At 63.6% G+C, this 55,475-nt stretch carries 56 protein-coding genes (1 of these 56 only partly in view); 35 read left to right on the top strand and 21 right to left on the bottom strand.

Annotated elements, in window-relative coordinates; genetic code table 11:
* Positions 1-86: 86 nt before the first annotated feature.
* Entirely contained in the window at positions 87-1,232 is a 1,146-nt protein-coding gene (argE, locus tag AB5Y50_RS02090; RefSeq protein ID WP_223955802.1) for an acetylornithine deacetylase, read from the bottom strand.
* A 261-nt stretch (positions 1,233-1,493) separates the two neighbouring features.
* Here argE and argC point away from each other — a divergent pair, with 261 nt between their 5' ends.
* The 5 genes from argC (at position 1,494) to argH (ending at position 7,127) form a co-directional block, all read left to right on the top strand.
* Positions 1,494-2,501: an N-acetyl-gamma-glutamyl-phosphate reductase gene (gene argC / locus AB5Y50_RS02085; protein WP_049636112.1), complete on the top strand. Its 1,008-nt coding sequence runs from the start codon at positions 1,494-1,496 to the stop codon at positions 2,499-2,501.
* A gap of 23 nt (positions 2,502-2,524) precedes the next feature.
* On the top strand, positions 2,525-3,304 hold the full coding sequence (gene argB / locus AB5Y50_RS02080; protein WP_010675689.1) for an acetylglutamate kinase: 780 nt from the start codon (positions 2,525-2,527) through the stop codon (positions 3,302-3,304).
* Positions 3,305-3,329: 25 nt separating this feature from the next.
* The gene (locus AB5Y50_RS02075; RefSeq protein WP_049636111.1) at positions 3,330-4,247 is read left to right on the top strand and encodes an ornithine carbamoyltransferase; all 918 of its coding nucleotides are present in this window, start codon (positions 3,330-3,332) and stop codon (positions 4,245-4,247) included.
* Positions 4,248-4,303: 56 nt separating this feature from the next.
* Complete coding sequence (locus tag AB5Y50_RS02070) at positions 4,304-5,539, top strand: argininosuccinate synthase (protein WP_010675687.1); 1,236 nt, start codon at positions 4,304-4,306, stop codon at positions 5,537-5,539.
* Positions 5,540-5,741: 202 nt separating this feature from the next.
* On the top strand, positions 5,742-7,127 hold the full coding sequence (gene argH / locus AB5Y50_RS02065; protein ID WP_114522690.1) for an argininosuccinate lyase: 1,386 nt from the start codon (positions 5,742-5,744) through the stop codon (positions 7,125-7,127).
* 106 nt (positions 7,128-7,233) lie between these two features.
* Here argH and AB5Y50_RS02060 read toward each other — a convergent pair whose 3' ends face one another.
* Complete coding sequence (locus tag AB5Y50_RS02060; protein ID WP_114522691.1) at positions 7,234-8,127, bottom strand: LysR substrate-binding domain-containing protein; 894 nt, start codon at positions 8,125-8,127, stop codon at positions 7,234-7,236.
* A gap of 96 nt (positions 8,128-8,223) precedes the next feature.
* On the opposite strand from AB5Y50_RS02060, the gene AB5Y50_RS02055 reads away from it, so the two are divergent.
* The 4 genes from AB5Y50_RS02055 to AB5Y50_RS02040 all read left to right on the top strand — a co-directional run bounded on the left by AB5Y50_RS02055 (position 8,224) and on the right by AB5Y50_RS02040 (position 10,325).
* A complete protein-coding gene (locus AB5Y50_RS02055; RefSeq protein WP_010675684.1) occupies positions 8,224-8,550 on the top strand; it encodes a carboxymuconolactone decarboxylase family protein in 327 nt (108 codons plus the stop codon).
* Positions 8,541-8,933 (top strand): tautomerase family protein, encoded by a 393-nt coding sequence (locus tag AB5Y50_RS02050; RefSeq protein ID WP_043154858.1) that lies wholly within the window; start codon positions 8,541-8,543, stop codon positions 8,931-8,933. Before AB5Y50_RS02055 ends, AB5Y50_RS02050 begins: the two co-directional genes overlap by 10 nt.
* Positions 8,930-9,454, top strand: coding sequence for a DUF4865 family protein (locus tag AB5Y50_RS02045; protein WP_043154856.1), 525 nt, complete (start codon positions 8,930-8,932; stop codon positions 9,452-9,454). Before AB5Y50_RS02050 ends, AB5Y50_RS02045 begins: the two co-directional genes overlap by 4 nt.
* Positions 9,455-9,689: 235 nt before the next feature.
* Positions 9,690-10,325, top strand: coding sequence for an FMN-binding negative transcriptional regulator (locus AB5Y50_RS02040; RefSeq protein WP_043154854.1), 636 nt, complete (start codon positions 9,690-9,692; stop codon positions 10,323-10,325).
* A 72-nt stretch (positions 10,326-10,397) separates the two neighbouring features.
* Here the strand turns inward: AB5Y50_RS02040 and AB5Y50_RS02035 are convergent, their stop codons facing one another.
* The 10 genes from AB5Y50_RS02035 to AB5Y50_RS01990 form a co-directional block, all read right to left on the bottom strand.
* Complete coding sequence (locus AB5Y50_RS02035) at positions 10,398-10,859, bottom strand: hypothetical protein (RefSeq protein WP_043154870.1); 462 nt, start codon at positions 10,857-10,859, stop codon at positions 10,398-10,400.
* A gap of 200 nt (positions 10,860-11,059) precedes the next feature.
* Positions 11,060-11,272 (bottom strand): hypothetical protein, encoded by a 213-nt coding sequence (locus AB5Y50_RS02030; RefSeq protein ID WP_043154852.1) that lies wholly within the window; start codon positions 11,270-11,272, stop codon positions 11,060-11,062.
* 94 nt (positions 11,273-11,366) lie between these two features.
* Positions 11,367-11,705, bottom strand: coding sequence for a DUF1294 domain-containing protein (locus tag AB5Y50_RS02025; RefSeq protein ID WP_043154851.1), 339 nt, complete (start codon positions 11,703-11,705; stop codon positions 11,367-11,369).
* A complete protein-coding gene (locus tag AB5Y50_RS02020) occupies positions 11,702-12,292 on the bottom strand; it encodes a sugar O-acetyltransferase (protein WP_043154869.1) in 591 nt (196 codons plus the stop codon). Before AB5Y50_RS02020 ends, AB5Y50_RS02025 begins: the two co-directional genes overlap by 4 nt.
* Positions 12,293-12,410: 118 nt before the next feature.
* Complete coding sequence (locus AB5Y50_RS02015; RefSeq protein ID WP_043154849.1) at positions 12,411-13,664, bottom strand: MgtC/SapB family protein; 1,254 nt, start codon at positions 13,662-13,664, stop codon at positions 12,411-12,413.
* A gap of 220 nt (positions 13,665-13,884) precedes the next feature.
* Entirely contained in the window at positions 13,885-14,721 is an 837-nt protein-coding gene (locus AB5Y50_RS02010) for a transporter substrate-binding domain-containing protein (protein ID WP_039040560.1), read from the bottom strand.
* Positions 14,718-15,479, bottom strand: a complete 762-nt coding sequence (locus AB5Y50_RS02005; RefSeq protein WP_043154848.1) for an amino acid ABC transporter ATP-binding protein — start codon at positions 15,477-15,479, stop codon at positions 14,718-14,720. The genes AB5Y50_RS02010 and AB5Y50_RS02005 overlap by 4 nt, the downstream gene beginning before the upstream one ends.
* Positions 15,476-16,138, bottom strand: a complete 663-nt coding sequence (locus tag AB5Y50_RS02000; RefSeq protein WP_043154847.1) for an amino acid ABC transporter permease — start codon at positions 16,136-16,138, stop codon at positions 15,476-15,478. Before AB5Y50_RS02000 ends, AB5Y50_RS02005 begins: the two co-directional genes overlap by 4 nt.
* A 74-nt stretch (positions 16,139-16,212) precedes the next feature.
* Positions 16,213-16,878: an amino acid ABC transporter permease gene (locus tag AB5Y50_RS01995; protein WP_043154846.1), complete on the bottom strand. Its 666-nt coding sequence runs from the start codon at positions 16,876-16,878 to the stop codon at positions 16,213-16,215.
* Positions 16,875-18,086, bottom strand: a complete 1,212-nt coding sequence (locus tag AB5Y50_RS01990) for a threonine synthase (RefSeq protein WP_043154845.1) — start codon at positions 18,084-18,086, stop codon at positions 16,875-16,877. The genes AB5Y50_RS01995 and AB5Y50_RS01990 overlap by 4 nt, the downstream gene beginning before the upstream one ends.
* A gap of 215 nt (positions 18,087-18,301) precedes the next feature.
* Between AB5Y50_RS01990 and AB5Y50_RS01985 the strand changes: the two genes are divergently transcribed.
* The 3 genes from AB5Y50_RS01985 (at position 18,302) to AB5Y50_RS01975 (ending at position 23,683) form a co-directional block, all read left to right on the top strand.
* A complete protein-coding gene (locus AB5Y50_RS01985) occupies positions 18,302-20,449 on the top strand; it encodes a prolyl oligopeptidase family protein (protein ID WP_043154844.1) in 2,148 nt (715 codons plus the stop codon).
* A 203-nt stretch (positions 20,450-20,652) separates the two neighbouring features.
* The gene (locus AB5Y50_RS01980; RefSeq protein WP_043154842.1) at positions 20,653-22,809 is read left to right on the top strand and encodes an AsmA family protein; all 2,157 of its coding nucleotides are present in this window, start codon (positions 20,653-20,655) and stop codon (positions 22,807-22,809) included.
* A gap of 139 nt (positions 22,810-22,948) precedes the next feature.
* Positions 22,949-23,683, top strand: coding sequence for an SDR family oxidoreductase (locus AB5Y50_RS01975; RefSeq protein ID WP_043154840.1), 735 nt, complete (start codon positions 22,949-22,951; stop codon positions 23,681-23,683).
* A 59-nt stretch (positions 23,684-23,742) separates the two neighbouring features.
* Here the strand turns inward: AB5Y50_RS01975 and glnE are convergent, their stop codons facing one another.
* From glnE to AB5Y50_RS01960, 3 genes are all read right to left on the bottom strand, one after another.
* Positions 23,743-26,613 carry a bifunctional [glutamate--ammonia ligase]-adenylyl-L-tyrosine phosphorylase/[glutamate--ammonia-ligase] adenylyltransferase gene (gene glnE / locus AB5Y50_RS01970; RefSeq protein ID WP_043154838.1) on the bottom strand — a complete coding sequence of 957 codons (2,871 nt, stop codon included), beginning with the start codon at positions 26,611-26,613 and terminating at the stop codon, positions 23,743-23,745.
* Between the two features lie 135 nt (positions 26,614-26,748).
* A complete protein-coding gene (locus AB5Y50_RS01965; RefSeq protein WP_010675667.1) occupies positions 26,749-27,189 on the bottom strand; it encodes a GNAT family N-acetyltransferase in 441 nt (146 codons plus the stop codon).
* Between the two features lie 140 nt (positions 27,190-27,329).
* On the bottom strand, positions 27,330-28,580 hold the full coding sequence (locus AB5Y50_RS01960; RefSeq protein WP_010675666.1) for a methyl-accepting chemotaxis protein: 1,251 nt from the start codon (positions 28,578-28,580) through the stop codon (positions 27,330-27,332).
* 100 nt (positions 28,581-28,680) lie between these two features.
* On the opposite strand from AB5Y50_RS01960, the gene AB5Y50_RS01955 reads away from it, so the two are divergent.
* The 9 genes from AB5Y50_RS01955 (at position 28,681) to AB5Y50_RS01915 (ending at position 38,365) form a co-directional block, all read left to right on the top strand.
* The gene (locus AB5Y50_RS01955; protein WP_029314808.1) at positions 28,681-29,433 is read left to right on the top strand and encodes a potassium channel family protein; all 753 of its coding nucleotides are present in this window, start codon (positions 28,681-28,683) and stop codon (positions 29,431-29,433) included.
* A gap of 152 nt (positions 29,434-29,585) precedes the next feature.
* Entirely contained in the window at positions 29,586-30,191 is a 606-nt protein-coding gene (locus tag AB5Y50_RS01950) for a TIGR04211 family SH3 domain-containing protein (RefSeq protein ID WP_010675664.1), read from the top strand.
* 165 nt (positions 30,192-30,356) lie between these two features.
* Positions 30,357-31,136 (top strand): NAD(+) diphosphatase, encoded by a 780-nt coding sequence (nudC, locus tag AB5Y50_RS01945; protein WP_043154835.1) that lies wholly within the window; start codon positions 30,357-30,359, stop codon positions 31,134-31,136.
* A gap of 139 nt (positions 31,137-31,275) precedes the next feature.
* On the top strand, positions 31,276-32,343 hold the full coding sequence (gene hemE, locus AB5Y50_RS01940) for a uroporphyrinogen decarboxylase (RefSeq protein ID WP_043154833.1): 1,068 nt from the start codon (positions 31,276-31,278) through the stop codon (positions 32,341-32,343).
* A 151-nt stretch (positions 32,344-32,494) separates the two neighbouring features.
* A complete protein-coding gene (locus AB5Y50_RS01935; RefSeq protein ID WP_043154831.1) occupies positions 32,495-33,424 on the top strand; it encodes an ROK family protein in 930 nt (309 codons plus the stop codon).
* Positions 33,425-33,474: 50 nt separating this feature from the next.
* Complete coding sequence (epd, locus tag AB5Y50_RS01930) at positions 33,475-34,485, top strand: erythrose-4-phosphate dehydrogenase (RefSeq protein ID WP_041211676.1); 1,011 nt, start codon at positions 33,475-33,477, stop codon at positions 34,483-34,485.
* A 66-nt stretch (positions 34,486-34,551) separates the two neighbouring features.
* Positions 34,552-35,715, top strand: a complete 1,164-nt coding sequence (locus AB5Y50_RS01925) for a phosphoglycerate kinase (protein WP_043154829.1) — start codon at positions 34,552-34,554, stop codon at positions 35,713-35,715.
* 115 nt (positions 35,716-35,830) lie between these two features.
* Positions 35,831-36,910 carry a class II fructose-bisphosphate aldolase gene (fbaA, locus tag AB5Y50_RS01920; protein ID WP_010675658.1) on the top strand — a complete coding sequence of 360 codons (1,080 nt, stop codon included), beginning with the start codon at positions 35,831-35,833 and terminating at the stop codon, positions 36,908-36,910.
* Between the two features lie 153 nt (positions 36,911-37,063).
* A complete protein-coding gene (locus tag AB5Y50_RS01915; protein WP_043154827.1) occupies positions 37,064-38,365 on the top strand; it encodes an FAD-binding oxidoreductase in 1,302 nt (433 codons plus the stop codon).
* Between the two features lie 18 nt (positions 38,366-38,383).
* On the opposite strand, the gene AB5Y50_RS01910 is transcribed toward AB5Y50_RS01915, so the two are convergent.
* The 3 genes from AB5Y50_RS01910 to cutA all read right to left on the bottom strand — a co-directional run bounded on the left by AB5Y50_RS01910 (position 38,384) and on the right by cutA (position 41,026).
* Positions 38,384-38,809, bottom strand: a complete 426-nt coding sequence (locus tag AB5Y50_RS01910; protein ID WP_039040544.1) for a hypothetical protein — start codon at positions 38,807-38,809, stop codon at positions 38,384-38,386.
* A gap of 124 nt (positions 38,810-38,933) precedes the next feature.
* Entirely contained in the window at positions 38,934-40,712 is a 1,779-nt protein-coding gene (locus AB5Y50_RS01905) for a protein-disulfide reductase DsbD (RefSeq protein WP_043154825.1), read from the bottom strand.
* The gene (cutA, locus tag AB5Y50_RS01900) at positions 40,709-41,026 is read right to left on the bottom strand and encodes a divalent-cation tolerance protein CutA (RefSeq protein ID WP_010675653.1); all 318 of its coding nucleotides are present in this window, start codon (positions 41,024-41,026) and stop codon (positions 40,709-40,711) included. Before cutA ends, AB5Y50_RS01905 begins: the two co-directional genes overlap by 4 nt.
* Positions 41,027-41,209: 183 nt before the next feature.
* Here cutA and AB5Y50_RS01895 point away from each other — a divergent pair, with 183 nt between their 5' ends.
* Positions 41,210-41,551, top strand: a complete 342-nt coding sequence (locus tag AB5Y50_RS01895; RefSeq protein WP_010675652.1) for a hypothetical protein — start codon at positions 41,210-41,212, stop codon at positions 41,549-41,551.
* A 70-nt stretch (positions 41,552-41,621) separates the two neighbouring features.
* On the opposite strand, the gene AB5Y50_RS01890 is transcribed toward AB5Y50_RS01895, so the two are convergent.
* Positions 41,622-42,059 (bottom strand): PACE efflux transporter, encoded by a 438-nt coding sequence (locus tag AB5Y50_RS01890; protein WP_039040541.1) that lies wholly within the window; start codon positions 42,057-42,059, stop codon positions 41,622-41,624.
* Between the two features lie 124 nt (positions 42,060-42,183).
* Between AB5Y50_RS01890 and AB5Y50_RS01885 the strand changes: the two genes are divergently transcribed.
* Positions 42,184-43,065 (top strand): LysR family transcriptional regulator, encoded by an 882-nt coding sequence (locus AB5Y50_RS01885; protein WP_043154822.1) that lies wholly within the window; start codon positions 42,184-42,186, stop codon positions 43,063-43,065.
* Positions 43,066-43,072: 7 nt separating this feature from the next.
* On the opposite strand, the gene ygfZ is transcribed toward AB5Y50_RS01885, so the two are convergent.
* Complete coding sequence (gene ygfZ / locus AB5Y50_RS01880; protein ID WP_043154820.1) at positions 43,073-43,984, bottom strand: tRNA-modifying protein YgfZ; 912 nt, start codon at positions 43,982-43,984, stop codon at positions 43,073-43,075.
* Positions 43,985-44,097: 113 nt separating this feature from the next.
* On the opposite strand from ygfZ, the gene AB5Y50_RS01875 reads away from it, so the two are divergent.
* The gene (locus AB5Y50_RS01875; RefSeq protein ID WP_041213909.1) at positions 44,098-44,367 is read left to right on the top strand and encodes a succinate dehydrogenase assembly factor 2; all 270 of its coding nucleotides are present in this window, start codon (positions 44,098-44,100) and stop codon (positions 44,365-44,367) included.
* A gap of 58 nt (positions 44,368-44,425) precedes the next feature.
* On the top strand, positions 44,426-44,797 hold the full coding sequence (locus tag AB5Y50_RS01870) for a protein YgfX (RefSeq protein ID WP_043154867.1): 372 nt from the start codon (positions 44,426-44,428) through the stop codon (positions 44,795-44,797).
* 118 nt (positions 44,798-44,915) lie between these two features.
* On the opposite strand, the gene nadB is transcribed toward AB5Y50_RS01870, so the two are convergent.
* Positions 44,916-46,523 carry an L-aspartate oxidase gene (nadB, locus tag AB5Y50_RS01865; RefSeq protein ID WP_010675646.1) on the bottom strand — a complete coding sequence of 536 codons (1,608 nt, stop codon included), beginning with the start codon at positions 46,521-46,523 and terminating at the stop codon, positions 44,916-44,918.
* A 181-nt stretch (positions 46,524-46,704) separates the two neighbouring features.
* Between nadB and rpoE the strand changes: the two genes are divergently transcribed.
* The 10 genes from rpoE to pdxJ form a co-directional block, all read left to right on the top strand.
* Complete coding sequence (gene rpoE, locus AB5Y50_RS01860; RefSeq protein WP_010675645.1) at positions 46,705-47,286, top strand: RNA polymerase sigma factor RpoE; 582 nt, start codon at positions 46,705-46,707, stop codon at positions 47,284-47,286.
* Between the two features lie 22 nt (positions 47,287-47,308).
* A complete protein-coding gene (locus AB5Y50_RS01855; protein ID WP_043154818.1) occupies positions 47,309-47,896 on the top strand; it encodes a sigma-E factor negative regulatory protein in 588 nt (195 codons plus the stop codon).
* A 21-nt stretch (positions 47,897-47,917) separates the two neighbouring features.
* The gene (locus AB5Y50_RS01850) at positions 47,918-48,898 is read left to right on the top strand and encodes a MucB/RseB C-terminal domain-containing protein (protein ID WP_010675643.1); all 981 of its coding nucleotides are present in this window, start codon (positions 47,918-47,920) and stop codon (positions 48,896-48,898) included.
* 90 nt (positions 48,899-48,988) lie between these two features.
* Positions 48,989-49,450, top strand: a complete 462-nt coding sequence (locus AB5Y50_RS01845) for a SoxR reducing system RseC family protein (RefSeq protein WP_039040538.1) — start codon at positions 48,989-48,991, stop codon at positions 49,448-49,450.
* Positions 49,451-49,609: 159 nt separating this feature from the next.
* Entirely contained in the window at positions 49,610-51,403 is a 1,794-nt protein-coding gene (gene lepA, locus AB5Y50_RS01840) for a translation elongation factor 4 (protein WP_010675641.1), read from the top strand.
* Positions 51,404-51,406: 3 nt separating this feature from the next.
* A complete protein-coding gene (lepB, locus tag AB5Y50_RS01835; RefSeq protein WP_010675640.1) occupies positions 51,407-52,330 on the top strand; it encodes a signal peptidase I in 924 nt (307 codons plus the stop codon).
* On the top strand, positions 52,331-53,002 hold the full coding sequence (gene rnc / locus AB5Y50_RS01830; protein WP_010675639.1) for a ribonuclease III: 672 nt from the start codon (positions 52,331-52,333) through the stop codon (positions 53,000-53,002).
* Between the two features lie 61 nt (positions 53,003-53,063).
* Positions 53,064-53,963: a GTPase Era gene (gene era / locus AB5Y50_RS01825; RefSeq protein ID WP_041211854.1), complete on the top strand. Its 900-nt coding sequence runs from the start codon at positions 53,064-53,066 to the stop codon at positions 53,961-53,963.
* Positions 53,964-54,674, top strand: coding sequence for a DNA repair protein RecO (gene recO / locus AB5Y50_RS01820; protein WP_039040537.1), 711 nt, complete (start codon positions 53,964-53,966; stop codon positions 54,672-54,674).
* A gap of 157 nt (positions 54,675-54,831) precedes the next feature.
* Positions 54,832-55,475, top strand: the 5' portion of a protein-coding gene (gene pdxJ / locus AB5Y50_RS01815; protein ID WP_010675636.1) for a pyridoxine 5'-phosphate synthase. Its footprint extends 94 nt past the window's final position; 644 of the gene's 738 nt are visible here — the first part of the coding sequence; its start codon is at positions 54,832-54,834; its stop codon lies off the right edge, out of view.

Genomic DNA, 55,475 nt, shown 5'->3' with positions numbered 1-55,475 from the left:
GTCAAATAACAAGCCGATTCAGAACATGTATTTCCCTCACCTGTCCCAAGGCGCCTGTCATGTAACTTACTTACATCCCTATTTGGCTAGACGCAGAAGCGCCGGATCAGGTGCTGCAGCACCGCCGTGGTCGGTTTGACGAACGACAGATCCAGGTATTCATCGGGCTGGTGGGCCTGGGTTATATGGCCTGGGCCCATCACTATGGTCTCGCAACCCAGTTGCTGGATAAAGGGGGCTTCGGTGCAATAGTTCACGGACTCGGCGGCCCGGCCGCTCGCCTTTTCCGCCTCCCGCACCAGCTCGGAGTCATCCTGGCAGGCATAGGCCGGAATGGGTTCGTGCAGGTGCTGCAGGTGCAGGCAGCCGGGCTGGTGGATCTCGATGGGGGAGAGCGCCTCTTTGAGCATGCCCATCAGCTCGTCGGGACCCACCTGCGGGGTGGGACGCATGTCGATGTGCAGCTCGCAGCAGCCGCAGATGCGGTTCGGGCTGTCGCCCCCCTGGATGTAGCCGAGGTTCAGGGTGGGCTGGGGCACGGCGAAGCGATGGTCGGCGTACTTCTCCTTCAGATCCCGCTGCAGCTTGAGCACCTGGCCCATGGCCTGGTGCATGATCTCCATGGCGTTGACGCCGTTGGCGGGATCCGAACTGTGGCCGCTTCGGCCTGTGATGCGAATAGCTTCCGACATGTGGCCCTTGTGGGCCACCACGGGCACCAGCCCGGTGGGTTCGCCGATCACCGCGTAATCGGGTTTGAGTTCAGCTGCGGCGGCGATGGCGCGGGCCCCGGCCATGGTGGTCTCTTCATCGGCGGTGGCCAGGATGCGCAGCGGCTTGCTCAGGGTCTTGAGGTCGACCTCCTTGAGCGCTTCCACGATAAAGGCGAAGAAGCCCTTCATGTCGATGGTGCCGAGCCCGTACAGGCGGTTGCCCTCTTCGGTCACCTTGAAGGGGTCTTTGGTCCAGGCTCCTTCATCGAAGGGAACCGTATCCGTGTGGCCCGCCAGCAGCAGCCCCCCTTCTCCCTGACCATAGGTCGCCACCAGGTTGAACTTGCCCGGCAGATCCGGCAGGGCCGTGACCTCGCACTGGAACCCAAGCTGGCCGAACCAGTCGGCCAGCAGCCGGATCACCGCCTCGTTGCTCTGATCCCAGCGAGTATCCGTGCTGCTGATAGAGGGAATCGCAATAATATTCTTATAAAGTGAAAAAAAATCCAGTTTGGCCATCAGCTCCTCCTTGCGTCCCCGGAGTGTTTCTGTTAGAAAATACAAATGCAAAGTGAGTGCATGAATATTCTGTTCGAGTGCTCATCGACAAGGCCTCTAGTTGTAAGGGAAAGTTAATGTTCTGTCACCTGATCTGTAACCGACGACGCATATCCGCCTGAATTGCCCCTCCGCACTCGTTGCATCAAAGGGGCGATAGCCGACCCCTTGCACCGCAGCACCATGCTGTGAATTTCGAACCCAGACTTGGAATACTCAAACATGCTTAAGACCGTTATCGTCGGTGCCAGTGGCTACGCGGGGGCCGAACTGGCCGCTCTGGTCCAGAACCATCCACAACTCGAGCTGTTCGGCCTCTATGTTTCCGCCGGCAGCCAGGACGCCCACAAGCGCTTCTCTTCCCTGCATCCCCAGTGGGTGGGCAAGCTGGATCAGCCGCTGCTGCCCCTGGACGAAGACGGCATGACCCGGATCCTGACCCAGGCCGATCTGGTGGTGCTGGCCACTGCTCACGAGGTGAGTGCAGAACTCGCGCCCAAGTTCCTGGCCAAGGGGTTGCCGGTGTTCGATCTCTCCGGTGCCTTCCGGGTCAACGATCAGCAGTTCTACTCCTCCTTCTACGGCTTCACCCACGAGAATGAGCAGTGGCTGGAGCAGGCCGCCTACGGTCTGGCCGAGTGGAATGCCGATGCCGTCAAGGCCGCCCAGCTGATTGCCGTGCCGGGATGCTACCCGACCGCCTCCCTGTGCGCCCTCAAGCCGCTGCAACAGGCCGGGCTGATTGCCCAGGGATGGCAGCCCATCATCAATGCGGTTTCCGGCGTCTCCGGGGCCGGTCGCAAGGCCGCCATCAACACCAGTTTCTGCGAAGTGAGCCTCAATCCCTACGGCACCTTCAATCACAGGCACCAGCCGGAGATCAGCCACCACCTCGGCAAGGAGGTGCTGTTCCAGCCCCACCTCGGCAACTATGTGCGGGGCATCCTGGCCACCATCTATGTGCAACTGGCTGAAGGGGTGACGCAGACCCAGGTGGATCAGGCCTACCTCAAGGCCTACGAAGGCAAGCCGCTGGTACGCCTCACCGGCCAGATGCCCTCCATCCGCGGCGTGGCGAGCACGCCCTACTGCGACATCGCCTGGCAGCAGCAGGGCAACATGCTGGTGGTGGTTTCTGCCATCGACAACCTGCTCAAGGGGGCCGCCTCGCAAGCCATGCAGTGCATAAATATCAAGTTTGGTTTTGAACCGGCCACCGGCCTGATTTAACGCTTTAAGAAAGGATCGAGAAGATGGACAAGCAGACGCTGGTAATCAAGTTGGGTGGTGCCCTGATCGAGAACGACGAGGCCCTGACCGCCCTGTTCGCCACCCTGAAGACCTTCCTGGATGATCAGCACCGTCCTCTGGTGCTGGTGCACGGTGGTGGCTGCCTGGTGGACGACCTGCTCAAGGGGTTGGGCATGACCTCCACCAAGAAGAACGGCCTGCGGGTGACCCCGTTCGAGCAGATCCCCGTGATTGCCGGTGCCCTGGCCGGGACCGCCAACAAGATGATGATGGCCAAGGCCATCTCCACCGGCATTCCTGCTGTGGGTCTGTGCCTCGCCGACGGCGGTCTGTGCCAGGTGACCCAGCTCGATCCGGATCTCGGTGCGGTCGGTGACTGCAAACCGGGCAACCCGGCGCTGGTGGCCGGCATCCTGGGGCAGGGCTTCCTGCCGGTGGTGAGCTCCATCGGCATTACCGCCGACGGACAGATGATGAACGTCAATGCGGATCAGGCGGCCACCGCCATCGCCGAAGCGCTGGGCGCCGATCTGGTGATGCTGTCGGATGTGAGCGGCATTCTGGATGGCAAGGGCAAGCTGGTGCCGCAACTGGACAAGCAGAGCGCGCTGGACCTGATGGAGAAGGGCGTTATCACGGACGGCATGGCCGTCAAGGTGAAAGCCGCCCTGCACGCCGCAGAAACCCTGGGCAAGCCGGTCTGTGTCGCCAGCTGGCGCTACCCGGATCAGCTGCTCAAGCTGCTGGCTGGCGGCGCTGTTGGCACCCAGGTCACCCTCTGATCTCCACCGGGAAAAGGACAATCCGATGCAACATCTTCTGAAAGACAGTGATTTAAGCAAGGCCCAGATCGAGGCGCTGCTGGCGCTTGGTAAAGCGGTCAAGGCCGATCCGAAGAAATACAGCCAGGCCCTGGCGGGCAAGAGCGTGGTCACCCTGTTCGAGAAGCCCTCCCTGCGTACCCGGGTCACCTTCGACATCGGCATCGCCAAACTGGGTGGTCACAGCGTCTATCTGGATCAGCAGAACGGCGCGCTCGGCAAGCGGGAGTCGGTGAAGGATTTCGCCAGCAACCTGTCCCGCTGGTGTGATGCCATCGTCGCCCGGGTGTTCGATCACCAGACCCTGGTCGAGCTGGCCGAGTTCGGCTCGGTGCCTGTGGTCAACAGCCTGTGCAACCTCTACCACCCCTGCCAGGGGCTGGCGGATTTCATGACCATCAGCGAGCACTACAGCGATCTGGCCAAGGTGAAGCTGGCCTATCTCGGCGATGGCAACAACGTGAGCCACTCCCTGCTGCTGCTGGGGGCGACCCTCGGCACCGACGTGACCCTGGTCTGCCCGAAAGGTCATGGCCCGGATACCCAGATCTTCCTGCAGGCCCAGGCGCTGGCAGCTCAATCTGGCGCGACCATACATATCAGCGATGATGTCGCGGATATCGAAGGCTTTGACGTGGTTTATACCGATACCTGGGTTTCCATGGGTGACAACACACCAATGGAGCAGGTAAAAGATATCTTCATGCCTTATCAGATCAACCAGGCCCTGCTCGATCGGACCGGCATCCAGCACGTGCTGCACTGCCAGCCGGCCCACCGGGAGCTGGAGATCACCTCGGAGGTCATGGACGGCCCAGCCTCCCTCATCATGGATGAGGCAGAAAACCGGATGCATATCCAGAACGCCGTGCTGCTGACCCTGTTCGGACAGGGCCAGAAGTAATCCGGCAACCGACCCGGAATCACCCCTTTTTATCGAATCATCACGGAGAGAAGTAAATGAGCGGAATCAACAAGATCGTACTGGCTTACTCGGGCGGACTGGATACCTCGGCCATCATTCCCTGGCTGAAGGAGCACTATGACGCTGAAATCATCGCCTTCGTCGCCGACGTGGGCCAGGAGCGTGACGATCTGGAAGGGATCGAGCAGAAGGCCATCGCCTCCGGCGCGGTCAAGTGCATCGTCAAGGATCTGCGGGAAGAGTTCGTCAAAGAGTATGTCTACCCGACCCTGAAGACCGGCGCCGTCTATGAAGGCACCTACCTGCTGGGTACCTCCATGGCCCGTCCGGTGATCGCCAAGGCGATGGTCGAGGCTGCCCTGGCGGAAGGGGCTGATGCCATCTCCCACGGTTGCACTGGCAAGGGCAACGACCAGGTGCGGTTCGAAGGGGCGGTAGCTGCCCTGGCTCCCCAACTGAAAGTGATCGCCCCGTGGCGGTTGTGGGACATGCGTTCCCGGGAAGATCTGCTGGCCTATCTGGAAGCCCGCAACATCCCCTGCAAGGCGACCCTGAAGAAGATCTACAGCCGCGACGCCAACGCCTGGCACATCTCCACCGAGGGTGGCGAGCTGGAGAGCACCTGGAACGAGCCGTCCGAAGCCGTCTGGCAGTGGACCGTCTCTGCAGAGGATGCCCCGAACGAGCCGGAATACGTCAAGCTGACCGTGGCCAAGGGCGAAGTGGTCGCCGTTGACGACCAGCCGCTCAGCCCGCACCAGATCCTGACCACCCTGAACGAACGTGCTGGCAAGCACGGCGTGGGCCGGATCGACATCACCGAGAACCGGATGGTGGGCATGAAGTCCCGTGGCTGCTACGAGACCCCGGGTGGTACCGTGATGGTTGCCGCACTGCGCGCCGTGGAAGAGCTGGTACTGGACAGACCGACCCGCGCCTGGCGGGAAAAGCTGGGTGCCGAGTTCTCCCACCTGGTGTATGACGGTCGCTGGTTCACCCCGCTGTGCAAGGCCATTGTCGCCTCCGCCAACGCCATCGCCGAGGAGCTCGACGGTGAAGTGGTGCTGAAGATGTACAAGGGTCAGGTCACCGCGGTGCAGAAGAAGTCGCCGAACAGCCTCTACTCCGAAGACTTCGCCACCTTCGGTGCCGACGAAGTGTACGACCAGAGCCATGCCGAAGGCTTCATCCGTCTCTACACCCTGGCGAGCCGGATCCGCGCCATGAAAGAGCAGCATCAAGCCATCGGTGGCGACCATACCCACGGCTAAGCAAGCGCTATCACCCGTTGATACGAGGGGGCATGGCCCCCTCTTTTACAGGCAGAGAGGCCCTTTGCCATCCTCATCGGGTGTGACAAGAGCGGCTGCGCCCTGGCCGCTTCTGTGAGATAACAGGCTCGCAGAAAAACAGGGCAAGATTTCAAGTTCGACGGCGCAAGGGGCCGCCGACAACGCATTCAAGGAGAGCAGTATGGCACTTTGGGGTGGACGCTTCAGTCAGGGAGCCGATAGCCGGTTCAAGCAGTTCAACGATTCGCTGCGGTTCGACTACCGTCTGGCGGAGCAGGATATTCAAGGCTCCATGGCTTGGGCCAAAGCGCTGGTCAAGGTGGGGGTGTTGACCGAGGGTGAACAGGGCAAGCTGCAGCAGGCGATGGAGGTACTGCTCGCCTCCGTGCAGCAGGATCCCCAGCAGATCCTGAACTCGGACGCCGAAGACATCCACTCCTGGGTCGAGAGCCAGCTCATCGACGCCGTCGGCGCCCTTGGCAAGAAGCTGCACACCGGTCGCTCGCGCAACGATCAGGTCGCCACCGACCTTAAACTCTGGTGCAAGGCACAGGGCGAACTGCTGCTCGGCTCCATCACCGCCCTGCAACAGGGGTTGGTGGCCTCCGCCCGTGCCAACCAGGCCGCGGTGCTGCCGGGTTACACCCACCTGCAGCGTGCCCAACCGGTCACTTACGCCCACTGGGCCCTGGCCTATGTGGAGATGCTGGAGCGGGACCATTCCCGTCTGCAGGATGCCCTCAAGCGCCTCGACACCAGCCCGCTTGGCTGCGGCGCCCTGGCGGGCACCGCCTATGCCATCGACCGCGAAGCCCTGGCGCTCGACATGGGCTTTGCCGGCGCTACCCGCAACAGCCTGGATTCGGTCTCCGATCGGGATCACGTGGTGGAGCTGATGCACGTGGCGTCCCTCTCCATGACCCACCTGTCGCGCTTTGCCGAAGATCTCATCTTCTACAACACCGGCGAGGCGGGCTTTGTCGAGCTGTCTGACGCCGTCACCTCCGGCTCGTCTCTGATGCCCCAGAAGAAGAACCCGGACGCGCTGGAGCTCATTCGTGGCAAGACCGGCCGGGTGGTCGGCGCCCAGATGGGCATGCTGATGAGCCTCAAGGCGCTACCGCTGGCCTACAACAAGGACATGCAGGAAGACAAAGAGGGGCTGTTCGACGCCCTCGATACCTGGCACGACTGCCTCGACATGGCGGCGCTGGTGCTCATCGATCTGAAGGTCAATGGCGAGCGCACCATGGCAGCGGCCCAGGGCGGCTACGCCAACGCCACCGAGCTGGCGGACTATCTGGTGGCCAAGGGGATTCCGTTCCGTGAGGCGCACCATATCGTCGGCGAGACCGTGGTCTATGCGATCCAGGTGAAAAAGCCCCTGGAAGAGCTCTCCCTCCCCGAGTTCCAGCGCTTCAGCCCCGTGGTGGGGGAGGATGTTTACCCGAACCTGGAGCTGGAAGCGACTCTGGCCAAGCGGGTTGCCAAGGGAGGCGTCGCTCGCGAGCAGATAGAGGCAGCCCTCACCGCCGCCGAGGCCTGGCTGGCCAAACGGGCGGGTTAAGCCAAGCGGCTCGCCATGGGAACAAGAAGGCAGAACGGCGACCCCAGGGTTGCCGTTTTTTTATGGGTACGCCTCGGCGCCGTGGGGCGCGTTGACCAGGCGCTGTTCAGCCCCTGTGTCCGGCGCTGGCATGATGCACGGCGTCCGTGAGCAGTCGTTGCAACTGGCTCCTGGCCTCGTCGGTTTCATGGCTGGCAGTGAGCAGCACCACCCCCAGGGTGCCCGGTGAGGGCAGCACGCCGCCGAGGGTGGCGAGACTGGCCGGCATGCCGATGGGGGAACGCACCGTGATCCCTAGCCCGGCCTGCACGGCGGCCCAGATCCCGCCCAGGCTCTGGCTGGTGAAGGCAATCCGCCAGGGGATCCCGGCATCGTCGAGGGCGCGGATGGCCCGTGCCCGCATCAGGCAGGGGGCATCGAAGAGCACCAGGGGCAGGGGCTCCCCGCGCGCGAGCAAAGGGGCGGGGTCCCACTCGGGGTGGGCAATCCAGGCCAGTTGCACCACCTCGATGAGGGGAAGATCCTCCCGCTCTCCCTGTGGCTGCCAGGCGAGAGCCATGTCGAGGGTGCCCTCCCTGATCCCCTGCACCAGGGCCCCGTTGCGATCGATGCGGGTTGTCATGCGCAGGGCCGGGTGCTGACGACAGAGGGGCCCCAGCACGGCGGGGAGCAAGGATTCGCCGAAGTCCTCCTGCACCCCGAGCCGGATCTCCCCTTGCAGCAGTTCCCCTTTGAGGGCGAGCACGGCTTCGTCATTGAGCGCCAGCAGCCGCTTGGCGTAGCCCAGCAGGCGCTCACCGCTGGCCGTCGGCACCAGGTGACGTCCCTGCTTCATGACCAGATCGGTGCCGCACTGCTGTTCGAGTTTTTTCAACTGGGCGCTGACCGCCGAGGTGGAGCGGCACAGCCGCTGCGCCGCCAGCGCAAAGCTACCGCACTCCAGCCCCAGCACGTAGCTGCGCAGGGCATCGAGATCCAGGCTAGGGGGAAGGGGTGACATAACTATCCTTATAATCGGGATGATTGGTCTTGAATATTTCGATTTTTTAAATTGTAGCAGTGAGGGAGAGTGGCTTCATCCACCAAGGAGATTGCCATGACACCCGATGTTCCCGATCGCGCCACCCTGGCGCAGCTTGCCCCCCGACTCGCCCGACTGGCGGAAGAGACGCTGTTTGGCGATATCTGGCAGCGCCCCACCCTCTCGGCCCGCGAGCGCAGCCTGATCACCCTGGCCATCCTGGCGTCACTGGGCCGGGTGCAACAACTGCCCTGGCATATTGCATTCGCCCGGCAAAACGGCCTGTCCCGGGATGAGCTGGAAGAGCTGTTCACCCATCTTGCCTTCTACGCCGGTTTGCCCGCCGCAGTGACAGCCGTGGGTTATCTGCCCCCCCGCGAGGAGGTGACCCCATGCCGCTGACCCGTATCACCCTGTGCGAGGGGATGAGCGACGGACACCTGCAGCAACTCAGCGCCCTCTACCACCAGACCCTGGTGGAGGTGTTCGAGGTGCCGCCGAAGGATAAATTCCAGATCCTCGAGATCTTGCCTGCCAGTGCGCTCATCTATGACCCCCACTACCAGACCGGCCGCCGGGACCAAGGTTTCATCCTCTTCCAGATCCTGGCGGGCAAGGTGCGCAGCACCGCGACCAGGGAGCGGCTTTATGCACGTCTCGCCGAGCGCCTTGAGGCCGAGCTTGGGATCCACCCCGACAACCTCATGGTGGTGATCCAGCAGACCGATGCCGAGGCGTGGAGTTTCGGCCAGGGCCGGATGTTCAGACAGGAGGTGGCCTCATGATCGCCATGCACTACCGATTCACCCTGCCCGCAGACTACGACATGGCGCTGATCGAGCAGCGGATCGCCAGCAATGGCGCCAGACTGGACGGCTTTCCCGGTCTGTTGTTCAAGGCCTATCTCTACAGCCGTCAGGACGATGGGGCCCTGCCGGGGCAGGAGAACCGCTATGCCCCCTTCTATGTGTGGCACAGCGCCGAGGCGATGCACCGATTCCTGGCAAGCGAGGGATTCGCGGCGCTCACCCGGCATTTCGGCTGGCCCCGCATCGAGACCTGGCATCTGCTGCGGGCGCCGGATCCGGCCTCCCTCGACGGGGCTTGCATGGCCAGGCTGCGGCGCACCAAGGTCGCTTCCCACGGCCAGCTGGCCGACCTGCACGGCGAGGCCATGGTGAGCGGCTGGGATCTCACCCGATGGGAATGGCTGGAGGCGGATTTTCTCCCGTCCCTCTCATCGCCCTTGCCTGCCGGGGGCGAGATCTACCGTATTGGCTATCTGGCGAAGGGGGGCGGGGTGTAAAGCGGAATTATCTTTGTCATTGATGTTGTTTTTCCATTCACTTGGGCTGTTAAAGTGATATTCGCATCGTGAACATAGGGTGTTATATCGCGCTTGTGGATGATGATGTGGCATTGCGGCCACCTGCGGCAATGAACTGGCTCAGTGGGGCACATTCAGGGTGACGGCCCGCGCCGGGCAGGGCATGATCCCGCTGCAATGCGTATGGACGCGTCAACCGGATCAAGGAGTTCCCATGTACCTGCCACCCCATTTCGCCGTTACCGACCCCGAGGCGCTGCACCAGCTGATGCAGGCGAACCCCCTGGGGGCCCTGATCACCTGTGGTGAAGGGGGGCTGGATGCCAACCACCTGCCGTTCGAGTTCGATGGGGCGCAGGGGGCCTACGGTGTGCTGCGGGCCCATGTGGCCCGCAACAACCCACTCTGGCAGGAGGTGAAAGACGGCGACAAGGTGCTGGTGATCTTCCGCGCCGCCGAGGGTTATATCTCCCCCAGCTGGTATCCGGGCAAGCAGGTGCATCACCAGCAGGTGCCCACCTGGAACTATGCCGTGGTGCACGCCCATGGCCGTATCCGGGTGAGGGACGATGCCCGCTTCGTGCGTCGCTTGCTCGCGACCCTGACCCGTACCCACGAGGCGGGAGAGTCCATTCCCTGGAAGATGGCGGATGCACCGAGAGACTATCTCGAGACCATGGTGCAGGCCGTGGTGGGCATAGAGATCGAGGTTGAGCGGCTGGTCGGCAAGTTCAAGCTGGGTCAGAACAAGGAGGCGGCGGATCGCCTGGGAGCGGCCAATGCCCTGCAGGATCGCGGGCAGACCGCGCTGGCCGGCGCCATGCTGAACCCGCCCCCTTCACAGCCCTAGCGTGGCACCCAGGGAGCTGCCCGACAAAAACGGCAACCTAATGGTTGCCGTTTTTCATGGTTCCACACCCGCTCATGCGCTGGCATTGAGCAGCTTGCCGACACCTTCCCCCGGGCCCTGGGTCAGGGTCTGCTTGAAGGCGTAGAGCAGCTGATCGAGGTTGAGGTCGCTGTTGCCGAGGGAGCCCTTGAGGGTGTCGAGCTCGCTCTGCAGCGCATCGAGGCGGGTGCTCTGGGTGCCGTCTGCCAACTGGGTGCGGGCGGCATCGATGGCCTGGGGCAGGGGCTGGCCCGAGGATTCCTGGCCCAGGGTCTGCATCAGCGCCCCCATGAAGTGGTTGATGGCAGGGCTGTTCTGCTCGCTGTCAGCCTCCTGGATGCCAAGGCGCTGGAACAGGCTCTGTACCGTGGGGGCAAGCTGCTCTTCCTGCACGGCAGGCTCGGTCTGGGCGGGCGGCGTGCCGTCGCCCAGCAGCTTGCTGCCGAGCTTGATGGCAAGGGAGGCGAGGGGAAGCAGGGTGCCGATGGCGATCATGATGTCACTCTCCGTACGACTGATGTCATGACGGAGCAGGGAACGGGCCAGCTTGGCGAGCATTCAGCCGAAAAATGGCAGGGGATTGATCCTGCTGTGAATTTCGTTTTTGCCAGGCAGAGGGCGAGCGGGTGCGAACGGGGGCGGCGGCAAACCCTTGCAGCCCGGGGGCTGGTTGGCTTGCCACCCGGCTTGCCGGATCAGAGATCCTTGAACGGGCGGCGTTTCTCCTCCTCGATGACGATGGCCTCCAGATTGGCGATGCGCTCCTGCAACTCCTTGATGATCATGTCCTGCTTGCCAAGACGGTCGGTAATGCGGGCATCCCCCATCTGGTAGCGGGCGCGCTTGGTGAGATAGCTGAACGACACGCTGATAAAGACGATCAGAACGATACCTGTCCACATGGTCATGAATGACTCCTTTCAATATTTGAACGAGAGGATCTGTCTCCCGTGCTGTCGTTGTCTCATACCCGACCTTGGGCGGCAATGCCTGCCTGGTTGTTCAGAGCGGCCAGATCGGCCAGCCGAGCCAGATCCCGAGCAGCAGCAACTGCCCCCAGACGATGGCCCAGAACCGCAGGCGGTAGCTCCCCTTCTGGGTCTTGTGGCGCAGCCACTGGCGGGCGACCAGGGCGCCGGGCCAGCCGCCGCACAGCTCAAGCAGGTGCAGGCGGGCCTCGGGCACGCGCCAGCCGCCACGAATGGCCTGGCGCTTGTCCCAGGCGTAGGCAGCCAGGGTCAGCAGGCTCATCAGCAGGATCAGGGCTAGCGGCCACCAGTTGGCGTCCCGCACCCCGAGCCAGCCTGCCCAGCCCAGGGGCAGCAGGGCCAGCACCATCATGATAGGCACGCCGGATCCCGGGTCTCGTCCGGGCTTAACGTGCGGATCACCCGGGCCGGATTGCCCACCGCCAGGGAGTCCGCCGGGATGTCCCGGGTCACCACGGCGCCAGCCCCTATGATGGAGCGCGGCCCTATGGTGACGCCTGGGCAGATGATGGCTCCGCCGCCAATCCAGCAGTCATCGCCGATCCGCACCGGCTTGTTGTAAGCGGTCCAGTTGCGTCGCTCCAGATGATCCATGGTGTGGGTGGCGGTGTAGATCTGCACGTTGGGGGCCAGCAGCACATGGTTGCCGATGTGCACCTCGCCCACGTCGAGTATGGTGACGTTGAAGTTGAAGAAGGTCTTCTCGCCGATGTGGATGTTGCGGCCGAATTCGCAGGTGAAGGGGGTGCTGATCCAGCAGGAGTCGGGGCAGTGGGCGAAGAGGTCACGGCAGATCTGCTGGCGCAGGACGTGATCCCCCGCCGGTGAGGCGTTGAGTCGGCTCAGCAGCGCCTGGCCGCGAATGCGGTCGTTCGCTATCTCCTCGCTCTGGCTGTCCAGGGCGCCCCCCGCCAGTACCTTGTCCCAGTCGCTTGCCATGGTCATCTCCTCCTGCTGCAAGAGGGGGCAGTATACGCGACAAGGGGAGGGGGTGTCAGAGTGCCGGGCCCGTCAGGTGATCCCCGTCATCCTGTCATCACGCCATCACGCCATCACGTCACAGGACAAGGGGCAGGATGAGCAGGATGGAGACGAGGTAGGGGAGCAAGACCCGCCGCCCCAGGCTGCGTCCGCCAATCACCAGTGCCAGCACCCCTTTCACCAGGGAGTTGACCAGCCCGGCGAGCAGTATGCCCCTGGCCGCCACCTCCAGGGCCAGCTCCTTCTGGGCGAGCTGGGAGAGGGAGAGGGTGATGGCGTCCACGTCGGTGATGCCGGAGACCAGCGACAGCAGATAGACCCCGGAGTTGCCCACCTTGCTTTGCAGCAGGGTGGCCATGAAGCCGATGAGGGCGAGCAGCAGACCGAACTTGATGGCGGTGGCGAGATCCAGCGGGTTGCGGGTTTCGGGCTGTACCGGGCCGTCCGGCATCTCTTCCCGCTGGCGCCAGAACCAGAAGGCAAAGCCGTAGACGATGGCTGCCAGCAGCAGCAGGGGGGCGGCCAGACGCAGCGCCAGCTCTCCGTGGATGATCAGCACCAGTGCCAGCAGCCTGAGCCACATGGTGGCTCCCGCCAGCAGAATGCCGGTGGCCAGCAGCCGCTCCAGCCCTCCCTGCTCCTTGTTGAGGCGGGCAAATTGCAGGGTGAGGGCGGTGGAGGAGGCGAGCCCCGCCAGCATGCTGGTGAGCACCAGCCCGGAGCGGGTGCCGAGCAGGCGCACCGCGAAGTGACCACAGAACGAGATGCCGGCGATCATCACCACCATGAGCCAGATCTTGAAGGGATTGAAGGCATTGAGGGGACCCATCTCGGTATCGGGGAGCACCGGCAGCAGCACCAGGGAGATAAGCAGAAAGCGCAGGGTGGCGTGAAACTCCATTTCGCTCAAGAACAGCATCCCCTGCTGGATCTTGCCCTTGAGCCCCATCAGGAGGGCCGCCAGCACGGCGCAGGCCACCGCCTCGCTCGGGCTCTGCAGCACCGACATCAGCCCCAGCAGGTAGGTGAGCACCATGGCTACCGAGCTGGTGAGGCCGAACTCCCCCTGCCAGCGCTGGGCCAGCCAGACCGAGAGGCCGCACCCCGTCACCACGGTCAGCAGACCGAGCAGGGCCAGCCAGGCGCCCAGGGTGGGCAGCAGCAGGGCGCAGACCCCGCCGAGCAGACCGATGAGGCCATAGGTGCGCATCCCGGCGATGCGCTGGTTGTCTCCGAGCTGGCGCACCTGCCAGCCCCGCTCCAGCCCGATGATGAGTCCGATGGCCAGGGACACCAGGGCGCCGTAGACAGGCTCGGCCTCTATCCACATGGGTTTCTCCTCCCGCTGCCGTTTCAGTGAGGATGGCACAGGGCATCCCGGGGCAGGGGGAGCTGGCTCACAGAGCGGGTGTCCCGCCTGCCGGGGTCTTGCAAACAAAAAAAAGGCGCCACCTGGAGGGGGCGCCTGGAAAGGTCAAACCTTGCGGTTTGCAGACCAACGGAACCAAAGATCACACACTTCACACTCAGCACTGCTGTGGGGGCAGGGCTCAACCCTGCCACTTGCCTCCTTCCACTATCACGTCGTTGGGATCGGTATCGGCGCTCAGTTTGTCGCGCACATACTGGTCGTAGAGTTTCAGCAGGTACTTCTCTTCCCCCAGCTTGGCGAGACGGTCGTTGACCCAGTCACGCAGCTCGATATTGCCCTTCTTCACCGCCGGCGCGATGGGGTCTTCCGAGCCCAGCTTCTCGGGCAGCACCCGATAGCCCGGGTTCTCCTTGGCCCAGCTGAACAGCACCAGGTTGTCCTGGGCATAGGCATCGCCGCGGCCCTGGGCCAGGGCCTGCAGGGATTCGGTGTTCTTCTCGAACTTGAGCACCTTCCAGTCCGGGTGGTTGCGGGTCAGCCAGATGTCGGCCGTGGTGCCGGTGGTGACGATAAGCCGCTTGCCGGCCAGATCGTCGAGCTTCTTGGCGTCGCTGCCTTCCGGCACCAGCACCTGCACCGCGACCTTGAGGTTCGGGTTGGTGAAGTCCACCACCTGCCGCCGCTCCGGGGTCACCGTCATGTTGGCGAGGATCAGATCCACCTTGTCGCTCTGCAGGAAGGGAATGCGACTGGCGGGCTCCACCGCCACGAACTCGACCTTGTTCTCGTCCCCCAGCAGATCCTTGGCGAAGCGGCGGCCGAGATCGGTGTCAAAGCCGACGTAGTTGCCCTTCTCGTCCACATAGCCAAACGGCGGCTTGTCGGTGAAGACACCGACGATGAGCTTGTCCCGCGCCTTGATCTTGGCGAGGGAACCGTCTTCTGCCTGGGCGGCGCCGCTGGCGAGGCCCAGGCCGATGAGGGCGCTAAACAGGACCGAGGTAATTATCTTCATGCTGACTCCTTTCGTTTGCTGACAGTTGTATAAGAAAACTTGGCGAGGAACTGGCGCGCACGCTGGCTGCGCGGGCTCTCGAAAAACTGATGGGGGGCGGCCTGCTCCAGGATGTGGCCACCGTCCATGAAGACGATGCGATCCGCCACCGCCTGGGCGAACGCCAGCTCGTGGGTGACGATGAGCAGGGTCATGCCGCTGCCGGCGAGATCCCGGATCACCTCCAGCACCTCCTGTACCATCTCGGGATCCAGCGCTGCGGTCACCTCGTCAAACAGCATCACCTGGGGGTTCATGCACAGGGCCCGCACGATGGCGATGCGCTGCTGCTGGCCGCCGGAGAGCTGGCGCGGATAGTCATGGCGCCGCTCCCACAGACCGATGCGGGTCAGCAGCTGCTCCGCCTGCAGCAGGGCCTCCTGCCGCTCCCGCTTCTGCACCTGCACAGGGCCGAGCAGCACGTTCTCCAGCACCGTCAGGTTGGGGAAGAGGTGATAGCTCTGGAACACCATGCCGATGCGCTGGCGAAGCCGCTGCCAGTCGGTGCTGGCATCCAGCAACTCTCCGTCGAAGCGAATGTCGCCCCCCTGAATGGGTTCGAGCCCGTTGAGGGTGCGCAGCAAGGTGCTCTTGCCACAACCGCTTGGCCCCAGGATGACAATCACTTCCCCGGCGTTCACCGTGAGGCTGACCTCGTCCAGTACCCGGTGTTGGCCGAATTGTTTGCTGACAGCATTGAGCTCAAGCAGAGGTGTCATACCGCATTACCCCATTGTTGCTCCAGCCGGCGCGAGGCGAGCGAGAGCGGATAGCAGACCAGAAAAAAGAACAGGAACAGCAGACCGTAGATAAGCAGCGAGCCATAGGTGCGCTCGATGATCTGCTGGCCCACCTTGATCACCTCCACCACCCCGATCAGCACCGCCAGGGAGCTGGTCTTGATGATGCGGGTGTAGATGTTGATGGTCGGCGGCGTCAGCCGTTGCAGCGCCTGGGGCAGCAGCACGTGGCGATAGAGCTGCCAGCGGGAGAGCCCGAGCGCCAGGCCAGCCTCCTGCTGGCCGCGGGCGAGGGAGTTGAGGCCGCCGCGAACCACTTCGCCTACCTCGCTGGCGCCCCACAGGGCCAGCACCAGCACGGCGCACCAGAAGGCCGGGATATCCAGGCCAAAGAAGATCGGCAGCCCGAAGAAGAAGAGGTAGAGCCAGACCAGCACGGGCACCACCCGAAACAGCTCCAGATAGACCCGCAGCACGACCCGAGTCAGCCTTCCCCCTTGCTGGGCCAGCACGCCGTAACCGACCCCGCCCAGGGTGGCGAACAGGATGGCGAGCAGGGAGATGGCGAGGGTCTGGCCCGCGCCCACCGCCAGCAGCGGCAGCGCCTGCGCCAACTGCTCAGTGACCGGACTGGCCATAGTGATCCCTCCTTTCTTGTGCATGGGTGGCGAGTGACGGCGGCAGCAGGACAATAGGTGCCTTCATCAGTTGCTCAATGACCGAACTGACCATGTTGCAGCCTCCTTTCAACGACGCGCAGGGCAAGGGAGAGCGGCAGAAAGATCAGCACGCACATCAAGGTCAGCACCGCCAGCATCTCGTAGGTCTTGTAGTAGAGGGCGATGTAGTTCTTGGTGGTGTAGAGGAGCTCGGGCACCGCCACCGCCGAAGCCACCGTGGTCTCTTTGAGCAGAAAGATGAAGTTGGCAAACAGCGCCGGCAGGCTGGCGAGCCAGGCCTGGGGCAGCTGGACGTGGCGCAGCAGCTGCCAACGGGAGAGGCCGATGGCCCGGCCTGCTTCCAGCTGGCTGGGGGGGATTGCCTGAACGCCTGCCCGCAGCGCCTCGGTGAGGTAACCGCCACCGAGGAAGGTCATGGCGATCACCGCCGTGGCAAAGCCGGAGAGCGAGATGCCGAGCGCCGGCAGCCCGAAGTAGAGAAAGAACAGCTGGATCAAGAGCGGCGTGTTGCGGGCCAGCTCCACATAGGCGCGGATCACCCCGTTCAGCCAGGGCTTGTGCAGGCTTTGCAGCGTCACGTTGAGTATCGCCACGGCGAGCGAGGTGAGGATCACGATGGCGCCGAGCTGCAAGGTGACCCAGACCGATTGGCCGAACGTCGGCAGGGTAGTGAGAACAAAGGACCAGTCGAAGCTCATGCCGGGATCCTCCCGTCGCGGCGCAGCCGCTGGGGCACGACCGTGATGGCGTCAGGGTACTTGATGCCGGCGCCGGTGTTGAGCACCACCACCCGCTCGCCCCCCTGTATCCAGCCAGCTTCCCGCAGCTGGCGGGCGGCGGCGAAGGCGGCCGCCCCTTCCGGGCAGACGAAGCTGCCTTCGCGCGCGGCGAGTTGACGGATCTCGCGCTGGATGGCGCCATCGTCCACCGCGACGGCGCACCCCTCGGTGCGATAGAGGGCGTCCAGCACCAGAAAGTCCCCCAGCGCCTTGGGCACGTTGATGCCAAAAGCGAGGGTCTGGGAATCGGGCCAGAAGCGCGATTCGCGCTCCCCCTGCTGCCAGGCCTGGACGATGGGCGCGCAGCCGCTCGCCTGCACCGCCACCAGTCGCGGCAGCGGCCCCTTGACCCAGCCCAGCTCCTGCAACTCCCGCAGCGCCTTGTAGATGCCGATGAGACCAACCCCGCCGCCGGTGGGGTAGAGGATGACGTCCGGCAGGGTCCAGCCGAGCTGCTCTGCTATCTCCAGCCCCATGGTCTTCTTGCCCTCGATGCGATAGGGCTCCTTGAGGGTGGAGGCATCGAACAGCCCCTGCTCGGCCACCGCCTCGGCCACCTGGCGACCGGCGTCGCTGATGAGGCCATCCACCAGATAGAGGCGGGCACCGGCCAGCGAGGTCTCCAGTCTTGTGATGGCGGGTGCCGCCTGGGGCATGACTATGGTGCTGCGCAAGCCGGCGCGGGCGCCATAAAGCGCCCAGGCCGCACCGGCGTTGCCGTTGGTGGGCATGGCGAAGTGGGTGATGCCGAGCTCCCGGGCGCGGGAGACGCCGACCGCGGCGCCGCGGGCCTTGAAAGAACCGGTGGGGATGATGCTCTCATCCTTCATCCAGAGATCCGGAATGCCGATCTGTTTGCCGAAAGCGGGCAGGGGCAGCAGAGGGGTGAAGCCTTCCCCCAGGGTGATCACCTGGGCGGGGTCGCGCACCGGCAGCAGCTCGTGGTAGCGCCACAGGCTGGCGGGGCGCCCCAGCAGAGCGGCCGGGTGCCAGGCCTGTTTCAGGGCCTCGAGGTCGTAACTGGCCAGCAAGGGGGCACCGACCGGGCTCAACTGCTGGGGCTGATCGGCATTCACTATCTCGCCGGTCTTGCTGCAACGTAGATGTGATAGGTAGCTGTACGGCATGCTTTATCCTGAATGGCTCACGTTGGCTGGTGTCTTATTCCATCCTGTGACCCAAGGGCCGGATAACAAACAAAATAAAGCGGCAAACTTAAGCGAAAAAATTCATATGGCTCCCCCGTGTCGGCGGGCCACCCTCTGCCACCGGTCGGGGGGTTGGGCCATCCGGCGCGCTTTGTTAACCTGCCCGCTCACTCAAACCGCAGGGAGCCGCCTCGATGCGAGCCATTGTCAGCCTGCTGGCCCTGTCACTGCTCTGTGCGTGCAGCGGCCAGCCAACCAGAGAGGATGCCATGTCAGGGAATACGCGCCTTCACTACCCGGTCACCCGCCAGGGTGAGCAGGTGGATCACTATTTCGGCCAGGCCGTGGCCGACCCCTATCGCTGGCTGGAGGATGACCGCAGCCCCGAGACGGAGGCCTGGGTCAAGGCCCAGAACCGGGTGACTCAGGGTTACCTGGCGCAGATCCCGTATCGCGCCGCCATCAAGGAGAAGCTGGCCGCCTCCTGGAACTACGCCAAGGAGGGGGCGCCGTTTCGCGAGGGGCGCTACCACTACTTCTTCAAGAACGACGGTCTGCAGAACCAAAACGTCCTGTGGCGCCAGCTGGAGGGCAAGCCGGCGGAGGTATTCCTCGATCCCAATACCCTCAGCCCCGACGGCACCACGGCGCTGGATCAGCTGAGTTTCTCCCGCGATGGCCGCATCCTGGCCTACTCCTTGTCGCTGGCCGGCAGCGACTGGCGCGAGATCCACCTGATGGACGTAGAGAGCAAGCAGCCGCTGGAGGCGCCCCTCAGGGACGTGAAGTTCAGCGGCATCAGCTGGCTCGGCAACGAGGGCTTCTTCTACTCGAGCTACGACAAGCCCGACGGCAGCGAGCTGTCGGCCAGGACCGATCAGCACAAGGTCTATTTCCACCGGCTCGGCACGGCGCAGGAGGATGACCGGCTGGTGTTCGGCGCCATCCCGGCCCAGCACCACCGCTACGTGGGGGCGACCGTCACCGAAGATGACCGCTTCCTGCTCATCTCGGCGGCGAACTCCACCTCCGGCAACCGCCTCTATGTGAAGGATCTGGGCCAGGAGAACGCGCCGCTGCTGACGGTGCAGGGGGATCTGGATGCGGACGTGAGCCTGGTGGACAACCAGGGCGGCACCCTTTATCTGCTGACCAACCGGGACGCCCCCAACGGCCGGCTGGTGACGGTGGATGCCGCCAACCCGGGTCCGGCGCGCTGGCGGGATCTCATCCCCGAGCGTCAGCAGGTGCTGACGGTACACAGCGGCAGCGGCTATCTGTTTGCCGAGTACATGGTGGATGCCACCGCCCGGGTCGAGCAGTTCGACTACGAAGGCAAGCGGGTGCGCGAGGTGGCGCTGCCCGGCCTTGGCAGCGTCAGTGGCTTCAACGGCAAGCACGACGATCCCGCCCTCTACTTCGGCTTCGAGCACTATGCCCAGCCGCCGACTCTCTACCGGTTCGAGCCCAAGAGCGGCGCCATCAGCCTCTATCGCGCCTCGGCGGCGCCGTTCAAACCGGAGGATTACGTTTCCGAGCAGCGCTTCTACCAGAGCAAGGACGGCACCCGGGTGCCGCTCATCATCAGCTACCGCAAGGGGCTGAACCTCGATGGCAGCAACCCGACCATCCTCTACGGCTATGGCGGCTTCGACGTGAGCCTGACCCCGAGCTTCAGCGTGTCGGTAGCCAACTGGCTGGATCTGGGGGGCGTCTATGCGGTGGCCAACCTGCGCGGGGGCGGCGAGTACGGCCAGGCCTGGCACCTGGCGGGCACCCAGCAGAACAAGCAGAACGTGTTCGACGATTTCATCGCGGCGGCCGAGTACCTCAAGGCCGAGGGCTACACCCGCACCGATCGGCTGGCGATCCGAGGTGGCTCCAACGGCGGTCTGCTGGTGGGGGCGGTCATGACCCAGCGGCCGGATCTGATGCGGGTCGCCCTGCCGGCGGTGGGGGTGCTCGACATGCTGCGCTACCACACCTTCACCGCCGGGGCGGGCTGGGCCTATGACTACGGCACCAGCGCCGACAGCGAGGCGATGTTCGACTACCTGAAGGGCTACTCGCCCCTGCACAACGTCCGGCCCGGGGTCAGCTACCCCTCGACCCTGGTGACCACGGCGGATCACGACGATCGGGTGGTGCCGGCCCACTCCTTCAAGTTTGCCGCCACCCTGCAGGCCGACAATGCCGGCCCCCATCCCCAGCTCATCCGCATCGAGACCAATGCCGGGCACGGGGCGGGCACGCCGGTGGCCAAACTTATCGAGCAGAGTGCGGACATCTATGCCTTCACCCTGTACGAGATGGGCTACAGGGAGCTGCCGCGTCAGCCTTGATCCGGGCGAGACGGGCGCCAGCCATCCACTATCATCAGGGCCCTGCGGGGCCCTTTTTATTGCCGCGCGTTGGAAGAGCTGCGCTGGCTGCACTAGCTGCGACCATCCCTGTCTCGCCGCTGGCCCGTTTTGGCAGACGGGCCCCATCTGTCATCCCCCCGGTGGTATAGTCAGCCACAAGATCCGCATTCAAGGAGTCCATCGTGAAGAAGATCATCTACATCCTGCTGGGGTTGGCGCTGGCGGCCGTGGTGGCCATCGCCGCCCTGGTGTCTCTCATCGATCCCAACCAGTTCAAGCCCCAGCTGGCGGAGCAGGTGCGCAAGAGCACCGGCCGCGAGCTGGTGATACAAGGGGATATCGGCTGGCGTTTCTGGCCGAGCCTCGGCCTCTCCCTCGAGAAGGTGGCGCTACGCAACCCCGCCGGCTTTGCCGAGCCCGACCTGGTGCGATTCGAGCAGGGTGAGGCCTCGGTAGGCTTGCTGCCGCTGCTCTCCCACCGACTTGAGATCGGCAAGGTGACCCTGAGCGGCGCTCATCTGTTTATCCAGACCAGGGCTGACGGCAGCTCCAACCTGAGGGATCTACTCCAGGCCTCCGCCGACCCCAAGGGGGAGGCGACCTCCGAGCCCGCCGCAACGACGCCCCCAGCCGCCAGTGACAAACAGCCCTGGCAGATCAGCCTGCAAGGCATCGCGCTGGTGGATGCCAGCGCCCTGGTGCGGGACGACCGCAGCGGTACCGTCTCCCGGCTCGACAGGCTGGATCTCGATCTGGGGCAGTTGACCCCGGGGGAGTGGGTACCGGTGACCCTGGCGGCCAAGGGGGCACAGGGGGATCTGGCCTTTGATCTCAAGGGTCAGGCCCAGCTCAAACCGGCCCGGGAGGCCATGAAGAGCGAGCTTAAGGATCTCAATCTCAGCGGCAGCCTGAACCAGCCGACCCAGCGGCTGGATGCTTTCTCCCTCAAGGCCGATCGGCTGGCATTGGGGGAGTGGAGCAGTCTGAGCCTTAGCCTCAGCGGGGCACAGGGGGCGGCGGACAAGCCGACCCTGGCCGGTACGCTGGAGGGGACCCTCAAGGCGCGCCTCGATGAAAACCGGCAACTGCTGGAGCTGTCGGATGCCGTGCTGGCCGCCAAGCTGAGCGGCGATGCCCTGCCGCGCCCGCAGATGCAGCTCAAACTCGCTGGCTTTGCCCGCGCCGAGCTGGACAAGCAGGCCGTCACCCTCAGCAACCTGGTGATGGGGGTGGATGATGCTCTGCTGAGCGGCAGCGGCGCCGTTCGTCTGGGGGCCGTTCCCAAAGTGGACTTTGACCTCAAGGGGGAGAAGCTGGATCTCGACGGCTGGCTCGGTCAACCGGCCAAGGCTGCACCTGTGGCCGCCACCTCGGGAGCGGCTGCACCGGCCGGAACGCCGACACAGACCGCCGTGCCCGCCAACAGGGCGCTCTCCACGGCCGAACCGGATCTTACCGCCCTCAAGTCGGTGGACCTGGCTGGCCGACTGCAACTGGGCAGCCTGCGCCTCAAGGGGCTGGATCTGAGCGCCGTCGATCTGCAACTGGCCCTGGCCGGTGGCCAGCTCACCCTCAAGCAGTTCAGCGCCGGGGTGGCCGGCGGCCAGGTGACCGCCAGCGGCGTGCTTGATGCCCGTCAGCAGCCGGCCCGCTATCAGGTGCATAAGCGGGTGCAGGGAGTCGAAGTGCGGCCCCTGCTGCAGACCCTGGCCCAGACCGACCTGCTGGAAGGCAAGGGGGATCTGGAGGTGGAGGTGCAGGGTAGCGGTCTTTCCGAGCAGGCGCTGCGCAGCCGGATGCAGGGCAAGGTGAACCTCAAGTTGAGCGACGGTGCCCTGCACGGCATCAACCTGGCGGAGATGATCCGCGAGGCGCGGGCCACCCTGACCGGCAAGGGAGCGGATCAGGTGAAGGAGGTGCGCAAGACCGATTTCAGCGCCCTCACCGCCAGCTTCCAGATTGCCGACGGGATTGCCAGGAGCGACGACATCCAGCTCTTTGCCCCCGCCCTGCGGGTGAAGGGGCAGGGCCAGACCGCCTTGGTGCCGGAGACCCTCGACTTCCTGTTCCTCACCTCCGTGGTGGAGAGCAGCAAGGGACAGGGGGGCAAGACGGTGGACGAGCTCAAGGACATCACCATACCGGTGCGCATCGGCGGCCACTGGCAGGCGCCGAGCTACAAGCTCGACGTGAAGGCACTGCTCAGCAACAACAAGGTGCTGGAGGAGAAGGCCCGCAAGGAGGCCGAGCGCGGTCTCAAGAAGCTGCTGGGTGACAAGGCCGACAACGAAGGGGTGAAGGGGGTGGCGGACCAGCTGCTCAAGGGCCTGTTCAAATAGCCACCCTCCCGTTGTTGTCATCAAGAGCCCGCCCCGTGCGGGCTCTTTGCTGTGGTGCCGGGCGTTACGGGACGAGGTGTGGTCGGCAACATGAGGTACTATGCGAAATAGTCTTCGAAACCGGGAACCAGGAGGGTTCATGAACAAACGGGTGCTGATCACCGGCGGTGGCAGAGGTATCGGGGCCGCGACAGCCCGCTATCTGGCGGCGCAGGGTTACCATCTCTGTCTCAACTATCGTCAGGACAGGGCGTCCGCCGAGGCGGTGGTGGCCGAGATCCTGGCCACCCATCCGGTCGAGTGCATCGCGGTGCAGGCCGATGTCAGCGTGGAGGCCGAGGTGGTGCGCCTGTTCGAGGAGATGGACGCGAGGCTCGGCCCCGTTACCCACCTGGTGAACAACGCCGGCAGGTTGCAGCCCCAGATGCGGGTGCTGGAGATGAGCGCAGAGCGCATCAACCAGACTCTGACCACCAATGTCACCAGCTGCTTTCTCTGCTGCCGCGAGGCAGTGCGCCGCATGACGGCAGGGGGCGCCATCGTCAACGTCTCTTCGGCCGCTGCCCGGCTGGGCTCCCCCGGGGAGTACGTGGATTATGCCGCCGCCAAGGGGGCAGTCGACGTGCTGACCAGAGGCTTGTCGCTGGAGCTGGCGGCCCAGGGGATCCGGGTCAACGGGGTGCGTCCGGGTTTCATCTACACCGACATGCATGCCGACGGCGGCGAGCCCGGCCGGGTGGACAGGATCAAGGGGGCCATTCCGCTGCAACGGGGCGGCGAACCCCGTGAGGTGGCGACCGCCATCGCCTGGCTGCTGTCGGACGAGGCCTCCTATGCCACCGGCACCTTCATTGATGTGGCAGGTGGGCGCTAGGTCATCTTCAACAAGCCTCTCGTCAACGAGAAGGGGCGCCATGGCGCCCCTTCTGCTTATTATCCCAGCAGCTGTTGCCAGACCGCCAGCACATGGCCCCGCTCTCGCGGCAACTGATCGTCCCCCACCTTGCGGGAGATCTCCGAGAGATTGAGGCGATGGCCGAGGTTGCGGATCTCCAGATAGGCCTGCTTGAGCCCCTCTGCCTGCTCCAGTGTGAGTACCCCCGCCATCACGCACTCATCGAAGATGCGCACATTGTCTGACCAGCGGGTGAGGGCGTCCGGCTCACCGCAGGCATGGGCCAGCACCAGGTACTGGGCGATGAACTCGATGTCCACCATGCCACCGGGGGACTGCTTGAGATCGAACTCTCCCTCTCCCGCCTTGAGCAGGTGATCCCGCATCTTCTGGCGCATCTCCCGCACTTCGCGGGCCAGGGTGGGCAGATCCCGCTCCTTGGCCAGCACGTCGCGGCGGATGCGGGCAAATTCGGCGACCACGGTATCATCGCCATAGATGGGACGGGCTCGCACCAGGGCCTGATGCTCCCAGGTCCAGGCTTCCTGCTGCTGGTACTGCTCATAGGCCGACAGCGATGAGACCAGCAGGCCTGAGTCGCCGGAGGGGCGCAGCCGCATGTCGATCTCGTAGAGGATGCCGGACGGAGTGCGGGTGCTGAACAGATGCAGGATCCGCTGGGCCAGGCGCAGGTAAAACTGGCGGCTGTCGATGGGCTTGCGGCCATCGGTGTAACTGTTGGGGTCGCCGCCGTGCAGGAACACCAGATCGAGATCCGAGCCGTAGCCGAGTTCGATGCCCCCCAGCTTGCCGTAGGCCACCACCGCAAAGCCGCGCTGGCCGCTCACCGCCACCTCGGGCGGCACCCCGTAGCGTTCGCTCATCTGGGCCCACGCCTGATTGACCACCTCCTCAGTGATCGCCTCCGCCAGCCAGGTGAGGTGGTCGCTCACCTTCATCAGCGGCAGGGCGCCGGCGATGTCGGCGGCGACGATGCGCAGGAGCTGCACCTGCTTGAACTGGCGCAGCGCCTCCATCTGCTGCTCCACATCCTCCTCGGGGATGCGCAGCAGGAACTGGCGCAGCTGGGGCTTGTACTGATCCAGCGGGGTGGGGTGGTAGAGGTGCTGGGGATCCAGCAGCTCGTCCAGCAGGATGGGGTAGCGGGCCAGCTGCTCGCTCACCAGGTTGCTCTCGTCACACAGGCGTACCAGCTGGCGCAGGGCGGCGGGGTTTTCCGCCAGCAGTTGCAGATAGGCGCTGCGGGTGAAGATGCGAGTCAGCAGGGTGCAGACCCGCTCGAACAGGCGGGCGGGCTCGCGGCTCGCCACCACCAGCCGCAGCAGCTCCGGCATCAGCCAGTCCAGGGCGATACGCCCCTGGGGCCCCACCTGACGGCGCTTGTACTCCTCCTTGAAACGCAGCAGGGCGGCGCCGAGGGGGGCGGGCTCCACCACTCCCTGCGTGGTCAGCAGTTTTTCCAGCTCGGCGGCATCGAGCTCGGTGCGCCAGAGATCGAGCCAGAGCTGTTCCAGGTGGGCGGGGGCCTCCTTCTCTTCCCCCACCACGGCGACGAACTCCTGATGGACGGCGGCCATCTCCTCATCGAGGTGGGCCATGAAGGCGTCCCAGTCGGTAAAGCCGAGGGTGGCGATGAGCCGCTGGCGATCCCGATCCTCGGTGGGCAGAGTCTGGGTCTGCTGATCGCCGATCTCCTGCAAGATGTTTTCCACCCGGCGCAGGAAGCGATAGGCGGTGAGCAGGCGTTCGCACTGGCTCCCCTCCAGGGCGCCCCCCTGGGCGATGGCGGCCAGCGCCTCGGGCAGGTGGCGTACCCGCAGGGCGGGCTCGCGCCCGCCACGGATGAGTTGCAGCGCCTGGGCGATAAACTCCACCTCGCGAATGCCCCCGGCCCCCAGCTTGATGTTGCCCTCCAGTCCTTTGCGGCGCACCTCGGCGGCGATCATCGCCTTCATCTGGCGCAGGCCGTCGATGACGCCGAAGTCGATGTAGCGGCGGAACACGAAGGGGCGCAGCAGTTCGGTCAGGGCCGTGGCGTGTTCACACTGGGGGCCCAGCACCCGCGCCTTGACCATGGCGTAGCGCTCCCAGTTGCGGCCGTGATGCTGGTAGTAGTCCTCCATAGCGGCGAAGGAGATGGCGAGCGGCCCCGCATCGCCAAAGGGGCGCAGCCGCATGTCGACCCGGAACACCTGACCATCCTGGGTGGGCTGGTGGAGGGCGTTGATGAGACGCTGCCCCAGCTTGATGAAGAACTGCTGGTTGGCGAGCTCCCGCCGCCCGCCAACGGTGTAGCCGTTCTCGGGGAAGGTGAAGATAAGGTCGATGTCCGAGGAGAAGTTGAGCTCGCCGCCGCCGAGCTTGCCCATCCCGAGGATGAGCAGCGGCTGGGGGTTGCCATCGCCGTCCATGGGGGTGCCCAGCTCGCTGCACTGTTTGGCGTAGAGCCAGTCGCGGGCTCCACAGATGAGGGCATCCGCCAGCTTGGTGAGATGGATGAAGCTCTCTTCGACCTCGGACTCCCCGAGCAGCTCGCGCCAGGCGATCACCAGCATGCGGCTGCGGCGGAACTGACGCAGGATGCGCTTGAGCGCCTCCTCGTCCGCGACCTCGGCGAGCAGGGCTGCGAGCTCAGGTTCATAGGCGGGCCAGCGCTCGGCCCGGGTCAGTGCGTCCGATGCCAGGGTCTCGGCCAGCAGCCCCGGCTGCTTGATAAGGGAGTCGGCGACAAAGTCGGAGAGGCCGAGCAGGGTCAGCAGGGTCTGGCGGGTGGGCTCGGGCAGTGCGTCATACTGGGGCGCCAGGGCGAGCAGCCGCTGCCAGTGGCGCAGGGCCTGCTCCTGCAACAAGGGAGAGAAGGCGGAGAAAGAGGGAGAGTGCTGGGCCACGGTTGCCATCCTTGTGGTTGACGAGTCTGCAGGGAGAGTGAAATGCCGGCTGCCAATCTAGCACTCCCGGGCGCTGGCGTCACAGCGCCGCTGCCCGGAAGGTGATCCGGCGACGGATCTGGCGATCGGCCGGGCTCAGGGACGCCGGTAGATCTCGGGGTCGTAGATTTCCATCAGGCTGCCGGGGCTTCTCGGCGGCACAAAACCGAAGCCGGCGTAGAGGCCGTGGGCATCGGAGGTGGCGAGGGAGAGACGGCGCAGCCCTTGCAGCTCCGGGTGGGCGAGGATGGCTGCCACCAGGGCCTTGCTGTGACCGCGCCCGCGATGTTCGGGCAGCACGAAGACGTCGGCGAGATAACCGAAGGTTGCCTTGTCGGTGATGACCCGGGCGAAGGCGACCTGCTGGCCGTCGAGATAGGCTCCGAAGCACAGGGAGTGGTTGATGGCCCGCTGCAGGGTAGCGAGGGGAATGCCGAGGCACCAGTAGGCCTCTTCACTGAGGAAACGGTGAATGAGCGGGACGTCGAGGCGCCCCTTGTCGTCGCTTATCTCAAGCGCACGTTCTGTGGTCTGCATCCTGGCTCCTTGCCGTGATGAAAAAAGAAAGGCCCCTAAGGGGGCCTTCCAGTGTACTCAAATCACGACCTCAGGCCAGCCTGAAGGTTTGACGATGGGCGCCAGCATCAGGCCAGCATCAGGCCAGCATCAGGCCAGCATCAGGCCAGCTTGAAGGCCTGGATATGGCTGTCCAGCGTCTGGCTGTGGTGTTCCACCAGTTCGGAGGCATCTTTCAGCTCCCGCAGCACCACGACGGAGCCTTCCACCACCTGTTTGACCTGCTCCAGGTTGGCATTCATCTCCTCGGCGACCGAGCTCTGCTGCTCGGAGGCGGCGGCGATCTGGCGGTTCATGTCGGCCACTCCTTGCACCCGCTGCACTATGGTGTCGAGCTGGGTACCAGCCTGGGTCACCTGCTCCACCCCCTTGTCCGCCTGCTGCACGCTCTCGGCCATCAGGCCGACGGCCTGGCGGGCGTTGCCCTGAAGCTGCTCGATCATCTTCTGGATCTCGACGGTGGCCGCCTGGGCACGGTTCGCGAGTTCGCGCACCTCGGAGGCGACCACGGCAAAACCGCGACCCGCTTCACCGGCGCGGGCGGCCTCGATGGCGGCGTTCAGGGCCAGCAGGTTGGTCTGCTCGGAGATGCTGCGGATGGTGTCCACCACGGAGCCGATGCGATCGACCCCGTGCTCCACTTCGTTGACCACGGTGGAGGAGCGCTGGATGTTGCCGGAGAGAGTGTCGATGGTGTTGACGGTAGCCGCCACGCAGCGGCTGCCCTCCTCGGCCAGCTGGCTGGTTTCGGCGGTGGCGTGGGACGCCTGCTCCGCGTGGTTGGCCACCTCTCGAATGGCACCGACCATCTGGCTCATGGCGCTGGCAAGCTGCTCAATCTGGGTGAACTCCTCGTTGATGGCCTCGTTCGCCTCATCCATGCAGAGAGTCACCTGGGAGGCGATCTCGTTGAGCTCCTTGCAGGCGGCACGCTGGGTCCCGAACACCTCCTTGAGGTTCTCCTGGGAGTGGGCCACCGCCTTGGCGATGTCGCCGAACTCGTCCCGGGACTTGAGCAGCACGCTGTGGCTGAGATCCTTGTTGGCGAAACGCTCCAGCAGCCCCACCAGGTAGTGGACCTGCTTGACCATGAGGCGGGAGCCGGTGAGCAGCAGCACCACGAAGACGACCCCCATGAGCGCCGTCTCCACCAGCCCGGTCCAGAGCAGGCGATCGGCGATGGTGTTGGCCATGGCGGCATCAATGCCCTCGCTGAGCAGGGTCGCTTCCAGGTTGCTGGCATCGAACCAGAGTTTGGCCAGCAGCAGCAGGGTGCTGAACACCATGAGCAGCACCACCTTGGGCACCAGTCGGATGTTGCTCATGCGCCTCTCCAGCGGGTTCAACTGCATAATTTTTCTCCTTTCAACGTCCATTATTCCTTTGCCGTCATAGCTATCGGCATTATCTTCCTTTTTATTAATTTGCACCGTGCTTAAAGTTGGAAAATGTATGCGACATCACTTAACTCATTTGCGTACCATGGATCTGCTGATGGGGTTTCTCTCCGTGATTTCGGTTTGCCTGGTGGCTGCTCGCTGGCTGGGGCACGGTGAACTGAGCCCCCAGACTTTGCAGCTCTTTTATGATGTCGACAGCCTGATCTGCTACTTCTTCCTCGCTCACTTCGCCTATGGCTGGGCGCGCGCCTCCGACAGGATGGCCTTCTTCAAGAGCAACTGGTTCTATCTGCCCGGCAGCCTGCCCATGGTGGAACAACTACGTTGGGCGCGGCTCATCCAGCTGTGGCGGGTCTACCAGTTGCTCCGGGACAGACCGGATCTGCTGGCCATGTTCCGTCGTGAACGCAACGAAACCACCCTCTCCGGCATTCTCTTCCTCTTCTTCCTGTTGCTGGGGGTCGGCTCCGGCGTCATGTACTGGCTGGAAACGGGGCAACCCGGCAGCCAGATCCAGACTCCTTACGATGCCTTCTGGTGGACGCTGGTGACCCTCTCTACCGTGGGGTACGGGGATCTGGTGCCCAAGACGGAGGAGGGGCGCTTCGTCGCCAGCCTGCTGATCCTCTTTGGAGTGGGGTTGTTTGGCGCCCTCAGCGGCTTCATGGCCAGCCTGTTCGTCCATCCCGGCAAGACCAACGACGACACCGCGGTGTGGCGACGCCAGCAGAGCGAGCAGCAGGCGCAACTGCTCAAAGAGCTCAAGGCCCTGCGCGCTGAGGTACAGGCGCTGAAACAGAAGTAGGTACGACGTCTGGAATGGTCGCGTGGCAAACCGGCGGCGCTGCGAGACAGCTCTCACTCGGGGAGATGGCGCTTTTCTTTGCTTGTCCTTTGACCCGCAGGCGGCTTAACATTCGGCCTGCAACCTAATCCAACGAAGAGAATCGATCGACCATGCGCGCCCTTCTCGGGATCCTGATCTGCTTGTGTGCCCAACAGGCACTGGCCGATACCCGCTATGTTTCAGACAACATCTTTACCTATATCCACAACGGTCCGGGTACCCAGTACCGGATCCTCGGCAGCGTCAAGGCCGGTGAGCCGCTGGAGGTCAAGGCGGTGAACCAGGAGGCCGGATTCACCCAGGTGGTGGACGGTCGTGGCCGCGAGGGCTGGATCAAGAACAGCGAGCTGCAGGGGGAGATCAGCCTGCGTGAACGCCTTCCCCAGGTTCAGAAAGAGCTGGACGAAGCCAAGGCCCGTCTGCTGAACCTCAATGGCGACAACGAGAAACGCTTCGCCGAGAAGGATGGCAAGATCGCCGAGCAGAGCAAGGAGATCGCCAGCCTCAAAGCCCGTCTGGACAGCCAGAGCGCCGAGATGAGCAGCCTCAAGGAACAGAACGACGCCCTGACCCAGAGCTATGACAACCGTGAGCACGACATGCAGATGGACTGGTTCATCCGCGGTGGTGCCATGGTGGGGGGCGGCATCCTGCTCGGGATCCTCCTGCCCATGCTCCCGCGCCGTCGCAAGAGCAGCGAGCGCTGGATGAACTGATCGCCCGGGCGGTCAACAGGATGAAAGGTCGCCAGAGGCGGCCTTTTTTCATGGTGTGTCTGGCGAGAAGAGGGCCATGTCGGGGGTCGCCATCGGCCCTTCCCGCTCGTAAGATGAGGCGAACGATCCTGTGCCGCGCGCATTCTCAACAAGAGCCTTCATCATATGTCATCAACTGAACAGGCCTTCTGGTTCGTGCTGGGGGGCGATCACCTCGTCCTGCTGGATGAACAGGGGCGCATTCCACAAGGGCCCCGTGCCGTTTTGCCCACCCATCTGCACACCGCCCCCTTCGAGCGCTTCGACGAGTGGGACGGCCTGCCTTGCCATCTGCTGGATCTGGGGGGCGAGGCGGAGACCGGGGCCATGGCCCCGCTGCGCCAGCTCATGGTGGCGGGGGACGAAGAGGGCTTTCGCCTCGCAGGGCGGGCCTGGCAGCTCGCCACTTTTCGCCGTACCCATCGTTTCTGCGGTGAGTGCGGCGCCCCCATGACCCCGAGGGAAGGGGAGTGGGCCCAGGGGTGTCATCACGGCCATGTCGTCTATCCGCGCATCTCCCCCTGCATCATCGTCGCGGTGCGCAAGGGGCCGGCCATCTTGCTGGCAGCCCACCGCCGTCACTATCAGGCGGATGATCCCATGTATACCGTGCTGGCCGGCTTCGTGGAGGCGGGGGAGAATCTGGAGCAGTGCGTGGCGCGGGAGGTGTTCGAGGAGAGCGGCATCCGGGTGACCAATGTGCGTTACGTGGCGAGCCAGCCCTGGCCCTTCCCCCACAGCCTGATGATGGGCTTCACCGCCGACTACGAGAGCGGCGAGATCCGGGTGCAGGATGACGAACTGGTGGCGGCAGGCTTCTTTGAGGCTGACCGGCTGCCGCGCTTGCCCCCTCATGGCACCATAGCGCGCCGGCTCATCGAACAGTGCCTCGCCGAGGCGCGTTGAGGGAAAACAGGGGCGCTTGTATGCGCCCCCTCACATCTTTGCACTCCTGCGGCGATGTGCGGCGTCAGGGGCGCCCTCAGCCTTGCACAAAGTGGTATCATGTCCGCCATTTTATGCGTGACATGACTCAGGAACTGGGATGAAAGAGCTGAAAAACGATCGATACCTGCGTGCCCTGCTGCGCCAGGAAGTGGACATGACCCCGGTATGGATGATGCGTCAGGCTGGCCGTTATCTGCCGGAATACAAGGCGACCCGCGCCGTTGCGGGGGATTTCATGTCCCTGTGTCGCAACGCCGAGCTGGCCTGTGAAGTCACCTTGCAGCCCCTGCGCCGCTATCCACTCGATGCCGCCATTCTCTTCTCCGACATCCTGACCGTGCCCGATGCCATGGGGCTGGGCCTCTACTTCGAACAGGGGGAAGGCCCGCGCTTCGAGCGCCCGATCACCTCCATGGCCGACGTGCAGGCCCTGCCCATCCCGGATCCGGAAGACGAGCTCGGCTACGTGATGAATGCGGTGCGCACCATCCGCCGCGAGCTCAAGGGCGACGTGCCGCTTATCGGCTTCTCCGGCAGCCCCTGGACCCTGGCCACCTACATGGTGGAGGGGGGCAGCTCCAAGGCCTTCACCAAGATCAAGAAGATGATGTATGCAGAGCCGCAGACCCTGCATCTGCTGCTCGACAAGCTGGCGGACAGCGTGATTAGCTATCTCAACGCCCAGATCAGGGCGGGTGCCCAGGCGGTCATGGTATTCGACACCTGGGGCGGCGTGCTCACCCCGCGCGATTACCGCGACTTCTCCCTGCAGTACATGCACAAGATCGTCGATGGCCTGATCCGTGAACATGAGGGCCGCCGTGTGCCGGTCACCCTGTTCACCAAGAACGGCGGCCAGTGGCTGGAGCAGATCGCCGCCACCGGCTGTGATGCCCTGGGGCTGGACTGGACCACCGACATCGCGGACGCCAAACGCCGGGTCGGCGACAAGGTGGCGCTGCAAGGCAACATGGACCCCTCCATGCTCTACGCCACCCCGGAGCGGATCCGCGAAGAGGTCGCCACCATTCTGGCCGGTTTCGGTCATGGCAACGGTCATGTCTTCAACCTGGGGCACGGCATCCATCAGGATGTGGACCCGGAACATGCCGGCGTGTTCGTCAACGCGGTGCATGAGCTCTCCGCCCGGTACCACGGTCGCTGAGCGCGGCAAACAGCGTGATGAACGGGGCCTGCGGGCCCCGTTTTGCTGTCCGTGACACAGGGGGCTGCATCCTGGTTGCGGCTCGGGTTACACTGCACCCCCATGTTGGCAGTCGTGGCCGGGATGGGGTCGTTGAGGGGCAGGAGGCTGGATGGAGAAGCAGGCGTGGGATTGGGGCATCGACCTTGGCGGGACCAAGTGCGAGTGCGTGGTGCTCGATGGCGACGAGGTGTTGCTGCGCCACCGCATTCCCACTGAACGGCACGGCGGCTACCAGCACATGCTGGGCCAGATCGCCAAACTGGTGGACGAGTGTGCCGCCAAACTCGGTCAGCGTCCTGCACTCATCGGCATGGGGACGCCGGGGGCCCGGGACCCCCAGACCGGGCTGCTGAAAAACAGCAACACCACCGAGTTCAACGGCAAGCCGCTCAAGGAAGATCTGGAGCGCAGGCTGGGCGTCCCCGTGCTCATCGCCAACGACGCCAACTGTTTCGCCCTGGCGGAAACCCATCTGGGGGCGGTGCGCCAGCAGCATCCCGATGCAAAAGTGGTGTTTGGCATCATCATGGGCACCGGGGTCGGGGCCGGCATCGTCATCAACGGCCAGATCCTCAACGGTCACCACGGCATCGCCGGGGAGTGGGGGCACAACGTCCTGTTGCCGGAGGGGCCAGAGTGCTACTGCGGCAAGCGCGGCTGCGTCGAAACCCTCATCAGCGGCCCGGCGCTGGAGGCCTGGTACGAGGCCAGGACCAAACGCCGTCTCTCGCTCGCCCAGATTGCTGCGGCCAGTGCCCATGATCACGTCGCCAGGCTCACCATGGACAGGTTGCACCTGCTGTTCGGCCAGGCCCTCGCCAACGTGATCAATATTCTCGATCCGGACGTCATCGTCATCGGTGGCGGCGTGGGCAATGTGCAGAGCCTCTATCGCGCCGGGCGCGAAACGGTATTGCCCTTCCTGTTCAACCCCCGTTTCGCCACCCCCATGATAGCGCCGGCCCTGGGGGACAGCGCCGGGGTATTCGGTGCCGCACTGCTGGCCCGCGGCGTCTTTCGCGAGGCACTGCTCTCGTGAGTCGCCCCTTCCTCCCATCCCTTTGTCGCAGCTAAGGACACAACGTTTCCATGATCAAGATTGCCATCAACGGCTATGGCCGCATCGGCCGCAACGTGCTGCGGGCCCTCTACGAGAGCGGCCGCGACAAGACTATCAAGATAGTGGCCATCAACGAGCTGGCGGCCCCCGAGGCCATGGTGCACCTGACCCGCTTCGACACCAGCCACGGTCGCTTCCGCTATCCGGTGCAACTGGCGGGCAACAGCATGCAGGTGGGGGAGGATCTCATCGCCCTGTTTGCCGAGCGGGATCCGTCGAACTTGCCGTGGCGGGCGCTGGGGGTGGACGTGGTGCTGGACTGCACCGGGGTGTTCGGCTCCCGGGCCGATGCCGAGCTGCATCTGGGGGCGGGAGCGGGCAAGGTGCTCTTCTCCCATCCGGCGGACGCGGACGTGGACGCCACCATCGTCTACGGGGTCAACCACCAGGTGCTGACCGGGCGGGAGCGGATCGTCTCCAACGCCTCCTGCACCACCAACTGCGTGGTCCCCGTCATCGAAACATTGCATCGAGAATTCGAGATAAATTGTGGTACTATTACGACAATTCATTCGGCCATGCACGATCAGCAAGTCATCGATGCCTATCACGGCGACTTGCGCAGAACCCGGGCAGCCAGCCAGTCCATCATCCCGGTGGACACCAAGCTGGCAAAGGGGTTGGAACGTATCCTTCCCCACTTTGCCGGCAAGTTCGAGGCGATCGCGGTACGGGTACCGACCATCAATGTAACCGCCATGGATCTGAGCATTACTGTTCGTAAAAAAGTGACAGTTAGTGACGTAAATCAAGCCCTGCAACGGGCATCCAGAGGTACATTACACGGTATTCTGGACTACACGGAAGAGCCACTGGTCTCCGTAGACTTTAATCATGATGCACACTCCTGCATCATTGATGGTACCCAGACCCGGGTCAGCGATGCCAACCTCGTCAAGATGTTGATGTGGTGCGATAACGAATGGGGCTTCGCCAACCGCATGCTGGATACCACCCGGGCCATGATGGCCGCAGGCTGAAAGTCTGCACCGGGCGCAAGGTTACTGTTTTTTTAACATTACCTGAAAATATATAGAGGACTGAATATGTCTGTTATCAAGATGACCGACCTGGATCTGGCGGGCAAACGCGTTCTGATCCGTGCTGACCTGAACGTGCCGGTAAAAGACGGCAAGGTCACTTCCGATGCACGTATCGTTGCGACTCTGCCGACCATCAAGCTGGCTCTGGAAAAGGGCGCCAAGCTGATGATCACCTCCCACCTGGGTCGTCCGACCGAGGGTGAATACAACGAAGAATTCTCCCTGGCTCCGGTTGTCAACTATCTGAAAGACGCACTGTCCTGCCCGGTTCGTCTGGCCAAAGACTACCTGGATGGCGTAGACGTCGCCGCCGGTGAGCTGGTTGTGCTGGAAAACTGCCGCTTCAACAAAGGCGAGAAGAAGAACACCGAAGAGCTGGCCAAAAAATACGCCTCCCTGTGTGACGTCTTTGTAATGGATGCGTTCGGTACTGCTCACCGCGCCGAAGGTTCTACCTACGGTGTGGCCCAGTTCGCGCCGGTTGCCTGTGCAGGCCCCCTGCTGGCCGGTGAACTGGAAGCCCTGGGCAAAGCCATGCTGAAGCCCGAGCGCCCCATGGTTGCCATCGTGGGCGGCTCCAAGGTCTCCACCAAGCTGACCGTACTCGAATCCCTCTCCAAGATCGCTGACCAGCTGGTGGTCGGTGGTGGCATCGCCAACACCTTCATCGCTGCTGCCGGTCACAACGTCGGCAAGTCCCTGTGCGAGCACGATCTGATCGACACCGCCAAGAAACTGGCTGCCGAAACCAACATTCCGGTGACCACCGACGTGGTTGTGGGTGCCGAGTTCTCCGAATCCACCACGGCCACCATCAAGTCCGTGTCCGACGTGACTGACGGCGACATGATCTTCGACATCGGTCCGGATTCCGCCAAGGCCCTGGCCGACATCATCATGAACGCCAAGACCATCCTGTGGAACGGCCCGGTCGGCGTGTTCGAGTTCGACCAGTTCGCTGAAGGCACCAAGGTGATCGCCGAAGCCATCGCCGCTTCCCCGGCCTTCTCCATCGCTGGCGGTGGTGACACCCTGGCTGCCATCGACAAGTTCGGCATCGCCGACAAGGTCTCCTACATCTCCACCGGCGGCGGCGCCTTCCTGGAGTTCGTAGAAGGCAAGGTACTGCCGGCTGTCGCGATTCTCGAAGAGCGCGCCAAAGCCTAATTGACCCGGGACGGGGGGCAAAAGCCTCCCGTTTCGTTTATCATGTGGCCGCTGTGCCGGTTCATGATGAACCCCCCACTTTTTATTAACGGCATACGAGACAGGACGATTAAACATGTCTAAGAAAATTTTCGACTTCGTAAAACCCGGCGTGATCACTGGTGATGACGTTCAGAAAGTGTTCGCCATCGCCAAGGAAAACGGCTTCGCTCTGCCGGCCGTCAACTGCGTCGGTACCGACTCCGTGAACGCCGTGCTGGAAGCTGCCGCCAAGGTCAAAGCCCCGGTTATCGTACAGTTCTCCAACGGTGGTGCCGTGTTCACCGCCGGCAAGGGTCTGAAGCTGGAAGGCCAGCAAGCTGCCATCCTGGGTGCCATCTCCGGTGCCAAGCACGTGCACGCCGTTGCCGAAGCCTACGGTGTTCCCGTGATCCTGCACACCGACCACGCTGCCAAGAAGCTGCTGCCGTGGATCGACGGCCTGCTGGACGCCGGTGAGAAGCACTTTGCCGAAACCGGCAAGCCGCTGTTCTCCTCCCACATGCTGGATCTGTCCGAAGAGTCTCTGGAAGAGAACATCGACATCTGCTGCGAGTACCTGACCCGCATGGCCAAGATGAACATGACTCTGGAGCTGGAACTGGGCTGCACCGGCGGTGAAGAAGACGGCGTGGACAACAGCCACCTGGACCAATCCTCCCTGTACACCCAGCCGGAAGACGTGGCCTACGCCTACGAGCGTCTGTCCAAGATCAGCCCGCGCTTCACCATCGCTGCCTCCTTCGGCAACGTGCACGGTGTATACAAGCCGGGTAACGTCAAGCTGACTCCGAAGATCCTGGACAACTCCCAGAAGTACGTCTCCGAGAAGTTCGGTCTGCCTGCCAAGTCCCTGGACTTCGTGTTCCACGGTGGCTCCGGCTCTACCCTGGAAGAGATCCGCGAATCCATCTCCTACGGCGTGGTGAAGATGAACATCGACACCGACACCCAGTGGGCGACCTGGGAAGGCGTGCTGAACTTCTACAAGTCCAACGAAGCCTACCTGCAAGGCCAGCTGGGCAACCCGGAAGGTGCCGACAAGCCGAACAAGAAGTTCTACGATCCGCGCGTATGGCTGCGTGCCGGTCAGACTTCCATGATCGCGCGTCTGGAGAAGGCCTTCTCCGACCTGAATGCCATCGACGTACTGTAATTCGCAGCACCTTGATTGCATGAAAAGGCGCCCTTCGGGGCGCCTTTTGCATTTCTGTGATCCTGACGGGCTGGATTGGGGATGGGGGGCTGGGTATTATCGATGACACCCGTTTAATTTAGTAAACGAATGCAACCAGGCAGGATGCTGAGCATGCAGACAGGAAGACAGGGACATCAGGAACACACGGCCTCCTATTACGCGGCCACTCGCAACGACCATCGGCAGTGGCCCGAGCTCAGTGGTGAGCTGGATGCGGACGTCTGCGTCATTGGTGGCGGTTTCACCGGCCTCAACACCGCCATCAATCTGGCCGATGCCGGTTACAAGGTGGTGCTGCTGGAGGCCAACCGCATCGGCTGGGGAGCGTCGGGGCGCAACGGCGGCCAGCTGATCCGCGGCATCGGCCACGATACCAGCCAGTTTGCCCGCTGGATTGGCGAAGCGGGCGTGCGGGAGCTGGATCTCATGGGGATCGAAGCGGTACAGCTGGTGCGCGAGCGGGTCGAGCGCTTCAATATCGAGTGCGATCTCACCTGGGGCTATTGCGATCTCGCCACCAAGGCGCGCCACCTGAAGGGGTTCGAGGAGGATGCCGAGCACCTGGCGAGCCTGGGTTACCGGCCCGCACTGAAAATGGTGGCACGGGAGGAGATGCACACCGTGGTCGGGTCGGATCGCTATATCGGCGGGATGATCGACATGGGCTCCGGTCACCTGCATCCTCTCAACCTTGCCCTCGGCGAAGCGCGTGCGGCAGCCAGTCTCGGGGTCTCCCTGTTCGAACACTCAAGGGTGACCCACATCGATTACGGCGAGCGGGTCGAGGTGACCACGGCCCACGGCCGGGTCAGCGCGGACTACCTGGTGATCGGCTGCAACGCTTACCTGGGCGACCTCCAGCCCGATCTCGGGGGCAAGGTGCTGCCAGCGGGCTCCTACATTCTCGCCACCCAGGTGCTGGAAAAGCGCCTGCGCCAGCGCTTGCTGCCACAGAACATGGCGGTGTGCGATCAGAACGTGGCGCTCGACTACTATCGGCTGTCGGCGGACGGTCGCCTGCTGTTTGGCGGGGCCTGCAACTACTCGGGCCGTGACCCCCGCGACATCAAGGCCTTCATGCTGCCCAAGCTGCTGCGGGTCTTCCCCGAGCTCGCGGGTACCGCCATCGAGTTCCAGTGGGGGGGCATGATAGGCATAGGCGCCAACCGGCTGCCCCAGATAGGCCGCCTCGAGCAGCATCCCAACGTCTTCTATGCCCAGGCCTATTCGGGCCATGGCCTCAATGCCACCCACATGGCGGGCAAGCTGGTGGCGGAGGCGATCAAGGGGGAGAGCCGGGGCTTCGATCTCTTCAGCCGCGTCCCTCACATGACCTTCCCGGGTGGCCCGGCGTTGCGCTCTCCGTTGCTGGCGCTCGGGATGCTCTGGTATCGGCTGAAGGATCTGCTCTAGGGGGAGGGGGGCTCGGGATTATCCCTGCTGCGTCGCGTCTGGCTCGGCCAGGCGCCAGCCCTGCTCCGTCTTCATCATCCAGACCTGGGTCTCCTGCGCCAGGGCCTGGCCTGCCTCGAAGTCGCCATATTTGCGCTCGAGCTCCATCAGCCCCATCTCCTGCTGGAAGGGGCCGACCCTGTCATAGACGAGATCCTCGTCGTGCAGCACCTGCAACTGATCCAGTCCCTGCTTGAAGTGGAGCTGGTAGCTCACCTTGACCAGATAGACCCCCTCCATCCGCTCCTCCTTGCCGAGCACGGCGAAGTCGCGGATGTCGAACAGGTCAGCATCTGTGCCCGCCTGCAACCTGGCGGTGACCTGGCTCTGGATGGTCTCTTCACCGGGACCTGCGTTGCAGCCATAAAGCCAGAGGGCCAGCAGGGGGATGAACCACTTTTTCATCAAAACTCCGGACGAACGAGACGGGAAAGGGCAAATTCTGCCACGGCGTCGGTCATATACAAGGGATTGCCGGAAAAATGGCGGTCAAACCGGGGGCCCACACGGTTGCACGGGCCACCCGGTATCAGCGCAGCTTGTCCAGCTGGCCGAGAAATTCGACAGGCCCCATGAAGCCGGTCACCCGCTGGCCGTTCACCTCGTTGCCATCGCGATCGAAGAAGAGGAGGGTCGGCAATCCCAGCACGTTGAGGCCGTTGAGCAGATCCACGTCGGCGTCGTCGTTGGCGGTGACGTCCGCCTGCAGCAGCACCATCTCGCTGAAGCGCGCCTGCACATCGGGGTCGCTGAAGGTCTTGTGCTCGAACTCCTTGCAGGCCACGCACCAGTCGGCGTAGAGATCCAGCAGCACCGGCTTGCCGCGGGCGGCGGCGAGCTGCACCTTGAGATCGTCCAGGGTCTTGATGCGAATGAAGCGGGGGGCCTGGGTCTGGGCGGCGGCATTGGCCCCCTCGGGTGGCAGCAGCAGATCCTTGCCCACCACCACAAGGCCCATCATCGCCAGCAGCAGGACGAAGCCGCCGAGGCTCTTGCCCACCGAATGGGCGCGATGCTGGTTGTGGTGATAGAGATAACCGCACAGCACCAGCCCCCAGCCGAGCCAGAGCAGGGTGGCGACGAGGTCGCTCAGGAGCCTTGAGAGCAGCAGGATGGGCACCGCCAGCAGCGCAAAACCGAAGAGTTGCTTTATCACATCCATCCAGGCGCCGGCCCTGGGCAGCAGCTTGCCGCCAGAGGTGCCGAGCAAGAGCAGCGGCAGCCCCATGCCCAGGGAGAGGGCATAGAGGGCCGCACCGCCGAGCCAGAGGTCGCCACTCTGGGCCACGTAGATGAGGGCCCCGGAGAGCGGCGCCGTGGTGCAGGGGGAGCAGACCAGTCCCGAGATCATGCCCATGATGGCGACGCCGGCCACGGATCCGCCCTGCTGGCGGTTGGAGAAGCCCGAGAGACGGGTTTGCAGGCTGCTCGGCAGTTGCAGGGTGTAGAGCCCGAACATGGAGAGGGCGAGCAGCACGAACATCACCGAGAGGCCGATGAGCACATAGGGGTGCTGCAGGGCCGCCTGGAATTGCAGGCCCGCCGAGGCGACGACGAGCCCGAGCAGGGTATAGGTGACCGCCATCCCCTGCACATAGACAAAGGAGAGCAGGAAGGCGCGACGGGTGGAGAGGCGATGCCCGGCCCCGGCGATGATCCCGGTCAGGATGGGATACATGGGGAAGACGCAGGGGGTGAAGGCGAGGCCGAGACCCAGGGCGAAGAAGGCGGCGACGCTGATCCAGAACCCCTGGCTGCCGAGGGCGGCCGCCAGCCTGTCCTGCTGGCTGCCCGGCCCGTCGGTGCCCTGAAGGCTGGCCGCCGCTTCCGCCCGGGCGGGGGCGGCGAGGGGCTCGACGGCGATCCGCTTGTCGGTGGGTGGGTAGCAGAGTCCCTCGGTGCAGCCCTGGTAACTCAGGGTGAGGCTGGCCGCGTCCCCGACCCGGGTCAGCGCCACGGGGATCTGCACCTCCTGGTAATAGACCCGGCTCTTGCCGAAGAAGTCATCCTCGTGCTCGGTGCCGGGGGGTAGGACGGGCTCGTCGAAGGCGAGGTTCTCTCCCTTCACACGGATGCTGTGGCGATAGAGGTAGTAGCCGTCGGCGATGCGTATCCGGAGCAGCAGCCGATCACCCTGTTGTTCGCTCTCGAGGGCGAAGGCCTGATCCACCTTGAGGAATCGGGGCTGGGTCTCGATGCCGAGGCTGCCGAGCAGATCCTGGCTGCTGGCCCGGGCGGGGGCCGTCGTCAGGACGCAGAGCAGGCCCAGCAGCATCAGCAGGAAAGGGAGGGGGCGAGAGGCGGTCATGAGGTCTCCTGTGTCAACCAGTCGAGATAGGCAGGGTGGCCCTGGCTTGCCGGGAGCGCCAGGATCTCCGGTACCTCGTAGGGATGGTGGGCGAGAATGCACTGGCGCAGGGGTTCGAACAGAGCGGCCCGACTCTTGATGACGAGCTGGATCTCCCGGGTTCGCTCCGTCTTGCCCTGCCAGCGATAGACGGAGGTGACCCCGGGCAGCTGGTTGATGCAGGCGGCGAGGCGCTGGTCGAGCAGCTGCTCGCAGAGGCGGTCTGCACTGGTCTCGTCGGGGCAGGTGCAGAGCACCAGAATGGCGTCGGTCATAGGGATGGACGGTCTCGGCAATGGGGCGCACGGGCCCCCTGGATCAGCCGTTACTATACCGGGCCGGGGGGCAAATAGCACCCGGCCCCCCGCACCCGGAATAAGTCATGCGCCCGAGATGGACGCTGTGAAAAGGACAGGGCAGAATGAGCGGGCTTGTTCCAATTCTACGTAAGGAAATGTATGACCCAACAGAATGAGCAGCAGAGAAACCGCATGTTGAGCCTGTTGCGTGAAGGGGAGCGCCGCATGCTGGTGCAACTGGCCGGTCTGCTGCGTACCAGTGTCGACGAGATCAATGCGGAGCTGGAAAAAGAGGAGCTGTTGTCGGCGTTGGAGCAACCCATCACGGTGGAGTACCTCAACGGCGTGGTGCAGCATCATCTGTTCGAGCGCCTGCACAAGGGGGACATGGTGGCGGCCCAGCGCATGCTGAACCAGTACCAGAGCGACCTCGAAGCCATGATGCGCCAGGAAACCAGGCAGGACGATACCCCGCCGGAAGAGGTCAAGGCACAGGCCTGACCCCGCGAGGCCCTCTTCAGCACCATCATGCCATCGCATGATGGTGCCTCGCCCTTACCCCTCGAATCGCTTATCCCAGTGCCTTCTGCACCTGTCCCATGGGAATGGGGAACACCTTGTCGTAACTCCAGTTGTAGACGAAGGCATAGACCAGGTAGAAGAGCACGAAGCCCATATCCAGCACCAGCGCCTCCAGCAGGCCGATGTCGAGCCACCAGGACATCACCGGCAGAGCCACGATCAGCAGGCCCCCCTCGAACCCCAGGGTGTGCAGCACCCGCTGCCACAGCGCCTTGTGGGTGTGGCCCTGATAGCGCAGCAGCAGCTTGTCCACCCCGATGTTGTAGACATAGTTCCAGACGGTGGCGACCACCGAGAAGAACAGGGCCAGGGGGCCCATGTGGTTGAGCCCGACGCCGGTCACCCAGCTGGCCAGCGGGGCGGCGATCAGCAGGCCAATCAATTCGAAGCCGATGGCGTGGCGCAGGCGGTCACGGGTCGTACGCATGGTCTGTCTCTCTCTTTGGTCAGGGAATGGCGGCAATGTATCGCCAAAACCGGATAGATTCACGTTGGTATCTATCGCTAAAATAGATAGATGTGACGACACAACAGCACGGCGGAGCAGGCTCATGACCCCTTCACTGGAACACTTCAAGGCATTGCTGGCGACGGCCGAGACCGGGTCGTTCTCGGCGGCTGCGCGCAGGCTGGGCAAGGCCCAGTCGGTGGTGAGTGCTGCCATCGCCAACCTGGAGATCGATCTCGGCCTTGCGTTGTTCGATCGCAGCGGCCGCTATCCCGTGCTGACCGAGGCGGGTGCCCGCATCTGTCAGGAGGCAGGGGTGCTGCTGGCCCAGAGCGAGCGACTGCAGGCCATTGCCGGCGAGCTGGCCAACGGCGTCGAGTCGCGCCTCACCCTGGCTATCGACGATGACTCCCACCTGCCCTGGCTTGGCTCCCTGCTGGAGGAGTTCGCCAACCGTTACCCGGCGGTGGAGCTGGAGCTGTTGTTCCCGCTGATGGAGGACGTGACCGAGCTGCTCAAGAGCGGCCGTGCCCAGCTCGGCATCAGCTATCAGAAGGCGCACCCCGAGCGGGAGCTGGTCTCCCGCTCCCTGGGGACGGTCACCATGCCCCTGGTGGTCTCTCCGGATCACCCCCTGGCCCACAAGACGCCGTTGAAGGAGAGCGACCTGCAAGGGGCTCGCCAGTTGATGGTGACCGGACGGCGGGAGGGGACGGAGCGCCATCGCTTCCGCCTCTCGGCGCAAGTGTGGTGGGTGGAGGGGGATCTCGGGATCTTGGAGCTGGTGAAACTGGGGCTGGGATGGGCGGCGGTGCCCGAGTTTCTGCTGCACCGGCCCCTGGCGCGGGGGGAGCTGGTGGTGCTCAAGCCGGACTTCATCGCCGAGGCGGAACTGGCGCTGGAGTTGCAGTGGTATCGCGCCCGCCCGCTCGGGCAGGCGGGGCGCTGGTTGCAGGAGGCACTGCTGGCGCGGGTGCCTCGCTAGGGGGGATTCAGTCGATCAACGCATAGGGCAGGGGTTGCAGACCGAGGCTGGAGCCCTCTTCCAGCTTGAGGCGGAAGCGGGCGTCGGCCTCGGTGTCCTTGGGCAGCACGGCGGTGAGCCACACCTGACCCTGCTGCTGCCAGGCGTTGAGCACCAGACCGCTGCGGCGCCAGTTGTCACCGAGCTGGATCTCCAGGGTGTCACCGCTGGCTACCTGCGTTGCGGCAGTGCCGCTCAGCACGAAGAGGGCGCGGTTGTTGGCGCCGCGATACTTGGCGCGCGCCACCGTCTCCTGCCCCATGTAGCAGCCCTTGTTGAAGCTGATGCCATCAAGGGCTTGCAGGTTCAGCATCTGGGGGATGTATTCCCCCTGGTGGACCGCTTCCAGATGGGGGAGACCGGCTTTGATTTCCAGCCCCCACCAGAGTCCTTCGTCGCCCACCGGCAGGTTCAGGGCCTGCGGGGATGTGGTCGCCAGCAGCCAGCGGTCCGCCTCCACCCTGACTACCATGCCGCCCTCCACCAGACCGGTGCCGGTCAGCGCGAAGTGCTGTGCCATCCAGTCGTCCGTCCCCTGACCGGCCAGTCCGGTCAGGCTGCCCTGAAACTCGCCGATCTCGACCTTGGCAAAGATCGCAAACTTCTTGAGCTCCGGCAGCTGGCGGGCCAGCACTGACGGCTTGGTCAACATCAGCAGGCTGTCTTCCAGGCAGAGCAGGCGAAAATCGCTCCACAGCTTGCCCTTGGGATCGCAGTGGCCGCCGAGGGTGCTCTGACCCGGTTGCAGGGCGTTGACGTCGCAGGTGACCTGACCTTGCAGATACTTGGCGCGATCCGGGCCGCCGAGGCGGGTGATGGCCAGGTTGGTCAGGGAAAACAGGGTCGGCTCGGCAGGAAGAAGAGGGGTCGGCAGGCTCACGATGGGATTCCAGAGACAGAAAGTATGTGACCTGCATGGTAAAGACGTAAGGAATGTTTGTCAGCCGGAAAATCCTGCTGCTACCATTCCCCGGTCTTTGTAAGGAGAGTTCCATGTTGAACCCAAGTGAGAAGTCCCGCCTGAAGTGGGCCTGCCGTCGCGGCATGCTCGAGCTGGATGTGATCTTTATGCCCTTCTTTGAGCACGAGTTCGATGGCCTCGGCGAGGCCGAACAGCGCACCTTCATCCGCCTGCTGGAGTGCGAGGATCCCGAGCTGTTCCGCTGGTGCATGGGTCACGGCGTGCCCGAGGATCCCGATTTTGCCGCCATGATCCCCCTGATCCTCGAGCGCAATCAGGCCCGCCACGACAGCCTGCGCTGAGCCCGACTCGCGACCGCCACCCCTCATGGCCAGCCTCGCGTCTCCCCAGCGGGCAGTGATGCCCGTGATCGCCTCCCGCCAGCAGCGTCTGCTGCTGTGCATCCTGTTTCTGTTGCTGCTCTTGCCCGTCGCCAGCCTGATCCAGGGCTGGCAATGGGGGCTGTTCCTCCCTGTCTGGGGGCTGAGTCTGTGGCGCGCGTTGCGCCGCCATCCGGCGGCGAGCGGCGTGCTCGTCTGGGATGGGGAGTGGCTCGAGTGGCAAGGGGCGCGCCATCGGCTGGATCCCCGCAGCCGCATCCTGCCCGGGGTGCTCTGGTTGCGGCTGAAGACGGTGGAGGGCTCCGAGGGGCAGCTCTGGCTCTTCTCCGATGCCCTGGCCCCTGCACACTACCGCGCCCTGGCCCGCGCCATCCACCTCGCTGTCCGCTAGGGGCGTCTCTCTACCTGCTACATCTGCCGCTCATAGCAGATGACCCCGCCTGGGCGGGGTCATCTGGGGGAGGGCATACGCCCGAATCGAACGCAACGGCCTTATTCCAGATCCGGCGTCATTCCCGATCCGGGGTCAGCACGGTTGGCTTGGAGTCCGGCTGCATGTCCGGATAATCCAGGTTGTAGTGCAAACCGCGAGACTCCTTGCGCTCCAGGGCGCAGTTGACGATGAGCTCGGCCACCTGCAACAGGTTGCGCAGCTCCAGCAGGTTGTTGGAGACCCGGAAGTTGGCGTAGTACTCCTGCACCTCCTGCTTGAGCAGATCGATGCGACGCTTGGCCCGGGCCAGGCGCTTGTTGGTGCGCACTATGCCCACGTAGTCCCACATCATCAGCCGCAGCTCGTGCCAGTTGTGCTGGATCACCACCTGCTCGTCCGAGTCATCCACCTGGCTCTCGTCCCAGGCCGGCAGGCTGGGGGGCGCCACGCTGGTGGGCAGCTTGGCCAGGATGTCGGCTCCCGCCTGGTGGGCATAGACCACGCATTCGAGCAGGGAGTTGGAGGCCATGCGATTGGCGCCGTGCAACCCGGTATAGGTCACCTCGCCGATGGCATAGAGGCCGGGGATGTCGGTCTGGCCGTTGTTGTCGATCATCACGCCGCCACAGGTGTAGTGGGCCGCCGGGACGATGGGCATCGCCTCCCTGGTGATGTCGATACCGACCGCGAGGCAGCGCTCATAAATGGTCGGGAAGTGCTTGATGATGAAATCCGCCGGCTTGTGGCTGATGTCCAGATACATGCAATCCGCCCCGAGGCGCTTCATCTCGTGGTCGATGGCGCGGGCGACGATGTCCCGCGGGGCCAGCTCGGCCCGCTCGTCAAACTCCGGCATGAAGCGGCTGCCGTCGGGACGGCGCAGGTAGGCCCCTTCGCCACGCAGCGCTTCGGTCAGCAGGAAGTTGGGGTCGTCAGGGTGGAACAGGCTGGTGGGGTGGAACTGGTTGAACTCCAGGTTCGCCACCCGGCAGCCGGCGCGCCATGCCATGGCGATGCCGTCGCCAGAGCTGACGTCCGGGTTGGAGGTGTACTGGTACACCTTGGAGGCCCCGCCGGTGGCCAGCGCCACGAAGCGGGCGCGGATCACCTCGACCTGCTCGGCGTTGCGATTCCAGACATAGGCTCCCAATACCTTGTTGCCCGGCAGACCCAGCTTGCGGGTGGTGATGAGATCGACCGCGTTGAAGCGCTCCATCAGCTGGATGTTGGGGTGGGCGCGCACCTGGTCGATCAGGGTGAGCTGCACCGCCTTGCCGGTGGCGTCGGCCGCGTGGAAGATGCGGCGATGGCTGTGACCCCCTTCCCGGGTCAGGTGATAGTGGGATTCCCCCTCGGCATCCTCTTCCTGATCGAAGGGGACCCCTTGCTGAATGAGCCACTGGATGGAGTCGCGGGCGTTGCGGGCGGTGAACTCCACCACCGCCGGGTCGCACAACCCGGCGCCGGCGTTGAGCGTGTCGCTCACGTGGGATTCGATGCTGTCGGTCTCGTCGAACACGGCAGCGATGCCTCCTTGCGCATAGAGAGTGGCCCCCTCACTGATGGGCCCCTTGCTCAGAACCAGGACTTTGGCCTGGTCTGCCAATCGCAACGCGAGGGACAGACCGGCGGCACCGCTGCCAATGATGAGTACGTCGCAAAGGTATTCAACACTTGCTTTCATAAGTATCATTGGCCTGGATTAAGAACTGGCCCCATGGTAGCCCAAGGGGGGTTGTGATGCAGCCCGCATCACATTTTTTTCAATGCAAGCGAACTTTCCCTGATTCCTCCTGTCTGAACTTGTGCGCTTAGAAGGGGCCGGAAAAGAAAAACGATAACCTGATGGGGGTTTTACGGCTCTGATGAGCGACCAGAATCTACTGGACGAACAGCTGGTTGAACGGGTCCAGCGTGGCGATAAAAATGCATTCAACCTGTTGGTACGCAAGTACCAGCACAAGGTGGTCAACCTGGTGGCCAGGTATGTCAACAATCCGGGCGATGTACCGGATGTGGCGCAGGAGGCATTCATCAAGGCCTACCGTGCGTTGCCGACATTCCGTGGCGAGAGCGCGTTTTACACCTGGTTGTACCGGATTGCCGTCAACACGGCCAAAAACTACCTGACGTCACAGGGGCGCAGACCGCCCAGCAGTGATGTCGAAGCGGACGAGGCTGAATATTATGGTGGTGGTGAAGCCCTGCAAGAGGTGGCCACCCCGGAAAACCTGGCGCTGACCGACGAGATCAAGCGTACCGTGTTTACCGCCATAGAAGCCTTGCCAGAAGATTTGAGAACGGCGATCACCCTTCGTGAAATGGAAGGGCTGAGCTACGAGGAGATTGCGGAGATCATGGATTGTCCGGTGGGTACGGTGAGATCCCGCATCTTCCGGGCGAGGGAAGCAATCGATAAAAAGCTGCAACCTCTGATCGAGCATTAACTGGGGAAAGACAGGCAAACTTATGGCAAATAAAGAGCAACTTTCAGCCCTGATGGATGGCGACCTTAGCGAAATCGAGGTACTGAACGAGCTGGGAACGGATCCCGCTCTGCAGGATACCTGGTCGCGTTACCATCTGATCGGTGATGCCATGCGGGGTGACCTGCCGGTCAATCTGCAACTGGATCTCAGCGACAGCATCATGCTGGCGCTGGAGGATGAACCCGCCATACTGGCGCCCAAGCCGGCACAGCCTGCTGCGCCCCAGGTGCAGCCCGCCGGCAAGGTGATCCCCTTCGTTCGCCGCTTTGGCCAGCAAGTGGGGCAGTATGCCATTGCCGCCTCCGTGGCTGCCGCCGTCATCTTCGGCGTGCAGCAGTACCAGGGCAAGGATGGTGTACCGGCCAGTCCGGTGCTCAATACCATACCCGTGGGTGGCAGTGCTGCGCCGGTGAGCGTGCACTATCCCCAGGATGGCAGCCGGACCGGTGTGCGTCAGCAAGGTCTGAGCGAGCAGCAGATGCAGGAGCAGCGCGAGCGCATCAATGCCTTCCTGCGCGACCATCAACTGCAACAGCGTCTGCTGCAAGACAAGCAGATTCAGGAATAACGCATTTTTAGGGATCAGATCGTGCGCCAGTCCAGCCGTATCCTGCTGGCCTCTCTCCTGTTGATTTGTGCCAAGGCCTCGGCCGACGATCTGTCGGCCGAGGCCTTGTTGCAGCAGATGCAGAGTGCCGTTTCGCAACAAAACTTCGAATTGTCCATGGTCAAGGCCCGCCAGGGGCGCCTCGAGCCTATCCGTTTCAGCCACGGGATCATCGATGGCAAGGAGGTGGCTCACCTGAGCTATCTCGACGGCAAGGCCGTGGAGTTCCTGCAACGCCAGAACGAATACACCTTCTTCGAAAACACCCATGAACCCTACACCCTCAAGGGGGCGCGTTTCCCCGGGGTCTGGTCGAGCCTGGTGAGGATGCCGCTGCCCCGGGTGATGGAGAGTTATGACCCCGTGCTGGCGGGCCGCAGCCGGGTGGCCGGCCTGGTGGCACAAGTGGTACGGCTGGTGCCCAAGGAGGCGGACAAGTACGGCTTCGTGCTCTGGATTGACGAACAGAGCCATCTGCTGCTGCGGGTGGACATGGTGGATCGGGAAGGAAATCTGGTGGAGCAGGTGCTGGGGGTGGATCTGGACAGGCAATCTGCGCCGGCCCCCTGGCTGGTCACCCTGGCACGCAGCAAGCTGCCGGATGCGCTGGCGCTGGAAGATGCCTATCCCGCTCCCCAGCAGACCCTTAACTGGCACCTGACCTGGTTGCCCGATGGCTTCAAGGTGCTCTCTCAGGATCGGCATCAGCTGGTCAGCACCAGTCTGCCGGTGGATTACATGATGCTCTCCGACGGGCTGGTGGATCTCTCCGTCTACGTTTCCCGGGTCGATCCCAAGCAGGCGGTGCGCCAGCAGTTGATTCGCCAGGGGGCCACCTCGCTGGTGAGCTTCGTCAACGAGGTCGGGGTAGAGATCACCGTGGTGGGCGAGGTGCCCGCCGAAACCGCCAAGCGCATCGCCGAGGCCGTGCAGCCGCTGGCCCGCAACGAGGCGGTGCAGTGAGTCTTTGCCGTGAGACTTGCCCTGAGGGTGCCGCCGTGCTGAGATCCGGTGCATCCACCGCCCCCTGTGAGGAGTCATCAGGTGAGTAACATGAGTGAAGAGCTGGCCACAGTAGTGGCCATCGACGGCAATCACGCCTGGGTGGAGTGCGAGCGGCGATCCGCCTGCAGCGGTTGCCACCAACAATCCAGCTGCGGGACCGGCACCGTCGCCAAGGCCTTTCCCATGAAGGCGCAGCGGCTGCGGGTCGCCCTCACCGGCGATGTAGCGGTGGGCCAGCAGATCCGCCTGGGCATCCCTCAGGCCAGCATCCTGCGCGGTGCGGCCCTGGTGTACGTGCTGCCGCTCTTCTGTCTGCTGCTGGGCGCCCTGCTCGGCCAGCTCTGGCTGGTGCCGCTCTTGTCGGCGGGAGAGGGGGTGACCATCCTCTGCTGTCTGCTGGGCGGCGCCATCGGATTTTTACTGGTTCGTTACTTTTCTGACCGGCTCGAGCAGGGGGAATACGGTCCCCGCATGCTCGGGGTGGTGCTCAATACCCGTCATCTCTCTTGAGGGGCCTGGTCTGGCGGAGGGCATCCAGGTGCCCAACGCCCGCCAGACAAGGCGCTATTTGTGGGGCCCGCCGACTAAAGATTGGCCGTCGACCGGGTTATCCAGTAAAATCCTGCCCTCATATCCGACCCTAACTTAATTTTGAGTGATTCTTGCTCGATGAAACACATTCGTAACTTTTCGATTATTGCGCACATCGACCACGGTAAGTCGACCCTGTCGGACCGTTTGATCCAGACTTGCGGCGGCCTGTCCGATCGCGAGATGCAGGCCCAGGTGCTGGACTCCATGGATCTGGAGCGCGAGCGCGGCATTACCATCAAGGCACAGAGTGTGACCCTGAACTACCAGGCACAAGACGGTAACACCTATCAGCTGAACTTTATCGACACCCCGGGCCACGTGGATTTCTCCTACGAGGTTTCTCGCTCCCTGGCTGCCTGTGAAGGGGCACTGCTGGTGGTGGATGCCGGTCAGGGGGTTGAGGCACAGACTCTGGCCAACTGCTACACCGCCATGGAAATGGATCTGGAAGTGGTGCCGGTGCTGAACAAGATTGACCTGCCGGCCGCAGAGCCCGAGCGGGTTGCCGAGGAGATCGAGGACATTGTCGGCATCGACGCGGTGGACGCGGTGCGCTGCTCCGCCAAGACCGGCCTCGGTGTCGATCTGGTGCTGGAAGAGATCGTCGCCAAGATCCCGTCCCCAGAAGGGGATCCGGAGGCGCCGCTGCAGGCGCTGATCATCGACTCCTGGTTCGACTCCTACCTCGGGGTCGTGTCGCTCGTGCGGATCAAGAACGGTTCCCTGAAGAAGAACGACAAGATCAAGGTGATGAGCACCGGTCAGGTGTGGGGTGTGGATCGCATCGGTATCTTCACGCCGAAGCAGGTGGACACCGACGGCCTGGGTTGTGGCGAGGTAGGTTGGGTCGTCTGCGGCATCAAGGACATCCACGGTGCGCCGGTGGGGGATACCCTGACCCTGGCCAAGCACGGTGCCGAGAAGGCGCTGGCCGGCTTCAAGAAGGTGAAGCCCCAGGTCTATGCGGGCCTGTTCCCCATCTCCAGCGATGACTACGAGTCCTTCCGCGATGCGCTGGAGAAGCTCTCCCTCAACGATGCCTCCCTGTTCTACGAACCGGAGAGCTCCACGGCGCTGGGCTTCGGCTTCCGCTGCGGCTTCCTCGGGATGCTGCACATGGAGATCATCCAGGAGCGTCTGGAGCGTGAATACGATCTGGATCTCATCACCACCGCACCGACCGTGGTCTACGAGATCGAGCTGAACGATGGCTCCACCATCCACATCGACAGCCCGGCCCAGATGCCCGCCATCAACAACATCAAGGAGATGCGCGAGCCCATCGCCGAGTGCCACATCCTGCTGCCGCAGGAGTACATGGGCAACGTCATCACCCTCTGCATCGAGAAGCGCGGCGTACAGACCAACATGGTCTACCACGGCAAGCAGGTGGCGCTGACCTACGAGATCCCGATGGCGGAAGTGGTGCTCGACTTCTTCGACCGTCTGAAGTCCACCAGTCGCGGCTACGCCTCCCTGGACTACGGCTTCAAGCGTTTCGAAACCTCCGACATGGTCCGTCTGGACATCATGATCAACGGCGAGCGGGTCGACGCCCTGGCCATCATCACCCACAAGGAGAACGCCCAGTATCGCGGTCGCCAGGTGGTGGAGAAGATGCGCGAGCTGATCCCGCGCCAGATGTTCGACATCGCCATCCAGGCCGCCATCGGCAACCAGATCATCGCCCGCAGCACTGTCAAGGCATTGCGTAAAGACGTCACCGCCAAGTGCTACGGTGGTGACGTGAGCCGGAAGAAGAAACTGCTGAACAAGCAGAAAGAAGGCAAAAAGCGGATGAAGTCCCTGGGCCGTGTGGACGTGCCGCAAGAGGCCTTCCTCGCCATTCTCCACGTCGGAAAGGATTAATCGATGGCAAGCACCTTTTCCCTGATCCTCGTCGTCGTCACCCTGCTGACCGGCATCATCTGGACGCTCGACAAGCTGGTCTGGGCCAAGCAGCGGGCGGCCAAGATTGCCGCCGCCCGTGCCAATGCCGGTCCGGATGTGGACGAGAAGACACTGGCCAAGGTGGCCCCCATGCCGGTCTGGATCGAACAGACCGGCGGGGTTTTCCCGGTGATCGCGCTGGTGCTGATCCTGCGCTCCTTCATCTTCGAGCCGTTCCAGATCCCGTCCGGCTCCATGATGCCGACCCTGCTGGTGGGCGACTTCATCCTGGTTGAGAAGTTTGCCTACGGCCTCAAGGACCCGGTGACCAACACCAAGTTCCTCGAGACCGGTGAGCCGAAGCGCGGTGATGTGGTGGTCTTCAAGTATCCGCTGGATACCCGGGTGGACTACATCAAGCGGGTGGTCGGCATGCCCGGCGATCGGGTCATCTATCGCAACAAGGAGCTGATGATCCGGCCCAAGTGCGATGAGCAGGAAGGGAAAACGTGCCCTGGCTTCCAGAAGCTGGACGTCAAGTTCGAGCAGCGCGGCGAGTTCAGCCAGATGGGGATCCCGCTGGATCGCTACACCGAACAGTTGGGCGATGTCTCCCACGAGACCTTGCGCAACCCGCTGATGCCGGACTTGGTGGACCGCTACTATCGCCAGCCCGGCACCTACCCCGACGAGTGGGTAGTGCCGGAAGGCCACTATTTCGTGATGGGTGACAACCGCGACAACAGCACCGACAGCCGTTTCTGGGGTTTCGTGCCCGAGCAGAACCTGGTGGGCAAGGCGGTCGCCATCTGGATCAGTTTCGAATTCGAGCGCGAGGAAGGGTCCAGCTTGCCGAGCTGGGTGCCGACCGGTGTGCGCTTCAACCGCATTGGCGGAATCAAGTAAATGAATATCAAGATGAACAGACTGCAGTCCCGTCTCGGGCATGTCTTTCAGGATCCTGAGCTGCTGACCCGAGCACTGACCCATCGCAGCGCAGGGTCCCGTCACAACGAGCGCCTGGAATTTCTGGGGGACTCCATCCTGAGTCTGGTGATTGCCGATGACCTCTTCCACCGCTTCCCGCAGGCGGCGGAAGGGGATCTCAGCCGGATGCGCGCCACCCTGGTGCGCGAGAAGACGCTGGCCGAGCTGGGCCGGGAATTCGACCTCGGGGATCACCTGATCCTGGGGCCGGGGGAGCTGAAAAGCGGCGGTTTTCGCCGCGAGTCCATCCTGGCCGACACCGTCGAGGCGGTGATCGGCGCCATCTATCTGGACACGGATCTGGAGCGGGTGCGCAGCCTCCTGCTCGGCTGGTATGCCAGCCGCCTTGGCGAGATCAAGCCCGGGATCGAACAGAAGGATCCCAAGACCCGTCTGCAAGAGATCCTGCAGGGAAGCCGCAAATCCCTGCCGACCTACACGGTGACCAACGTCAAGGGCGAGGCCCACAACCAGGAGTTCACCGTCCAGTGCGAAGTGGATGGGCTGGATGGCCCCCTGGTCGGGATCGGCTCCAGCCGCCGCAAGGCCGAACAGGCCGCGGCGCAGCAAGCACTGGAACGGCTGTCATGAGCACCATGACGGATCCGGCACTGTGCGCTCTTTTCACTCCATCAGCATTGGGAACGCGGTCATGACAGATACCACTTATTGCGGCTTTGTCGCCATCGTGGGCCGCCCCAACGTGGGCAAGTCCACCCTGCTCAACAAGTTGCTCGGCCAGAAGGTCAGCATCACCTCGAAGAAGCCCCAGACTACCCGTCACCGGATCCTGGGGATCGACACCGAGGAGAACCATCAGACCATCTATGTGGATACCCCGGGTCTGCACATCGAGGAGAAGCGGGCCATCAACCGCCTGATGAACCGCGCCGCCACCAGTTCCCTGGGGGACGTGGCCATGGTGGTGTTCGTGGTGGACGGCACCCACTGGACCAAGGATGACGAGATGGTGCTGGGCAAGCTGCGCCACCTCAAGTGCCCCGTGGTGCTGGCGGTCAACAAGATCGACAACGTCAAGGAGAAAGAGGATCTGCTGCCGCACCTCGAGTGGCTGGGTCAGCAGATGAACTTTGCCCACATCCTGCCCATCAGCGCCGAGAAGGGCACCAACGTGGAGAAGATCCGCGAGTGGGCCAAGGATCTGCTGCCGGAGAACGTCCACTTCTTCCCGGAAGATTACGTGACCGACCGCTCTTCCCGCTTCATGGCCTCCGAGATCATCCGCGAGAAGCTGATGCGCTTCACCGGTGAGGAGCTGCCCTATTCGGTGACGGTGGAGATCGAGCGCTTCAAGGTGGAGGAGACAGGTCTTTACCACATCCACGGCCTCATCCTGGTGGAGCGCGAAGGCCAGAAGAAGATGGTCATCGGCAACAAGGGCGAGAAGATCAAGACCATCGGCACAGAGGCGCGCATCGACATGGAACGGCTGTTCCAGAACAAGGTGCATCTCGAGCTGTGGGTCAAGGTCAAGTCCGGCTGGGCCGACGACGAGCGGGCCCTGCGCAGCCTCGGGTATGGCGACGACTGATTGCTGACCCCGGCTTTCGTCATCCACAGTCGGCCCTATCGGGAGACCAGCCAGCTGGTCGAGGTCTTCACCCAGGATAGCGGTCGATTCACCCTGGTGGCTCGCGGTTCCCGCGGGCCACGCTCCTCTCTGAAGGGGCTGCTTCAGCCCTTCACCCTGCTCACCATTGCCTGGCGCGGCAAGGGGGATCTCAAGAACCTCACCCAGGTGGAGTGCCCGGATCACTCGTTGCGCCTCGGCGGGGATCGTCTCTTCTACGGCCTCTATCTCAACGAGCTGGTCTACTACCTGCTGGAAGCGCACACCCCCTTCCCCGAGGTGTTCGACGCCTATGCCCGTGCCATCATGGCCCTGGCGGACGGAGAGACCCCGGAGCTGCCCCTGCGCCGCTTCGAGTTCCTGCTGCTGCAGGCCCTGGGCTACGCGGTGGACTTCGAATATGCCGCGGACGACGACTCCCCCATCGACCCCACCCTGCTTTATGGCTTCGAGCGGGAGCTCGGCTTTGTCGCTTGCGAGCGGGCGCCGGATCCCCGTACCCTGTTCCTCGGCGCCCACCTGCTGGCCTTCGCCGAGGGGCGTTTCGACACTCCTCCCTTGCTGCAGGCGGCCAAGCGTTTCAGCCGGCTGGCGCTGCAGCCCTATCTCGGCAAGCGTCAACTGAAGAGCAGGGAGCTCTTTTTGAAGCGAAAAGGCAGTGTTTCAAGCTGATTTTTATTATCTAGTGATGTTTTGTGTTTATGACATCGCTTTTGATGAACAATAATGCTGTCGCCGCGACCAGAACCGGCCTGCGGCGGCACATGGACAGAGGGGCGGGCACCACCCGCTCCGGCATTCACAGATGACCTGTATCAAGGAGTAAGCAATGAGCGAGATCTACCTGGGTGTGAACATCGATCATATCGCCACCCTGCGCAACGCCCGCGGCACCCAGTATCCGGATCCGGTACAGGCCGCCTTCGTGGCCGAGCAGGCCGGTGCCGATGGCATCACGGTCCACCTGCGGGAAGATCGCCGCCACATCACCGACCGGGACGTGGAGATCCTGCGCCAGACGATCCAGACCAGGATGAACCTGGAGATGGCGGTGACCGAGGAGATGATCGGCATCGCCTGCCGCATCAAGCCCCACTTCGTCTGTCTGGTGCCGGAGAAGCGCACCGAGGTGACCACCGAGGGTGGTCTGGACGTGGCGGGCCAGCTGGACAAGGTGACCGATGCGGTGACCCGTCTTGCGGCCGTCGGTGCTCAGGTATCCCTCTTCATCGATGCGGATCCGTTGCAGATCGATGCGGCCGCCGCGAGCGGTGCTCCCTTCATCGAGATCCACACCGGCCGCTACGCCGATGCCACCACGGACGCCGAGCGCAACGCCGAGTTCAAGCGCATCGCCGCCGGTGCTTCCTACGCCGCTGGCAAGGGCTTGAAGGTCAATGCGGGCCACGGTCTGCACTACCACAACGTCAAGGCCATCGCCGCCATCCCCGAGCTCTATGAGCTCAACATCGG

The sequence above is a fragment of the Aeromonas sp. s6 genome, from assembly GCF_040907815.1.
Taxonomy (GTDB): Bacteria; Pseudomonadota; Gammaproteobacteria; order Enterobacterales; family Aeromonadaceae; genus Aeromonas; species Aeromonas caviae.
This window is presented reverse-complemented; position numbering and strand designations above follow the sequence as displayed.

Excerpts from the sequence above, each read along its gene's own strand:
- argE (WP_223955802.1), bottom strand. The coding sequence starts at position 1,232 with ATGGCCAAACTGGATTTTTTTTCACTTTATAAGAATATTATTGCGATT.
- argC (WP_049636112.1), top strand. The coding sequence starts at position 1,494 with ATGCTTAAGACCGTTATCGTCGGTGCCAGTGGCTACGCGGGGGCCGAA.
- argB (WP_010675689.1), top strand. The coding sequence starts at position 2,525 with ATGGACAAGCAGACGCTGGTAATCAAGTTGGGTGGTGCCCTGATCGAG.
- AB5Y50_RS02075 (WP_049636111.1), top strand. The coding sequence starts at position 3,330 with ATGCAACATCTTCTGAAAGACAGTGATTTAAGCAAGGCCCAGATCGAG.
- AB5Y50_RS02070 (WP_010675687.1), top strand. The coding sequence starts at position 4,304 with ATGAGCGGAATCAACAAGATCGTACTGGCTTACTCGGGCGGACTGGAT.
- argH (WP_114522690.1), top strand. The coding sequence starts at position 5,742 with ATGGCACTTTGGGGTGGACGCTTCAGTCAGGGAGCCGATAGCCGGTTC.
- AB5Y50_RS02060 (WP_114522691.1), bottom strand. The coding sequence starts at position 8,127 with ATGTCACCCCTTCCCCCTAGCCTGGATCTCGATGCCCTGCGCAGCTAC.
- AB5Y50_RS02055 (WP_010675684.1), top strand. The coding sequence starts at position 8,224 with ATGACACCCGATGTTCCCGATCGCGCCACCCTGGCGCAGCTTGCCCCC.
- AB5Y50_RS02050 (WP_043154858.1), top strand. The coding sequence starts at position 8,541 with ATGCCGCTGACCCGTATCACCCTGTGCGAGGGGATGAGCGACGGACAC.
- AB5Y50_RS02045 (WP_043154856.1), top strand. The coding sequence starts at position 8,930 with ATGATCGCCATGCACTACCGATTCACCCTGCCCGCAGACTACGACATG.
- AB5Y50_RS02040 (WP_043154854.1), top strand. The coding sequence starts at position 9,690 with ATGTACCTGCCACCCCATTTCGCCGTTACCGACCCCGAGGCGCTGCAC.
- AB5Y50_RS02035 (WP_043154870.1), bottom strand. The coding sequence starts at position 10,859 with ATGATCGCCATCGGCACCCTGCTTCCCCTCGCCTCCCTTGCCATCAAG.
- AB5Y50_RS02030 (WP_043154852.1), bottom strand. The coding sequence starts at position 11,272 with ATGACCATGTGGACAGGTATCGTTCTGATCGTCTTTATCAGCGTGTCG.
- AB5Y50_RS02025 (WP_043154851.1), bottom strand. The coding sequence starts at position 11,705 with ATGATGGTGCTGGCCCTGCTGCCCCTGGGCTGGGCAGGCTGGCTCGGG.
- AB5Y50_RS02020 (WP_043154869.1), bottom strand. The coding sequence starts at position 12,292 with ATGGCAAGCGACTGGGACAAGGTACTGGCGGGGGGCGCCCTGGACAGC.
- AB5Y50_RS02015 (WP_043154849.1), bottom strand. The coding sequence starts at position 13,664 with ATGTGGATAGAGGCCGAGCCTGTCTACGGCGCCCTGGTGTCCCTGGCC.
- AB5Y50_RS02010 (WP_039040560.1), bottom strand. The coding sequence starts at position 14,721 with ATGAAGATAATTACCTCGGTCCTGTTTAGCGCCCTCATCGGCCTGGGC.
- AB5Y50_RS02005 (WP_043154848.1), bottom strand. The coding sequence starts at position 15,479 with ATGACACCTCTGCTTGAGCTCAATGCTGTCAGCAAACAATTCGGCCAA.
- AB5Y50_RS02000 (WP_043154847.1), bottom strand. The coding sequence starts at position 16,138 with ATGGCCAGTCCGGTCACTGAGCAGTTGGCGCAGGCGCTGCCGCTGCTG.
- AB5Y50_RS01995 (WP_043154846.1), bottom strand. The coding sequence starts at position 16,878 with ATGAGCTTCGACTGGTCCTTTGTTCTCACTACCCTGCCGACGTTCGGC.
- AB5Y50_RS01990 (WP_043154845.1), bottom strand. The coding sequence starts at position 18,086 with ATGCCGTACAGCTACCTATCACATCTACGTTGCAGCAAGACCGGCGAG.
- AB5Y50_RS01985 (WP_043154844.1), top strand. The coding sequence starts at position 18,302 with ATGCGAGCCATTGTCAGCCTGCTGGCCCTGTCACTGCTCTGTGCGTGC.
- AB5Y50_RS01975 (WP_043154840.1), top strand. The coding sequence starts at position 22,949 with ATGAACAAACGGGTGCTGATCACCGGCGGTGGCAGAGGTATCGGGGCC.
- AB5Y50_RS01965 (WP_010675667.1), bottom strand. The coding sequence starts at position 27,189 with ATGCAGACCACAGAACGTGCGCTTGAGATAAGCGACGACAAGGGGCGC.
- AB5Y50_RS01960 (WP_010675666.1), bottom strand. The coding sequence starts at position 28,580 with ATGCAGTTGAACCCGCTGGAGAGGCGCATGAGCAACATCCGACTGGTG.
- AB5Y50_RS01955 (WP_029314808.1), top strand. The coding sequence starts at position 28,681 with ATGCGACATCACTTAACTCATTTGCGTACCATGGATCTGCTGATGGGG.
- AB5Y50_RS01950 (WP_010675664.1), top strand. The coding sequence starts at position 29,586 with ATGCGCGCCCTTCTCGGGATCCTGATCTGCTTGTGTGCCCAACAGGCA.
- nudC (WP_043154835.1), top strand. The coding sequence starts at position 30,357 with ATGTCATCAACTGAACAGGCCTTCTGGTTCGTGCTGGGGGGCGATCAC.
- hemE (WP_043154833.1), top strand. The coding sequence starts at position 31,276 with ATGAAAGAGCTGAAAAACGATCGATACCTGCGTGCCCTGCTGCGCCAG.
- AB5Y50_RS01935 (WP_043154831.1), top strand. The coding sequence starts at position 32,495 with ATGGAGAAGCAGGCGTGGGATTGGGGCATCGACCTTGGCGGGACCAAG.
- epd (WP_041211676.1), top strand. The coding sequence starts at position 33,475 with ATGATCAAGATTGCCATCAACGGCTATGGCCGCATCGGCCGCAACGTG.
- AB5Y50_RS01925 (WP_043154829.1), top strand. The coding sequence starts at position 34,552 with ATGTCTGTTATCAAGATGACCGACCTGGATCTGGCGGGCAAACGCGTT.
- fbaA (WP_010675658.1), top strand. The coding sequence starts at position 35,831 with ATGTCTAAGAAAATTTTCGACTTCGTAAAACCCGGCGTGATCACTGGT.
- AB5Y50_RS01915 (WP_043154827.1), top strand. The coding sequence starts at position 37,064 with ATGCAGACAGGAAGACAGGGACATCAGGAACACACGGCCTCCTATTAC.
- AB5Y50_RS01910 (WP_039040544.1), bottom strand. The coding sequence starts at position 38,809 with ATGAAAAAGTGGTTCATCCCCCTGCTGGCCCTCTGGCTTTATGGCTGC.
- AB5Y50_RS01905 (WP_043154825.1), bottom strand. The coding sequence starts at position 40,712 with ATGACCGCCTCTCGCCCCCTCCCTTTCCTGCTGATGCTGCTGGGCCTG.
- cutA (WP_010675653.1), bottom strand. The coding sequence starts at position 41,026 with ATGACCGACGCCATTCTGGTGCTCTGCACCTGCCCCGACGAGACCAGT.
- AB5Y50_RS01895 (WP_010675652.1), top strand. The coding sequence starts at position 41,210 with ATGACCCAACAGAATGAGCAGCAGAGAAACCGCATGTTGAGCCTGTTG.
- AB5Y50_RS01890 (WP_039040541.1), bottom strand. The coding sequence starts at position 42,059 with ATGCGTACGACCCGTGACCGCCTGCGCCACGCCATCGGCTTCGAATTG.
- AB5Y50_RS01885 (WP_043154822.1), top strand. The coding sequence starts at position 42,184 with ATGACCCCTTCACTGGAACACTTCAAGGCATTGCTGGCGACGGCCGAG.
- AB5Y50_RS01875 (WP_041213909.1), top strand. The coding sequence starts at position 44,098 with ATGTTGAACCCAAGTGAGAAGTCCCGCCTGAAGTGGGCCTGCCGTCGC.
- AB5Y50_RS01870 (WP_043154867.1), top strand. The coding sequence starts at position 44,426 with ATGCCCGTGATCGCCTCCCGCCAGCAGCGTCTGCTGCTGTGCATCCTG.
- nadB (WP_010675646.1), bottom strand. The coding sequence starts at position 46,523 with ATGAAAGCAAGTGTTGAATACCTTTGCGACGTACTCATCATTGGCAGC.
- rpoE (WP_010675645.1), top strand. The coding sequence starts at position 46,705 with ATGAGCGACCAGAATCTACTGGACGAACAGCTGGTTGAACGGGTCCAG.
- AB5Y50_RS01855 (WP_043154818.1), top strand. The coding sequence starts at position 47,309 with ATGGCAAATAAAGAGCAACTTTCAGCCCTGATGGATGGCGACCTTAGC.
- AB5Y50_RS01845 (WP_039040538.1), top strand. The coding sequence starts at position 48,989 with ATGAGTGAAGAGCTGGCCACAGTAGTGGCCATCGACGGCAATCACGCC.
- lepA (WP_010675641.1), top strand. The coding sequence starts at position 49,610 with ATGAAACACATTCGTAACTTTTCGATTATTGCGCACATCGACCACGGT.
- lepB (WP_010675640.1), top strand. The coding sequence starts at position 51,407 with ATGGCAAGCACCTTTTCCCTGATCCTCGTCGTCGTCACCCTGCTGACC.
- rnc (WP_010675639.1), top strand. The coding sequence starts at position 52,331 with ATGAATATCAAGATGAACAGACTGCAGTCCCGTCTCGGGCATGTCTTT.
- era (WP_041211854.1), top strand. The coding sequence starts at position 53,064 with ATGACAGATACCACTTATTGCGGCTTTGTCGCCATCGTGGGCCGCCCC.